48 protein-coding genes and 2 pseudogenes (1 of these 50 running past the window's edge) are annotated in these 57671 nt (G+C 72.4%); 27 read left to right on the top strand and 23 right to left on the bottom strand.

Annotated elements, in window-relative coordinates; genetic code table 11:
* On the top strand, positions 1-460 hold a 460-nt coding region (locus tag ACWCQ1_RS19375; RefSeq protein WP_358607801.1), incomplete at its 5' end, for a cbb3-type cytochrome c oxidase subunit I.
* The gene (locus tag ACWCQ1_RS19380; RefSeq protein ID WP_358607804.1) at positions 457-792 is read left to right on the top strand and encodes a hypothetical protein; all 336 of its coding nucleotides are present in this window, start codon (positions 457-459) and stop codon (positions 790-792) included. The genes ACWCQ1_RS19375 and ACWCQ1_RS19380, both read left to right, overlap by 4 nt.
* A 7-nt stretch (positions 793-799) precedes the next feature.
* Here the strand turns inward: ACWCQ1_RS19380 and ACWCQ1_RS19385 are convergent, their stop codons facing one another.
* The gene (locus tag ACWCQ1_RS19385; protein WP_451026979.1) at positions 800-2767 is read right to left on the bottom strand and encodes an RICIN domain-containing protein; all 1968 of its coding nucleotides are present in this window, start codon (positions 2765-2767) and stop codon (positions 800-802) included.
* Between the two features lie 218 nt (positions 2768-2985).
* Between ACWCQ1_RS19385 and ACWCQ1_RS19390 the strand changes: the two genes are divergently transcribed.
* The 8 genes from ACWCQ1_RS19390 to hypE all read left to right on the top strand — a co-directional run bounded on the left by ACWCQ1_RS19390 (position 2986) and on the right by hypE (position 12274).
* Positions 2986-4221, top strand: a complete 1236-nt coding sequence (locus ACWCQ1_RS19390; RefSeq protein ID WP_358607894.1) for a glycosyltransferase — start codon at positions 2986-2988, stop codon at positions 4219-4221.
* 126 nt (positions 4222-4347) lie between these two features.
* Complete coding sequence (locus ACWCQ1_RS19395) at positions 4348-6066, top strand: enoyl-CoA hydratase-related protein (RefSeq protein WP_451026980.1); 1719 nt, start codon at positions 4348-4350, stop codon at positions 6064-6066.
* Entirely contained in the window at positions 6063-6659 is a 597-nt protein-coding gene (locus ACWCQ1_RS19400) for a hydrogenase maturation protease (RefSeq protein WP_358607812.1), read from the top strand. Before ACWCQ1_RS19395 ends, ACWCQ1_RS19400 begins: the two co-directional genes overlap by 4 nt.
* A 51-nt stretch (positions 6660-6710) precedes the next feature.
* Positions 6711-7454, top strand: coding sequence for a hydrogenase nickel incorporation protein HypB (hypB, locus tag ACWCQ1_RS19405; protein ID WP_358607814.1), 744 nt, complete (start codon positions 6711-6713; stop codon positions 7452-7454).
* Positions 7451-9790 carry a carbamoyltransferase HypF gene (gene hypF, locus ACWCQ1_RS19410; RefSeq protein WP_451026981.1) on the top strand — a complete coding sequence of 780 codons (2340 nt, stop codon included), beginning with the start codon at positions 7451-7453 and terminating at the stop codon, positions 9788-9790. The genes hypB and hypF overlap by 4 nt, the downstream gene beginning before the upstream one ends.
* A gap of 3 nt (positions 9791-9793) precedes the next feature.
* A complete protein-coding gene (locus ACWCQ1_RS19415; RefSeq protein WP_133043694.1) occupies positions 9794-10075 on the top strand; it encodes a HypC/HybG/HupF family hydrogenase formation chaperone in 282 nt (93 codons plus the stop codon).
* The gene (gene hypD, locus ACWCQ1_RS19420; protein ID WP_358607819.1) at positions 10072-11214 is read left to right on the top strand and encodes a hydrogenase formation protein HypD; all 1143 of its coding nucleotides are present in this window, start codon (positions 10072-10074) and stop codon (positions 11212-11214) included. The genes ACWCQ1_RS19415 and hypD overlap by 4 nt, the downstream gene beginning before the upstream one ends.
* Positions 11207-12274, top strand: coding sequence for a hydrogenase expression/formation protein HypE (gene hypE, locus ACWCQ1_RS19425; RefSeq protein WP_451026982.1), 1068 nt, complete (start codon positions 11207-11209; stop codon positions 12272-12274). The genes hypD and hypE overlap by 8 nt, the downstream gene beginning before the upstream one ends.
* A gap of 58 nt (positions 12275-12332) precedes the next feature.
* Here the strand turns inward: hypE and hypA are convergent, their stop codons facing one another.
* The 9 genes from hypA to ACWCQ1_RS19470 form a co-directional block, all read right to left on the bottom strand.
* Positions 12333-12680 (bottom strand): hydrogenase maturation nickel metallochaperone HypA, encoded by a 348-nt coding sequence (gene hypA / locus ACWCQ1_RS19430; RefSeq protein WP_133043691.1) that lies wholly within the window; start codon positions 12678-12680, stop codon positions 12333-12335.
* 7 nt (positions 12681-12687) lie between these two features.
* Positions 12688-12873, bottom strand: a complete 186-nt coding sequence (locus tag ACWCQ1_RS19435) for a hypothetical protein (protein ID WP_133043690.1) — start codon at positions 12871-12873, stop codon at positions 12688-12690.
* A 19-nt stretch (positions 12874-12892) separates the two neighbouring features.
* A complete protein-coding gene (locus tag ACWCQ1_RS19440) occupies positions 12893-13099 on the bottom strand; it encodes a hypothetical protein (RefSeq protein ID WP_133043689.1) in 207 nt (68 codons plus the stop codon).
* A 41-nt stretch (positions 13100-13140) separates the two neighbouring features.
* On the bottom strand, positions 13141-13737 hold the full coding sequence (locus ACWCQ1_RS19445; protein ID WP_358607827.1) for a DUF5947 family protein: 597 nt from the start codon (positions 13735-13737) through the stop codon (positions 13141-13143).
* Positions 13734-14285, bottom strand: coding sequence for a NifU family protein (locus ACWCQ1_RS19450; RefSeq protein WP_358607830.1), 552 nt, complete (start codon positions 14283-14285; stop codon positions 13734-13736). Before ACWCQ1_RS19450 ends, ACWCQ1_RS19445 begins: the two co-directional genes overlap by 4 nt.
* Positions 14278-16071 (bottom strand): nickel-dependent hydrogenase large subunit, encoded by a 1794-nt coding sequence (locus ACWCQ1_RS19455; protein WP_358607833.1) that lies wholly within the window; start codon positions 16069-16071, stop codon positions 14278-14280. Before ACWCQ1_RS19455 ends, ACWCQ1_RS19450 begins: the two co-directional genes overlap by 8 nt.
* A 64-nt stretch (positions 16072-16135) precedes the next feature.
* Positions 16136-17224: an NADH-quinone oxidoreductase subunit B family protein gene (locus ACWCQ1_RS19460; RefSeq protein WP_133043685.1), complete on the bottom strand. Its 1089-nt coding sequence runs from the start codon at positions 17222-17224 to the stop codon at positions 16136-16138.
* A gap of 1 nt (position 17225) precedes the next feature.
* Complete coding sequence (locus tag ACWCQ1_RS19465) at positions 17226-18767, bottom strand: hypothetical protein (RefSeq protein ID WP_451026983.1); 1542 nt, start codon at positions 18765-18767, stop codon at positions 17226-17228.
* 698 nt (positions 18768-19465) lie between these two features.
* Positions 19466-20128, bottom strand: coding sequence for a TetR/AcrR family transcriptional regulator (locus ACWCQ1_RS19470; RefSeq protein ID WP_133043683.1), 663 nt, complete (start codon positions 20126-20128; stop codon positions 19466-19468).
* 176 nt (positions 20129-20304) lie between these two features.
* Between ACWCQ1_RS19470 and ACWCQ1_RS19475 the strand changes: the two genes are divergently transcribed.
* Entirely contained in the window at positions 20305-21549 is a 1245-nt protein-coding gene (locus ACWCQ1_RS19475) for a YncE family protein (protein WP_133043682.1), read from the top strand.
* A gap of 51 nt (positions 21550-21600) precedes the next feature.
* Here ACWCQ1_RS19475 and ACWCQ1_RS19480 read toward each other — a convergent pair whose 3' ends face one another.
* Positions 21601-23460, bottom strand: a complete 1860-nt coding sequence (locus tag ACWCQ1_RS19480) for a cellulase family glycosylhydrolase (RefSeq protein ID WP_358607842.1) — start codon at positions 23458-23460, stop codon at positions 21601-21603.
* A gap of 97 nt (positions 23461-23557) precedes the next feature.
* A complete protein-coding gene (locus tag ACWCQ1_RS19485) occupies positions 23558-25591 on the bottom strand; it encodes a translation factor GTPase family protein (RefSeq protein WP_358607845.1) in 2034 nt (677 codons plus the stop codon).
* Positions 25592-25818: 227 nt separating this feature from the next.
* Between ACWCQ1_RS19485 and ACWCQ1_RS19490 the strand changes: the two genes are divergently transcribed.
* From ACWCQ1_RS19490 to ACWCQ1_RS19520, 7 genes are all read left to right on the top strand, one after another.
* Positions 25819-26289, top strand: a complete 471-nt coding sequence (locus ACWCQ1_RS19490; RefSeq protein ID WP_358607848.1) for a (2Fe-2S)-binding protein — start codon at positions 25819-25821, stop codon at positions 26287-26289.
* A complete protein-coding gene (locus ACWCQ1_RS19495; RefSeq protein ID WP_451026984.1) occupies positions 26286-28646 on the top strand; it encodes a xanthine dehydrogenase family protein molybdopterin-binding subunit in 2361 nt (786 codons plus the stop codon). The genes ACWCQ1_RS19490 and ACWCQ1_RS19495 overlap by 4 nt, the downstream gene beginning before the upstream one ends.
* A complete protein-coding gene (locus tag ACWCQ1_RS19500; RefSeq protein WP_451026985.1) occupies positions 28643-29497 on the top strand; it encodes an FAD binding domain-containing protein in 855 nt (284 codons plus the stop codon). Before ACWCQ1_RS19495 ends, ACWCQ1_RS19500 begins: the two co-directional genes overlap by 4 nt.
* Positions 29498-29530: 33 nt before the next feature.
* The gene (locus tag ACWCQ1_RS19505; RefSeq protein ID WP_451026986.1) at positions 29531-30388 is read left to right on the top strand and encodes an AAA family ATPase; all 858 of its coding nucleotides are present in this window, start codon (positions 29531-29533) and stop codon (positions 30386-30388) included.
* Positions 30389-30480: 92 nt separating this feature from the next.
* The gene (locus tag ACWCQ1_RS19510; protein WP_451027064.1) at positions 30481-31626 is read left to right on the top strand and encodes a vWA domain-containing protein; all 1146 of its coding nucleotides are present in this window, start codon (positions 30481-30483) and stop codon (positions 31624-31626) included.
* Positions 31619-32719, top strand: coding sequence for an XdhC family protein (locus ACWCQ1_RS19515; protein ID WP_451026987.1), 1101 nt, complete (start codon positions 31619-31621; stop codon positions 32717-32719). Before ACWCQ1_RS19510 ends, ACWCQ1_RS19515 begins: the two co-directional genes overlap by 8 nt.
* A gap of 18 nt (positions 32720-32737) precedes the next feature.
* Positions 32738-33361: an SRPBCC family protein gene (locus ACWCQ1_RS19520; protein WP_451026988.1), complete on the top strand. Its 624-nt coding sequence runs from the start codon at positions 32738-32740 to the stop codon at positions 33359-33361.
* On the opposite strand, the gene ACWCQ1_RS19525 is transcribed toward ACWCQ1_RS19520, so the two are convergent.
* From ACWCQ1_RS19525 to ACWCQ1_RS19535, 3 genes are all read right to left on the bottom strand, one after another.
* Positions 33347-34333 carry an aminoglycoside phosphotransferase family protein gene (locus ACWCQ1_RS19525; RefSeq protein WP_451026989.1) on the bottom strand — a complete coding sequence of 329 codons (987 nt, stop codon included), beginning with the start codon at positions 34331-34333 and terminating at the stop codon, positions 33347-33349. The genes ACWCQ1_RS19520 and ACWCQ1_RS19525 overlap by 15 nt on opposite strands.
* 169 nt (positions 34334-34502) lie before the next feature.
* Positions 34503-35930, bottom strand: coding sequence for an MFS transporter (locus tag ACWCQ1_RS19530; protein ID WP_451026990.1), 1428 nt, complete (start codon positions 35928-35930; stop codon positions 34503-34505).
* Positions 35931-36024: 94 nt separating this feature from the next.
* Positions 36025-36525 carry a metallophosphoesterase family protein gene (locus ACWCQ1_RS19535; RefSeq protein WP_451026991.1) on the bottom strand — a complete coding sequence of 167 codons (501 nt, stop codon included), beginning with the start codon at positions 36523-36525 and terminating at the stop codon, positions 36025-36027.
* A 44-nt stretch (positions 36526-36569) separates the two neighbouring features.
* Between ACWCQ1_RS19535 and ACWCQ1_RS19540 the strand changes: the two genes are divergently transcribed.
* Entirely contained in the window at positions 36570-37031 is a 462-nt protein-coding gene (locus tag ACWCQ1_RS19540) for a MarR family winged helix-turn-helix transcriptional regulator (protein WP_358607872.1), read from the top strand.
* A 192-nt stretch (positions 37032-37223) separates the two neighbouring features.
* Positions 37224-39176 carry a glycosyltransferase family 2 protein gene (locus ACWCQ1_RS19545; protein WP_451026992.1) on the top strand — a complete coding sequence of 651 codons (1953 nt, stop codon included), beginning with the start codon at positions 37224-37226 and terminating at the stop codon, positions 39174-39176.
* On the opposite strand, the gene ACWCQ1_RS19550 is transcribed toward ACWCQ1_RS19545, so the two are convergent.
* The 5 genes and pseudogenes from ACWCQ1_RS19550 to ACWCQ1_RS19570 all read right to left on the bottom strand — a co-directional run bounded on the left by ACWCQ1_RS19550 (position 39166) and on the right by ACWCQ1_RS19570 (position 43217).
* Complete coding sequence (locus ACWCQ1_RS19550) at positions 39166-39969, bottom strand: class I SAM-dependent methyltransferase (protein ID WP_133043669.1); 804 nt, start codon at positions 39967-39969, stop codon at positions 39166-39168. The genes ACWCQ1_RS19545 and ACWCQ1_RS19550 overlap by 11 nt on opposite strands.
* Before the next feature lie 230 nt (positions 39970-40199).
* Complete coding sequence (locus ACWCQ1_RS19555) at positions 40200-41267, bottom strand: glucose-1-phosphate thymidylyltransferase (RefSeq protein WP_358607878.1); 1068 nt, start codon at positions 41265-41267, stop codon at positions 40200-40202.
* Between the two features lie 97 nt (positions 41268-41364).
* Positions 41365-41544, bottom strand: a complete 180-nt coding sequence (locus tag ACWCQ1_RS19560; RefSeq protein WP_358607881.1) for a hypothetical protein — start codon at positions 41542-41544, stop codon at positions 41365-41367.
* A gap of 390 nt (positions 41545-41934) precedes the next feature.
* Positions 41935-42159: pseudogene (locus ACWCQ1_RS19565) on the bottom strand (CBS domain-containing protein); the annotation flags it as partial.
* An 89-nt stretch (positions 42160-42248) separates the two neighbouring features.
* Positions 42249-43217, bottom strand: a complete 969-nt coding sequence (locus tag ACWCQ1_RS19570) for an alpha/beta hydrolase (RefSeq protein WP_451026993.1) — start codon at positions 43215-43217, stop codon at positions 42249-42251.
* A gap of 215 nt (positions 43218-43432) precedes the next feature.
* Here ACWCQ1_RS19570 and ACWCQ1_RS19575 point away from each other — a divergent pair, with 215 nt between their 5' ends.
* Positions 43433-43888 carry a MarR family winged helix-turn-helix transcriptional regulator gene (locus tag ACWCQ1_RS19575; RefSeq protein WP_358599308.1) on the top strand — a complete coding sequence of 152 codons (456 nt, stop codon included), beginning with the start codon at positions 43433-43435 and terminating at the stop codon, positions 43886-43888.
* Here the strand turns inward: ACWCQ1_RS19575 and ACWCQ1_RS19580 are convergent.
* Entirely contained in the window at positions 43875-46325 is a 2451-nt protein-coding gene (locus tag ACWCQ1_RS19580) for a SpoIIE family protein phosphatase (protein ID WP_165954829.1), read from the bottom strand. The genes ACWCQ1_RS19575 and ACWCQ1_RS19580 overlap by 14 nt on opposite strands.
* A 196-nt stretch (positions 46326-46521) precedes the next feature.
* Between ACWCQ1_RS19580 and lanKC the strand changes: the two genes are divergently transcribed.
* The 4 genes from lanKC (at position 46522) to ACWCQ1_RS19600 (ending at position 52936) form a co-directional block, all read left to right on the top strand.
* Entirely contained in the window at positions 46522-49089 is a 2568-nt protein-coding gene (gene lanKC / locus ACWCQ1_RS19585; protein WP_451026994.1) for a class III lanthionine synthetase LanKC, read from the top strand.
* 74 nt (positions 49090-49163) lie between these two features.
* On the top strand, positions 49164-49280 hold the full coding sequence (locus ACWCQ1_RS19590; RefSeq protein ID WP_030937754.1) for a SapB/AmfS family lanthipeptide: 117 nt from the start codon (positions 49164-49166) through the stop codon (positions 49278-49280).
* Between the two features lie 91 nt (positions 49281-49371).
* The gene (locus tag ACWCQ1_RS19595; protein WP_451026995.1) at positions 49372-51078 is read left to right on the top strand and encodes an ABC transporter transmembrane domain-containing protein; all 1707 of its coding nucleotides are present in this window, start codon (positions 49372-49374) and stop codon (positions 51076-51078) included.
* A complete protein-coding gene (locus tag ACWCQ1_RS19600) occupies positions 51071-52936 on the top strand; it encodes an ATP-binding cassette domain-containing protein (protein ID WP_451026996.1) in 1866 nt (621 codons plus the stop codon). The genes ACWCQ1_RS19595 and ACWCQ1_RS19600 overlap by 8 nt, the downstream gene beginning before the upstream one ends.
* Here the strand turns inward: ACWCQ1_RS19600 and ACWCQ1_RS19605 are convergent.
* Positions 52859-53479 (bottom strand): annotated as a pseudogene (locus ACWCQ1_RS19605) (LuxR C-terminal-related transcriptional regulator); the annotation flags it as partial. The gene ACWCQ1_RS19600 and the pseudogene ACWCQ1_RS19605 overlap by 78 nt on opposite strands.
* 226 nt (positions 53480-53705) lie before the next feature.
* Between ACWCQ1_RS19605 and ACWCQ1_RS19610 the strand changes: the two are divergent.
* Complete coding sequence (locus ACWCQ1_RS19610) at positions 53706-55850, top strand: PP2C family protein-serine/threonine phosphatase (protein WP_358599297.1); 2145 nt, start codon at positions 53706-53708, stop codon at positions 55848-55850.
* Between the two features lie 218 nt (positions 55851-56068).
* On the opposite strand, the gene ACWCQ1_RS19615 is transcribed toward ACWCQ1_RS19610, so the two are convergent.
* Complete coding sequence (locus tag ACWCQ1_RS19615; protein ID WP_451026997.1) at positions 56069-57469, bottom strand: S1 family peptidase; 1401 nt, start codon at positions 57467-57469, stop codon at positions 56069-56071.
* A gap of 190 nt (positions 57470-57659) precedes the next feature.
* Between ACWCQ1_RS19615 and ACWCQ1_RS19620 the strand changes: the two genes are divergently transcribed.
* Positions 57660-57671: the beginning of a PaaI family thioesterase gene (locus ACWCQ1_RS19620; protein ID WP_358599291.1), read on the top strand. It continues 402 nt past the right edge of the window; the window shows 12 of its 414 coding nt (coding positions 1-12); it begins with the start codon at positions 57660-57662; its stop codon lies off the right edge, out of view.

The raw sequence follows: 57671 nt of genomic DNA on the forward strand, positions 1-57671 counted from the left end.
CGCGATGTTCTCCGGCTTCCACTTCTGGTGGCCGAAGATGACCGGCAAGATGCTCGACGAGCGGCTCGGCAAGATCACCTTCTGGACGCTGTTCACCGGCTTCCACGGCACCTTCCTGGTCCAGCACTGGCTGGGTGCCGAGGGCATGCAGCGCCGTATCCCCGACTACCTGGCGGCCGAGGGGTTCGCCACGCTCAACACGGTCTCGACCATCTTCTCGTTCCTGCTGGGCTCCTCGATGCTCCCGTTCTTCTACAACGTGTGGAAGACGGCCAAGTACGGCAAGAGGGTCGAGGTCGACGACCCGTGGGGCTACGGCCGCTCGCTCGAGTGGGCGACCTCCTGCCCGCCGCCGCGGCACAACTTCGTCCAACTCCCCCGCATCCGCAGCGAGTCCCCGGCGTTCGACCTCCACCACGGCCGGCCGCCGGTTGCGGAGAGGGAGTTGACCGCTCCATGAGCAGCGAGGACACCCGGACGCTCCTCAACGAGATCGAGGGGCACCTCCTGGTCGCCGCCGCCCGGGAGGAGGGCCGAAGCGCCGCCGCCCGCTTCAGCGCTTCCCTCGACTGGCTGACCCGGGCCCAACGGGAAGAGGTGGAGGGGCGGTTCGAGGCGGAGTACCTCGCACTCGCCCGCGCCTCCTGGCAGCACACGGCGGAGCGTGCCCGTCAGATGCGGGGCGAGTACGAGGCGGCCTACCGCGGTCTGCGCAACCGACTGCTGGCCGGCTGGCTGCTGGCCTGCGCCGGAGTCGTGGCCGCGGGTCTGGTGGTACTGGCGTGCACCTAGGCCGACGCTAGTTCAGCGTCCACTTCTGGTTGTCGCCGCCGTTGCAGCTCCACAGGTCCAGCAATGTCCCGTTGGCCGTGCCGTTGTTGTACGCGTCCAGGCACAGCCCGGCGTTGACGTTGGTTATCGTGCCGTCGCTGTTCACGTTCCACTTCTGGTTGTTCTGGCCGTTGCAGTCCCAGATGACGACCTTGGTGCCGTTGGTGGTGCCGAGGTTGTAGGCGTCGAGGCACTTGTCGCCGTACACGACGAGTTCCTTGCGGGAGGTGTACGTCCAGGCCTGGTTCTGGCCGCCGTTGCAGTCCCAGAGCTCGGCCTGGGTGCCGTTGGTGATCGTGTTGTTGTAGACGTCGAGGCAGCGGCCTGACTGCTTGCCGACGGCCTGGGTGCCGTTGGCCCCCGGTAGAGGGCGGACCGTGATGTCCGACAGGGTCGGCGCGCCGGTGAAGGCCAGGGTGTTGGAGGAGCCCTTGGACAGGCCGACCATCAGCGAGACGGTGCCCTGCGAGCTGCCGGTGGGCGGGAAGGAGACGGTCGTCGAGCCCTGGCCGTTGACCCGGAGGGTCGCGGTGCGGGCCGTGGAGGTGTCGTTGGTGTAGGCGACGTCCACGACCTTGACCCCGGAGTTGCCGGCGACCACGCCCGAGAAGCTCGCGGTCCCTGTGTAGGTGCTGCTCGCCGCTTCCGTACCGCCGGTGACGGTGAGCATCACCGAGCCGCCCGCCGGGACGCTGGTGGTGTAACTCGTGCCGTACGAGCCCAGGTTGGTGCGGGCCCACAGGTCACGGACGGTCGCGGAGGCGTTGGTCAGCCCCAGGTCCGACCAGCGGACGGTGATGTTCTGGGCGGAGGAGGTGCGGTTGAGCAGGACGACGGCGCGGTTGCCGGTGCCGGACAGGACCTTGCCGTAGACCTGCAGTCCGCTGGTGTCCTCGGCGACCTTGACGCCCTGGAGGCCGCGCGGGTCCTGGTCGACGGCGATGACCTCGGGGTTCTTGAGGATGCCGGCGGTCTGCGAGGTCATGGTGGCGAGGTTGTTGCCGGCCAGGAGCGGGGCGCCGGAGATGGCCCAGAGGTTCATGTGGGTGCGGTTCTGGGCGGCGCTGAAGCCGTCCATGCCGACCATCAGCATGTCGGGGTCGTTGTGGTAGCCGGTGTGCTGGGCGAGGGGGTGCAGGGTCTGGTCGAAGTTGGACAGCAGGTTCGACATCGAGGGCGAGTCGCCGTAGTAGATGATGTCGGTGCTGGTCCGCCACATGGGGGCCTGGCCGGCCGCCCAGTTCCAGGGGTTCTGCTTGCCCCAGTTGCAGATCGAGAGGGTGAGCGGACGGCCGGTGGTGGCCGTCGCCCTGGTGACCGCGTCACTGATCGACTGGTACGTCGACGCTGCGTCGAGTCCTTCCGCGTCACCGCCGCACCAGTCGACCTTGACGAAGTCGAAGCCCCACTGGGAGAACTGCAGCATGTCCTGGTCGTAGTGGCCCTCGCTGCCCGTGTCGGGCGCGGCGGGGCGGCCGGTCGGGTAGTAGTAGCCGCAGCCGTTCTTGCCGGCGTCGGTGTAGATGCCCGCCTTGAGGCCCTTGCTGTGGATGTAGTCCGCGATGGCGCTCATGCCGCCGGGCCACTCGGACTCGTCGACGGTGATGTTGCCCGCGCTGTCGCGGGTGCCCTGCCACCAGCCCTCGTCGATGTTGATGTACTGGTATCCGGCCGCCGGCAGGCCGGCCGCCACGAACGCGTCGACCTGCTGCTTGATGACGCTGTAGTCGATCTTCGCGGCGAAGCTGTTCCAGGAGGCCCAGCCCATCGGGGCGGTGGGCACGGCCATCTGACGGCTCGTCGCCGCCTGAGCGGGGCCGGGACCGGCGAACAGGAGGGCCGCGGTCGCGGTGAGGACCAGGGCGAGGAGCCGTAGGGCGGCGGATCCGAGGCGCGGGTGGGCATGTCTGCGGAGTGGGTGCGGCGGGGGGAACATGCGGCTCCTACGGTGTGAGGGGATCTCAGGCAGACCACAAGGCTTATTCGAGATACCGAACGAGGATCGGTTAACCGAACGTTTCGCGCGCCGAAAGTAGAGCCACCGGAAGAGGGAAGTCAACGGATGTGACAGGGGTGAAGTGGCCGTTCCGCACGGGTCGTTGTCGCGGTGAGACCTGACACGGCGTCATACTGTCCGTCGTGCGCGTAGCGATCATGACGGCGGGATCCCGGGGCGATGTGGCCCCGTACACCGGCCTCGGGCACGGCCTCGTCCGTGCCGGGCACGAGGTCACCCTGGTCACCCACGCCCGGTTCGAGCCGCTGGTGGCCGGTTCGGGCGTCCGCTTCCATCCCCTGCCCGTCGACCCGCGGGCCGAGCTGGAGTCCGCACGGGGACGCGGACTGCACCGCAGCGCGACCGGGGTGGGCAAGCTGGTACGCGTGGTCGCGATGGCGCGGGCGCTGGTCGGGCGCATGGCGGAAGACCTGGTGGCGGCCGCCCGGTCGAGCGAGCTGCTGCTCCTGTCCGGTTCCGTGGGCCCGCTCGGCCGCACCGTCGCCGAGGGCCTGTCCCTGCCGTATCTGGACGTTCCCCTGCAACCGCTCGCCCCGACAAGGGAGTTCGGGCCGCCCATGCTCGGAGTCCGCTCGCTCGGAGCGGTGGGCAACCGGATCGCCGGGCATGGGGTGACCCTGGCCGTTGAGCAGGTCTTCGCCGGGGCGCTGCCGGCCGTACGGCAGCGGCTGGGACTGCCCCCTACGAACGCCACAGCGGCTTGGCGGGCCCGGGAGCGGCAGACGCGGCCGGTGCTGCACGGCTTCAGCGAGCTGGTGGTGCCGCGGCCGGGCGACTGGCGTGCGGGCCTCACCGTGGCCGGCTACTGGTGGCCGTACGAAGGCGACAGCGAACTCCCCTGCGCGCTACGGGACTTCCTCGAAGCGGGACCACCGCCGGTGTACGTCGGCCTGGGCAGCGCGACCGTGCCCGACCCCGAGCGGCTGAGCGGGGCCGTGGTGCGCGCCCTGCGCCGGGCCGGGCTGCGGGGCGTGATCCAGCGGGGTTGGGCCGGTCTCGAAGCCTCCGACTCGGACATGCTGACGATCGATGAGGTCCCCCATTCGGTGCTCTTCCCGCGCATGGCCGCCGTGGTCCACCACGCGGGCGCCGGTACGACAGCGGCCGCCCTGCGCGCCGGCGTGCCGACGGTGCCGGTACCGATCCAGTTCGACGAGGGCTTCTGGGCCGCGCGCCTGGTCGCCCTGGGCGTCGCCCCCCGCGCCCTGCCGCTGCGCCGCCTGACGGCCGACACCCTGGCCACCGCCCTGATGCGGGCCACCCGCGATCCGGCGTTCGCACGGCGCGCGGCCGACCTGGGCGCGCGCATCCGCGAGGAGGACGGCGTGGCTCCGGTGCTGGCCGCTGTCCATCGGTGCGGCACGGCGGGCTGACCGAGGTCAGCGAGACGTCCGAGAACCCCGGATGCGCTCCGGATGGTGGAAGCAAGCCCGCGGAGGACGGCGAAACGCCGCCCGGGTCCTTCTCGCCCCCGGGCACACCGACAATCATGCCGCGTCATGGACATCTTGCTCGTCTCCAGCGCGTTCAACAGCCTGTCCCAGCGCGTGTACGCGGAACTGTCGGACGAAGGGCACCGGGTCGACGTCGTTCTCGCCTCGCACGGCACCGAGGCGATCAGGACCGCCGTACAGGAGGTGCGTCCGGAACTGATCATCGCCCCGATGCTGAGGACGGCGCTGCCGGAGGACGTCTGGCGGGCGCACACCTGCCTCGTCGTGCATCCGGGGCCGCCCGGTGACCGCGGCCCGTCCTCCCTGGACTGGGCCGTCGCCGAGGAGGCGCCCGAATGGGGGGTCACGGTGCTCCAGGCGGAGGCGGGCATGGACGCGGGCGACGTGTGGGCGTCCGAGTCCTTCCCTACGGCGCCGGTCGGCAAGAGCGACCTGTACCGCAACGAGGTCTCGGACGCCGCCGCGGCCGCCGTCCGCCTGGCCGTGCGGCGCTACGCCGAGGGGGCGTTCAAGCCGCAGCCGCAGAGCGATCCCTCGGTCCGCGTGTTGTCGCGCGACTTCTTCCGCCAGGAGCGGCGCCGGATCGACTGGGAGAACGACGGCACCGGGACGGTGCTGCGCAAGCTCCGTGGGGCCGACTCGCAGCCGGGCGTCCTGGACGAACTCCTCGGCCACGAGGTGTTCCTGCACGGCGGCCAACCCGAGGACGAACTGCGCGGAGCCCCCGGCGAGCTGCTCGCCACGCGCGCCGGGGCGGTCTGCCGGGCCACCCGGGACGGCGCGGTGTGGATTCCGGAGCTGCGGCCCCGTAAGAGCTCCGGCGACCCAGCGCCGTTCCGCCGTCCCGCGGCCTCCGTGCTCACCGCCTTCTCCGCTCCGTCGCTGCCGGAGGTCTCGGCCCCGCTGGAGCTGCCCGCCGGCCGCAGGACCTGGACCGACATCAGGTACCGGCAGCACGGCGACATCGGCTACCTGACCTTCTCCTTCCCCGGCGGGGCGATGAGCACCGACCACTGCCGCAGGCTGCTCACCGCCTACCGGCACGCGCTCACCCGGCCCAGCCGGGTGCTGGTGCTGGGCGGATCCCGCGACTTCTTCTCCAACGGCATCCACCTGAACGTCATCGAGGCCGCCGCCGACCCCGCCGGTGAGTCCTGGTCCAACCTCAACGCCATGGACGACCTGGTCGAGGCGGTCCTGCGCACCACCGACCGGCTGGTGGTGGCGGCGCTCGGCGGCAACGCGGCGGCCGGCGGCGTCATGCTCGCCCTGGCCGCGGACCAGGTGTGGTGCCGCACGGGCACCGTCCTCAACCCGCACTACCGGCGGATGGGCCTGTACGGCTCGGAGTTCTGGACGTACACGCTGCCGCGCCGCGTCGGAGGCGAGACCGCGCGGCGGCTGACCAGCGAGGCGCTGCCGGTGAGCGCGGCCACCGCCGCACGGCTCGGGATGGTGGACCGTCTGCTGCCGGTACCGGCCCAGGCGTTCGCCGCCGAGGTCGAGAAGCTGGCCACCGCGCTCGCCGGTGCCCCGGACCTCGCCCGGCAGATCGCCGCGAAGGCCGCGACACGCCGGGCGGACGAGGAACGACGACCGCTCTCCGACCACCGGCGGGCCGAACTCGCCCGGATGCGCGCCATCTTCTTCGATGCGCGGGCCCCGTACCACGCCCTGCGCTCGGCCTTCGTCCGCAAGCTGCCGGGCGGCTCGGCCCGGCCCCTCCCGCCGGTCGGCGAGCCGGTCGCCGGGGGTGACCGGTGACCGGGTCCGGCACCCGCCTGCTGGTGGCCGGCGTCGGCAACATCTTCCTCGCCGACGACGCCTTCGGCCCCGAGGTGATCCGCGCCCTGGACCGGCGGCCGCTCCCCGCCGAGGTGCGGGTGCGGGACTTCGGCATCCGCGGCCTGGATCTCGCGTACGAACTGCTCGACGGCTACGACATCGCCGTCCTCGTCGACGCGGCCGTGCGGGGCCACCGGCCGGGCACCCTGTCGCTGATCGAACCGGACCTCCCGGACGGCGGCGAGGGCGCCGCCCCGCCCGAGGCGCACGGCATGGATCCGGCCAAGGTGCTGGCCCTGGCCGCCCACCTCGGCGACGAGCCGCTGCCGCGCGTCCTCGTCCTGGCCTGCGAGCCCGAGCTGCGGCCGATCGGCGACGAGGACATCGCCCCGGGCGTCAGCGCGACGGTCCGTGAGGCGGTCGAGCGAGCCGTCGAGGCCCTGCACACCCTGGTCCCTGCGCTGCTCGCCGACCCCCTGGCCACACCTCCGTTGAGCCGCCCGGACGAATCCACGGGCCCGTCCGCGGCCGGGCTGCCGCTGCCGGTGGCCGGCGGCGTCGAGGATCGGTGACGCACCGACATCCCGGTCCCTCCCCCACACCGACCGCGAGGAGCACCGCCCATGTGCGAGTCCATGGAGGACGTCACCCAGGCCGTCCTGGCGAAGAACGACGGCCTTGCCGCGAGCCTGCGCGAGGAACTGGCCCGGCGCGGGGTGGGCGTGGTCAACCTCCTGTCCAGCCCGGGCAGCGGAAAGACGGAGCTGCTGGGACGGGTGCTGGCCCTCGCGGTGGAGCGGCGCGTCCCGGTGGCCGCGCTCACCGCCGACCTGGCGACCGAGAACGACGCCCAGCGGCTGGCCCGCTCGGGGGCGCCCGTGAAACAGCTGCTGACCGACGGGCTGTGCCATCTGGAGGCCCGGCAGCTGAGTGCCCATGTGCGTGACTGGCTGCCCGAGGACACCGCGGTGCTGTTCGTGGAGAACGTCGGCAATCTCGTCTGCCCGGCCTCCTACGACCTCGGCGAGAGTCTGCGCATCGTGCTCATGGCGGTGACGGAGGGCGAGGACAAGCCGCTGAAGTACCCCACCGCCTTCGGCTCCGCCCATCTCGTCGTGCTGACCAAGACCGACCTGGCCGAGGCCGCCGGTTTCGACGAGGCCGCCTTCCTCGCCCATGTGCAGCGGGTCAACCCCGGGGTGGAGGTCGTCCGGTCCTGCGCCCGGGACGGCGACGGCGTCGGCACCGTACTGGACCGGGTGCTCGCCGCGCGGGACGGGGCTCCCGCGCACCGTCCGCCCCTCGCCCCGCACCCCCACCGGCATGTGCGGAAGGACCCCGGCCTCACGGCCGGCCGCGTCTCGTGACCGCGCCCGCCGCACAGGCGGTGCGCCGTCGCGTCACCGTGCGGGGCACCGTGCAGGGCGTGGGCTTCCGCCCGTTCGTGCACCGTCTGGCGACCGGTCTCGCGCTCTCCGGCTTCGTGAGCAACACGGCGAGCGGCGTCCTCATCGAGGTGGAGGGCCCGCCGGAAGAGGTCGCCCGGTTCTGCGACCGGCTGGCCGCCGAGCCCCCGCCGCTGGCCACCGTCACCGCCGTAGGAGTCGAGGAGCTGCCCGTCACCGGCGTCGACGACCCCTTCACCATCCGTGCCACCGAACACTCCTCCGGCCGCACCCAGCTCCCGCCCGACACCGCGACCTGCGCCGACTGTCTGCGGGAACTGGCCGATCCGGCCGACCGCCGCCACCGCCACCCGTTCGTCACCTGCACCCACTGCGGCCCCCGCTTCACCATCGCCACGGGGATGCCCTACGACAGGGCCCTCACCACGATGACCGGCTTCCCGATGTGCCCCGCCTGCGCACGGGAGTACGGCGACCCCGCCGACCGCCGCTTCCACGCCCAGCCCGTCGCCTGTCCGGACTGCGGCCCCCGGCTGCGCCTGGTGCCGGCCCCCGGCAACGGACTGCGCCCCGCACGGGACGGCGAGGCCCTGGCGGCGGCGCGGGCTGTGCTGACGGCCGGACGGATCCTCGCCGTCAAGGGCCTCGGCGGCTACCACCTGGCCTGCGACGCCGCCGACGCACGGGCCGTCGACACACTGCGCGCCCGCAAGGAGCGCGGCGGCAAGCCGTTCGCGGTCATGTGCGCGGACCTCGACACCGTGGAGCGGATCGCCGAGGTCTCCGCGGCCGAGCGGACGGCCCTCACCGGCCCCCGCCGCCCCATCGTCCTGCTGCGCCGGCGGACGGGGGCCGCGGACCTCCCCCTCGCGCCCGGTGTCTGCCCGGGCAGCCCGCACCTCGGTGTGATGCTGCCCTACACGCCCGTCCACACGCTGCTGCTGGGCCTGCCCGGTGATCCTCCGGGCCCTCGGGTGCTGGTCATGACGAGCGGCAACCGCTCCGGCGAACCCATCGTCACGGACGACGAGGAGGCGCTGACCCGCCTCGCCGGGCTGGCCGACGCCTGGCTCGCCCACGACCGGGTCATCGCCTCCCCGTGCGACGACTCCCTGCTGCGGGTGCGCGCCGACGGCACGGAGCAGGTGCTGCGGCGCTCCCGCGGGTATGTGCCCCACCCGTTGCGCCTGCCGGTCGCCGTGCGGCCCGCGCTCGCGGTGGGCGGCGACCTCAAGAACGCGCTCTGCGTCGGCGAGGGCGACCAGGCCTGGCTGGGCCCGCACATCGGCGACATGGGTGACCTGACCACGCTGGAGGCCGCCCAGCGGGCCGAGGGACACATGCGGCGGCTCAGTGGTGTCACCCCCGAGCTCGTCGCGGCCGACCGGCACCCCGGTTACCACTCCTCCCGCTGGGCCCGTCGCCGCGCCGCCCGACTGCCCCTCTCGGCACCGGTGTTCGTGCAGCACCACCACGCGCACATCGCCTCGGCGATGGCCGAGCACGGTCTCGACGGCTCCGAACCCGTGATCGGCGTGGCCTTCGACGGCACGGGCTACGGCGACGACGGCACCGTCTGGGGCGGCGAGTTCCTGCTCGCCGACTACAGGGGCCACCGCCGCTTCGCCCACCTCGCCCCGGCCCCGCTGCCCGGCGGTGACGCGGGGGTGGCCAACCCCTGCCGGCTGGCCCTGGCCCGGCTGTGGGCCGCGGGGCTGGCGTGGGAGCCGGACCTGCCCTGCGTCGCCGCCTGCGCACCCGCCGAACTGAGTGTATTGGAGCGCCAGTTGGCGCGCGGAGTGGCCTGCGTGGCGACCTCCAGCATGGGCCGGCTCTTCGACGCGGTGTCGTCCCTGGTGGGTGTGTGTCACCGCGCGGGATACGAGGCCCAGGCCGCCCTGGAGCTGGAGGCCGCGGCCGCCGCGGCCCGGGACGCCGACGACACGGCGTACGCCTTCGGTCTGGCCTCCGGCCTGTGCGACCCGGCGCCCGTGCTCGGCGCACTCGTCGCCGACCTGCGTCGCGGCACACCGGTCCCGGTGCTCGCCGCGCGTTTCCACCGCGGCGTCGCGCGGGCCGTGGCGGAGATCTGCCGGCGATCTCGCCGGGAGACCGGAGTGGCGACCGTCGCGCTGAGCGGCGGGGTGTTCGCCAACGCACTGCTGGAGGAGGAGTGCGCGCGGCTTCTCGCCCAGGACGGCTTCGCGGTGCTGCGGCACGGCGAAGTCCCCCCGAACGACGGCGGTTTGGCCCTTGGACAACTCGTGGTCGCGGCGCACGAACGACAGGAGGAGTGACCCATGTGTTTGGCAGTGCCCGGCAAGGTCGTCTCGATCGACGACAGTGCCGACCCGCTCACCGGGCTGATCGACTTCGGCGGTGTGCAGAAGCAGGCATGTCTGGAATACGTGTCGGACGTGCGCGTGGGTGAGTACGTCATCGTCCACGTCGGGTTCGCGCTCCAGCGACTGGACGAGGAATCGGCCCTGGCCTCCCTGCAGCTCTTCGAGGAACTGGGGCTGCTGGAGGAGGAGTTCGGTGACGCCTGGGAGCAGGCGGCGAAGGAGGCGGGAACCGCGTGAAGTACATCGACGAGTTCAACGACCCGGACCTCGCCCGGCGACTGCTGGACGAGATCCGCTCCACCGTCACCCGGCCCTGGGCCCTGATGGAGGTGTGCGGCGGCCAGACCCACTCGATCATCCGGCACGGCATCGACCAACTCCTGCCCGAAGAGGTTGAGTTGATCCACGGCCCCGGCTGTCCGGTGTGCGTCACCCCGCTGGACGTCATCGACAAGGCACTGGAGATCGCCTCGCGTCCGGAGGTGATCTTCTGCTCCTTCGGCGACATGCTCCGGGTGCCGGGCACCGGCCGGGACCTGTTCCGCGTCAAGGGCGAGGGCGGCGACGTAAGGGTGGTCTACTCACCGCTCGACGCCCTCGAGCTCGCCCGCCGCAACCCGGATCGGCAAGTGGTGTTCTTCGCCATCGGCTTCGAGACCACGGCCCCCGCCAACGCCATGGCCGTGCACCAGGCGCGCCGCCTCGGCCTGACCAACTTCAGCCTCCTGGTGTCGCACGTCCGCGTGCCCCCGGCCGTCGAGGCCATCATGACGTCGCCGTCCTGCCGGGTTCAGGGTTTCCTGGCCGCCGGGCACGTGTGCAGCGTGATGGGCACGGCCGAGTACCCGCGGCTGGCCGAGCGGTTCCGCGTACCGCTCGTGGTGACCGGCTTCGAGCCACTGGACATCCTCGAGGGCATCCGCCGCGCGGTGCGCCAGCTGGAGCGCGGGGAGCACCGGGTGGAGAACGCCTACCCGCGTGCCGTGCGCGAGGACGGCAACCCGGCCGCCGTACGCATGATCGAGGAGGTGTTCGAGGTCACCGACCGGAACTGGCGCGGCATCGGGCCCATTCCGGACAGCGGCTGGCGGCTGACCGAGGCGTTTCGCGCGTACGACGCCGAGCACCGCTTCCAGGTCACCGACATCCGCACCGAGGAGCCCGCCGAGTGCCGTGCCGGCGAGGTGCTCCAGGGGCTGATCAAGCCCACCGAGTGCGCGGCCTTCGGCACCACCTGCACCCCGCGCACCCCACTCGGCGCCACCATGGTCTCCAGCGAGGGCGCCTGCGCCGCGTACTACCTGTACCGGCGGATGAACGCCGCGACGCCGCAGGCGGCCGGGGCGGCGGGCAAGGAGATGAACCCCGTTGGCTGATCTCGTCGAAACCGTCGACCCCGCGAACTGGAGCTGCCCGGCCCCCCTGCGCGACCAGCCCGTCGTGGTCATGGGGCACGGCGGCGGCGGAGCGCTGTCGGCGGAGCTGATGGAGCAGGTCTTCGTCCCCGCGTACGGCAACGCCACCCTGGCCGGCCTCGCCGACTCCGCCGTCCTCGAACTGGGCGGCGCCAGACTGGCGTTCTCCACCGACTCCTATGTCGTCAGGCCGCTGTTCTTCCCCGGCGGCAGTCTCGGTGACCTGGCGGTCAACGGCACCGTCAACGACCTGGCGATGAGCGGGGCCAGGCCCGCCTACCTGTCGGCCGCCTTCGTCCTGGAGGAGGGCGTGGAGCTGACCGTCGTCGAACGGATCGCGCGCGCCATGGGTGCCGCGGCCGAGACCGCCGGGGTCACCATCGCCACGGGCGACACCAAGGTGGTGGAGTCCGGGCACGGCGACGGCGTGTACGTCACCACCGCCGGGGTCGGGCTCGTCCCGGACGGGGTGGACATCCGGCCCCAGCGGGCGCGGCCCGGTGACGCCGTCATCGTCAGCGGGCCGATCGGCCTGCACGGGGTGGCGATCATGAGTGTCCGGGACGGGCTGGAGTTCGGGGTCGAGCTGGCCAGCGACACCGCGCCGCTGGCGGACCTGGTCGCGTCCATGCTGGCGGTCACCCCGGACATCCACGTCCTGCGCGACCCCACCCGCGGAGGTCTGGCCGCGTCCCTCAACGAGATCGCCCGCGCCTCCGGAACCGGTGTCCGACTCACGGAGCGGGCCATTCCGGTGCCGGATGCGGTCGCGAACGCCTGCGGTTTCCTGGGGCTCGATCCGCTCTACGTCGCCAACGAGGGCCGGCTGGTCGCCTTCGTGCCGCCGACGGAGGCGGAGGCCGTCCTCGCGGCGATGCGCGCCCACCCGCAGGGCGCCGGCGCCACGCTGATCGGTGAGTGCGTCGCCGACCACCCCGGCATGGTCGTGGTCGCGACGGGACTCGGCGGCACCCGGGTGGTGGACCTGCCGCTCGGTGAGCAGTTGCCGCGCATCTGCTGACCTCGGACGCGAGCGGGGCCCCACCGACCTCATGGGTGTCGGCGGGGCCCCGCTCCTGTCAGCTCCGGGCCTCGATCCCGGTGATCTCCAGTTCCCGGCCGCTGCGCAGCTCGGTGGAGGGGCGGTCGCAGCGCGGGCACCAGAAGAACGGGGGCATGCCCACCGGGAACTCCTCGGCGCACGGGCCGCAGTAGGCCTGCGCGGGGACCTGCTCGACCACGAGCCGGGCAGCGGCGAGGGAAGTGCCGTCGCGGGCCACCTCGAAGGCGAAGTCGAGCGCGTCGGGGACGACTCCCGACAGCTCGCCGACTCGCACGGTCACCGCCGCGACGGCGTCCGTCCCGTCCGCACGGGCCAGTTCGTCGGCCCGCTCGATGATCGCGGTCGCGATCGACAGTTCGTGCACGGCCGGCTCACGGATACCGGTGGCCCGCGCGCAGGCCGCCGGCCATCCGGTAGATCCGCATCTCGCGCCGCAGGCTCGGGAACTCCCGGACGAACACCGCCAGGGCCACCGCGCCGGCCAGGACGGCCTCGGCCATCAGCAGCCGCCGTCCCGACGTCCCGTCCTGTGCGCTCCCACTTCGTTGCACCTTCATTCCGGCTCCCTGCTGTTCCTCATCCCGGCGGGATGTTCGGCATGACGTCCAGCAGGGCGTCGTGCCGTTTCCAATGGATCCCGGTGGAGCGGCGCGCGTCGGCGGTGCCGTCCTCGTGATGCCCGGTCTGGTCGTCGTACGGCCCGATGTTGCCCTGGTGCATGCCGGGCACGTGTCCGGTCGAGTCGGGCTTGGCCTGGGCTCGGCCGACTCTGATGCTGCCCATGGGTGCTCTCCTTCCTCGCCTCCGCGCAGCGGAGTGCGGGCTCATGGCCGCTCGGTGAGGTCCTCGAAGAACCGGTCGACGGCGGGCCAGATCCGGCCGCCGCCGGACAGGCCCCGCCATTCGCGGCGTACGACGGCGACCATCCGGTAGCAGTCGTCGACGGGGACGATCCAGTGGTGGTCGTTGCCGTGGACGGTGTTCACGAGCAGTGCCTCCACGTCCGGTTCCATGGACGCGAGCCGCGGACACTCCACGGCCAGCCGCTGCCAGGCCTCGGCGTCGACCTCCCACCGCATGGCTCCGGCCGGGCTCGGGCCCTCGGCGGTGACCGTGCCGTCGGACCGGGGCACGAAGAAGACCAGGCCGACCGGCACGCCCAGGACATCAGTGTCCACCCGGGGCAGGCGGATCCGCCTGCGGGGGACGAGCCGGTAGCGTCCGTCCCCGCCGCCACCGTCGGCGAACAGCACCGAGCAGGGGCCGCAGGCGCAGCACACCTGGTCGTCCGCGGTGTCGTACAGGTGCGGGTGCTCGTCGGCGAGCGGCGCGGCGCACAGGTCGCACCGCTCCGCCTCGGGCTGCGCCGTGCGGTCGGCGGAGGAGCGGATGAGGCGGGCCAGGGCGCCGTCCGTGGTCATGGTGCGCCCCGGTGGGTGAGCGTGGTCAGCGGTACGAAGGCGGCGGGCGCCGTGGCCGGCACCGGTTCCACCGCCGTCAGCTCCGGAGCCACGGCGAGCACCGCCTCCTGGACCGCGGCGGTCACGTCGCTCGTGCCGCCGCCGCACCCGGAACCGCAGCCGCCGGTCGTCAGCCGCACGCGGCCCACCTCCCCGTCCACGCCGGCCCACTCCACGTCGCCGCCGCGTTCCTGGACGGCGGGCCGCAGCCGCTCGACCGCGCGGGCCGCCCGGCGCTCGACGGGCTCCGGGTGGATCCCGTGCAGCACCAGGAGGTGGCCCAGCAACTCGTCGTCGGCCAGGCGTTCGGACAGCTGCGCGTCCGCGTGGTCCATGACCCGGGCCAGCGCCTCGCCGTAGACCTCGGTGAGCAGCCGCACCGCCTCGATCGCGGAGCGGGTGCCCGGGCCGGGGGCGGACTCGAGCCCTTCCAGCAGCTGGTCGAGGCGGGCGAGCCGCGACTCCACCGCCGGGTCGGCGAGCCGTTCCACGGCCCCGGCCTCAGCCATGGTTCGCGCCGTAGGTCGGCGAGTGCAGGGTGGTCAGCGTCTTGCCCTTGCCGACGTACATGTGCACCCCGCACGGCAGACAGGGGTCGAAGCTGCGCACGGTGCGCATGATGTCGACGCCCTTGAAGTCGTCGGGCCCGTTCTCCTCGAAGATGGGCTGGCCCTGGACGGCGTCCTCGTACGGGCCGGGGGTACCGAACTTGTCGCGGGGACTGGCGTTCCACGGGGTGGGCGGGTACGGGTGGTAGTTGGCGATCTTCTTGTCCTTGATCACCAGGTGGTGGGAGAGGACACCGCGCACCGCCTCGTGGAAGCCGCAGCCGATGGCCTCGTCGGGCACCTCGAAGTTCTCGAACACCTTGGTGTCGCCCGCGCGCACCAGGCCCATGGCCTCCTCCAGGAACTGCAGGGCCATGGCGGCCGCGTAGGCGACGAAGTACGGCCGGGCGCGGTCCCGTTCGATGGTGTTGCTCCACTTCGGGATGCGCCACTCCAGGGTCGTCTCCGGCAGCGACTCGCCCTTGGGCAGCGAGATGCGCACGCTGTTGCCGGTGGCCTTGACGTACGGGGTGTCGACGAGGCCGCTCAGCGCGGTCGACCAGAGCCGGGCGAGCGGGCCGCCGCCGGTGTCGAGGGCGAGGTGGTCGCCGGTGCGGCGGTCGTACCAGCGCGGGCTCATCACCCAGCTGTACTTGTCGGCGAAGTCGCGCTTCTGCGGCACCGGCACGGTGGTCTGGTTCCAGGGGTGGCGCATGTCGACCGGGTTGCCGAGCGGGTCGTGGGTCACGAAGGGCTTCTCGTTCACCCAGTCCTCGTAGTAGGAGCTGCCCAGCATGATGCGCAGTCCGAGGTTGATGTCGACGAGGTTGTTGGTGACCAGCTTCCCGTCGACGACGATGCCGGGGGTCACGTACATCGCCTTGCCCCAGGCGTTCATGTTCTCGTAGCGGTAGTCGACGACGTCGGGGTCCTGGAAGGCTCCCCAACAGCCCAGCAGGATACGGCGGTTGCCGACCTGCTCGTAGCCGGGCAGCGCCTCGTAGAAGAAGTCGAAGACGTCGTCGTTCATGGCGACGGCCTTCTTGACGAAGTCGATGACCCGCATGAGCCGGCTGAGGTAGTCGGTGAAGACGGTCGGCTGCGGCAGGGTGCCCACGCCACCGGGGTACAGCGTGGACGGGTGGACGTGCCGACCCTCCATCAGGCAGAACATCTCGCGGGTGACCCGGCTGACCTTCAAGGCCTCCTTGTAGACCTCGCCCTCGAAGGGGTTGAAGGCCTTCATGATGTCGGCGATGGTCCGGTACCCGTGGATGTCGCCGCGGGGCGCGTCCGTGCGCTCGGCGCGGGCCAGCACTCCGGGGTTGGTGGCCTTGACCATGGCCTCGCAGAAGTCCACGAAGACCAGGTTGTCCTGGAAGATCGTGTGGTCGAACATGTACTCGGCCGCCTCGCCGAGGTTGACGATGTGCTCGGCGAGCCTCGGCGGCTTGACCCCGTAGGCCATCTGCTGCGCGTAGTCGGAGCAGGTGGTGTGGTTGTCGCCGCAGATACCGCAGATGCGGGAGGTGATGAAGCCCGCGTCGCGCGGGTCCTTGCCCTTCATGAACACCGAGTAGCCGCGGAACAGAGACGAGGTGCTGTGGCACTCCACGACTTCCCGGTTGGCGAAGTCGATCTTCGTGTAGATGCCCAGGTTGCCGATGATGCGGGTGATCGGGTCCCAGGACATGTCCACGAGCTGCGCCGGCTTGCGTCCCGTGGGCCGGGACTCGGTTGTGGTCATCGCTGTTACTGCCCCTTGCTGTCGGTGTTCCTTCGGTCCTTGATGGGATGGGTCTCGCGCGGTGTCAGGGCCGCCAGTAGGGGTCGTAACCGCTGGTCAGCTTCCGCTTGTTGTGGCGCCATCTGGGTTCGTGGTTCACCAGCTCGTTGGTGAAGCCGCGCAGCCGGCGGATGACGGCGCCGTACGGCTTGACGATCATGGAGGACAGGGTTCCGCCGGGCGGCTCGTCCATGAACGGCATGAACGCGTCGGGGAAGCCGGGCATCGTGCAGCCGATGCAGATGCCGCCGACGTTCGGACAGCCGCCGATGCCGGCCATCCAGCCGCGCTTGGGGACGTTGCAGTTGACCACCGGCCCCCAACAGCCGGTCTTCACCAGGCACTTGGGTGAGTTGTAGTCCTTGGCGAAGGTGCCCTGCTCGTAGTACGAGCCGCGGTCACAGCCCTCGTGGACCGTCTTCCCGAACAGCCACTGCGGACGCAGCATGTGGTCCAGCGGGGGCGGTGGGGCGGATCCGGCGGCGTGGTAGAGGACCCAGATCAGGGTCTCCATGAAGTTCTCGGGCTGGATCGGGCAGCCGGGCACGTTCACCACGGGCAGGCCGCCCTGGGACCTGAAGTCCCAGCCCAGGTAGTCCGCGAGGCCCATGCTGCCGGTCGGGTTGCCGGCCATCGCGTGGATGCCGCCGAAGGTGGCACAGGTGCCGGCGGCCACCACCGCCCAGGCCTTCGGGGCGAGTTGGTCGATCCACCGGTTCAGGGTCTGCGGCTGGCCGGTCTCGGGGTCGTTGCCGAAGGACGTCCAGTAGCCGTCGCCCTTGATGATGTTCTGGTTGGGGATCGAACCCTCGATGACGAGGATGAACGGGGCCAGTTCGCCGCGTGCGGCCGCCCGGTAGGGGGCGAGGAAGTCCTCGCCGCCCAGGCTCGGTGAGAGCACCTTGTTGACCAGGTTCACCTTCGGCAGGCCCGGGATCAGGCCGAGCACGAGGTCCTCGATGGAGGGCTGGTCGGCGGCCGTCAGGGAGACGGTGTCGCCGTCGCAGCTCATGCCCTCGGAGATCCAGAGGATGTGGATCTCGTCGAAGCCCTGCCGGTCCTCGGCGCGGTCGGGTTCGCCGCTGACCTCGGTGGTGCTGCTGTGGGTTGTCATGTCAACGGCCTCCGCTGCGGGGGGTGTCGGACTCGGTCGGACTCAAGTGGCTCGATGGTTCGAGCGGTTCGAGCGGTTCGAGTTCGTCGGGACGGAAGTAGTGGAAGCGGCCGTACCAGCTGTGCAGTTCGGCCGCGGGATCGTCGTCGAGGGTGACGGCGAGGTGGACGCTGCCGTCCACGTCGTGGAAGACGGCGGCCACCTCGGCACTCCGCCCGTCCAGGAACATGTCCTGCGCGTCGGCGCCCCGGCGTCGCGGGCGAAGCCGGACGCGGCTGCCGCCGCCCAGGGGTACGCCGTCGACGAGCACCGTGTCGGTGGACGGGGAGAGCCCGTCGTCGGCGCCCTCCTGCCACCAGGCGGCACGTCCGGAGGGCGGAGTGGACGGGGTCGGCGGGGTGACCGGGGACAGGGAGCGGATGGCACCGTGCAGCCGTTCGAAGACCTCGCGGGGCATGGTGTCGACCCGGTCGAGGATCGCGGCGGCCCGCGGATCGGTGGCGCGTGCCTCGCGCTTCTCCTCGTCGGTCAGCAACATCGTGCGCAGGGTGAGGATCTCGTCGATCTCACCCGCGTCGTGCAGGTCGCCGGGGCTCTCCGGGGCCACCTGGGGGTGGTCGGGAAGGATGATCGGCGAGGCCAGCAGGACGTGCCCGACGGCGCCGGCGCCGGCCGGGGTCTCGCCTGCCGGATCGCCGCCGAGGACGGGGAAGGCGAACTCGTTGCGGCACTCGTCCGCGTGATGGCGCAGGTCCTCGGGCGGATCGATCAGTGAGGCGAACTCGACGCCGTCACCGCCGATCAGGGTGTGGGCGGCGATGAGCGCGCGGCGCAGTGCCTCGTCACGTGACGCCCGCGGATCCGGCGCGGGGCCGGAGTTGACGGTGCGGACGCGGAGGCGGCAGAGGTTCTGCCCCAGCCGCTCGGCACTGACGGTGGTGCTCGCCCGCAGCTCCTCACGACGGCGGACCACCCGCCCGGCGTCCTGCGGCAGGGCCTCGATGTCGAGGCCTTCCGCGGCTCCCGTCGCAACGGTGTGTTCGGCGGCGAGGAGGTCGTCCACCGGAATGACGATGTCCGCCTCGCACGGCACCGCCTCGTCGAAGGTCAGGTGCACCGTGCCGTCATCGGCGGGCAGCGACTCGACGGCGCGGTGCCCACCATCGGCGTCGGCCGCCTCCACCTGCTTGCGCTGCATCTGCAGGTACCGAAGGCGCACCCTCAGCAGCGCGTCGGGCCGGCGGATCCTCAGCAGGCACTCGGTCTGCTGGTACCAGGAGTCGGCGGAGCCGGACACGCCGGGGACGACGGGGCCGTCCCGCTCCACCCATTCCTTGGGGAACAGCACCCCGAACTGCCAGCGGACGCGGTTCTTGGCCGACGACCGCCTGTACGGATACAGCAGGTAGCCCTCGTAGAGAACGGCGTCGGCCACGGCGCCCAGTTGCTCGAAGGTGTCCAGGGACCGATCAGGAGAGGGATCCGTGGGGCCCGTCGGGACAGCGGACGCCGCCATGCCGCCCACGACCGATCCGTCCGCCATCGCGCCTCCTCGACTCCGTGTGCAGTCCCCTGCCTCCCACCAAGGTCACACCGCTCACCCCCGTCCGCCTCCCGCGGCACGGCGTTGTTGAGCCGTTGGAGGGATCACACGGCGTGACCGGGCTGTCAAGGCGGCCAGGCGGCTGACGTCCGAGAAGGGAAACGGCCGCGCATTCGGCCGAGTGCGGCGGGACCGGGAGCAGCCCTGAGGTCGGCCGGCCTGGAGCGACGGCGGGCTGGTGGGGCCGGGGGTGGCAAGCCCGGGAGACGACGGGTGGCGGAGAGCGTGGAGGTCGCGGATCTGGGGACGACAGCCGGAACGGCAGGCGTGGGGGCTGCGACGGGGGCGGAGAGCCTGGCCGGACAGCGCGCGACGGGCCAAGGTACGACCACGACTTAGGCGGAGTCCCTCACAGCGGCGGGGGCGACGAAGGCCTGGACGGAGAACGGCACAGCTTCGCGGCACCGCACCCGGGTTTACGGCCTAACGGGCACTCATCCCGCAACGAGCCGGCATCACCGCCGCGCAAGCGCCCCTGCCTCACACAGCCGGTATCACCGCCTCACAGGCACCCATCCCGCACACAGCCCGCATTACCGCCTCACAGGCACCGCACCCCGCAACCAGCCGACGTCACCGCCTCGCAGGCACGCACTCCTCACGCAGTCAGCGTCACCGCCTTGCCGGCGCCACATCCCTCAAGCCTCCGGTGGTGTCCAGCCCTGGGGCTGGAGTATCCCCAACAGCTGGCGGACCAGTTCGTCGACGACCTCGTCCAGCGTCGCCTTCACCCAGCCCGCGCTCCAGTCGTGGAGCAGGCCGTTGACGCTGCCGATGAAGGCGGTCGCGGCGATGCGGTAGTCGCGTCGGGCCGCCTCCCCGCGCGCGGCCGCCGCCTCCGCCTCGGCGCAGATGAGGTCGACCCAGCGGGAACGGCGGGCCAGGCGCTGCTCCTCCAGCCGCGCACTGACGCCGATGATCTCGACGAACGTGATGCGGATCCGGCGCGGATCGCTGGTGACGTTCGCCGCGTAGGCCCGGAAGATCGCGGTGGCCCGCTCGGCGATCGGCCGGCCATCCGCCTCGGCGAACGCGGCCAGCACCGCCTCCTCCGCCCAGTCGTTGACCTGCAGGTGCAGCGCCGCGAGCACATCCTCGAGGGTGCGGAACTCCTCGTAGAACTGACGGGTCGACAGCCCCGCGGCCTCGCTGAGCGCCGCGACGGTGGTGGCCCGGTATCCGGGGTCGGCACCGAAGAGTTCGAGCGCGGCGTCCAGGAATCTCCTGTGCCGCTCGGCCTGCCGCTGCTCGGCCGTCTTGCCGCCGTATCGCCCGGTCGGCGCCTTGAGCCTGCCCGCCACTGAGCCTCCCTCGTTACGTGATCCCTCGATTTTGTCGTGTACGCAGTCTTGTGGAGAAGGGTGCTCGCTCCTTACTTTCCAGTAAGTAAGAGTCTGAACGCGTTCCTTTTCAGATTCGACCGTCGATTCCATTGGCATGCCCGCATCAGGCCCCGTCCACAGAGGAGAGAGCACTCATGCCTGCCTTCAGATCCAGGCACCTTTGCTCCGTAGCCGCCGCCCTCGTCCTGACCGTCGCCGCCCCCGCGACCGCCGCCACCGCGGATTCCGCCGCCGCGCTGCGCGAGGTGCTGTTCGTGGGGAACAACTGGGACGGCACCGCGACCGTCCTCAAGTCCTCCGGCGACTTCGCCAAGGTCGGGGAGATCAACGTCGTTCCCGACAAGGCACAGCGCATCGCCGAGATCAACGCCGACCCCATCAAGTGGATCTACTACACGGCCATCCGCAACGAGGTCGGGCAGGGCCACGACCAGTACGTCGACGACATGTACTCCACGCCGGACGGCAAGTCCGTGGTCGTCTCCCGGCCCAGCTTCGCCGACGTCGTCTCCATCGACCTCGCCACCGACAAGATCAACTGGCGTTTCCCGGTGGCCGGTTACCGCGCCGACCACATGGCCGTCTCCCCCGACGGCACCCGGGTGGCGGTGTCCGCCTCCACCGCCAACAAGGTGCAGGTGCTGGACATCAACACCGGCAAGGAACTCGGCGAGTTCGCCACCGGTGACAAGCCGCACGAGAACGTCTTCACCAACGGCGGCAAGTACATCTGGAACATGGCGATCGGCGAGGTCACCACCTCCCTCGACGACCCGGCCTGGGACTGGACGAAGGGCGACCGGCACATCACCGTCGTCGACGCCACGACCTACAAGACGGTCAAGACGATCGACATGCGTGACCGCCTCGACGCGATCGGGCTGAAGGACTTCTCCGACGCGGTGCGACCGGCCGCCTTCACGCCGGACTGGTCGAAGATGTACTTCCAGGTGTCGTTCTTCAACGGCTTCCTGGAGTACGACATCGCCACCGACAAGATCACCCGGGTGAAGACGCTGCCGGCGAACCCGGCGACCAGCACCGACCGCACCACGTGGCTGCTGGACTCGCGTCACCACGGCATCTCGATGAGCCCCGACGGCACCAAGCTGTGCGTCGCCGGGACGATGGACAACTACGCCACCGTCGTCGACCGGGCCACGCTCCAGGAAGGCCCGCTCGTCACGGCGTCGACCCCGTACTGGGCGACCGTGAGCGGTGACGGCAAGGACTGCATCATCTCCGAGAGCGGCGCCGACCAGGTCACCGCGATCGACTTCGCCACGGGCCAGAAGGTGCTGTCCGTGCCGGTCGGCGACCACCCGCAGCGGGTGCGGCTCGGCCATGTCCTGGCCGACTGGACCGGCCCGACGAGCTGACCTCGGGGTGACGGCGCCGGACCGACGAGGTCCGGCGCCGTTCTGTTGTCATCAGAAGTGGGACGTCGCCCAGGACGCCAGTTCGGACTTCGCCGCGGCGAGGAGGCTCGCCGACGGGGAGGTCGCGCCGTTGGTCACCAGGGCGTAGTGCAGGACGCCCGAGTCGGAGTCGGTGAGCAGCAGCCGGCGGCTGCCCGTGCCGCCCGGTTCGGGGGCCGCGGCGACCGGTGTCGACGTCGTGTAGGCCGGGGGGCCGTACACCGTGCCGAGGTCGGAGACCACGGTGGTCGTGGCGGTCGGGAAGGAGACGGGGAGGTGCAGTTCGGTGGGCGCGGTTCCGGAGCCCGAACGCCATACGAGCAGCCCGTACTGGCCGGAGCCGACCAGTTGGGACACGTTCGGCAGTGAGCTCGGAACCGGGTTCCAGGTGAGGGTCGTCGAGCCGTCGCGTGAGCGGTCCTCGTAGGTGAACGCGAGGGTGGTGCCCGCGGTGGCGCTCGGGTAGACGCGGTCGAGGAGCCGGGCGTCCTGACGGAGCGTCACAGTGCCCGAGTCGGCGAGCTTGACCACCGAGAGGTCCTCGTCGTTCCAGGCGTCGCCGGAGGTCTGCACCTTGTCCGGGTTGTCGTTCATCAGCTCGTGGTGGCGTCCGTTGTAGATGTCCCACTGCCACTGGTTGCCGGAGAGCACCGACCCGGAAGCTGCTGGGTTGCTCCACCAACTCGAGCCCGGCAGACGGGAGTCGAGGGCCTGATACATCGCCTTGTCGACGGTCGGGGCCTTGCCGGAGACCGAGCCGGACAGCGGATGCCCGAACTCGCTGACCACGGCGGCCGTTCCGGCGGCCGAGGCCCTGTCACGGACGGTGGCGAAGTCCGTCGCGTACTGGCCGTCGGACGCGTTGCCCCACATCAGGATCCCGGAGATGGCCTTCTGGTCGTAGAAGTGGGTGTTGAAGACGTACCGCGCGCCCAGCGTGCCCGCGTCGAGAAGTCCGCCCTCCTGCTTCTGGGAGCTGATGTTGGAGTTCCAGAAGAGGTTCGGCTCGACCAAGGCGGGCTTGTCCTGCCAGCCGGCCGCGTCCATCCGGGCCCGGAACTTCTGGTAGAAGGGCCACAGCAGGTTCTGCTCCCAGGTGCGGCTGGTCTGGCCCGAGTCGTAGCTGCCCGCGTACGGCTCGTTGTACGGGTCGAAGCCGAGGATTCCCGCGAACTCCACGTCGTTCAGGTGCTGTTGGACGTACGCCATGGTCTTCTGCGCGGTGTCGAGGAAGGAGCTCTGCAGACCGTAGGTGTTGTGCCAGAAGTCGTACTGGGCCTTGGTCACGGCCTGGTTCTGGGTGATGTTCTGGCCCCAGAACAGGCAGATCCCGCAGGACTCCTGGGGGTAACCGCCCAGGGCCACGGCCCACTTGGGGGCGCCGTCGCCGGTGTACCAGCTGCCGGAGTTGAACAGGTAGCGGGAGTAGAGGTCCTGGTGGAAGTCCGGGTAGACACGGATGCCCGCGTCCAGGAAGGCCCGCATCTGGTCGGTGACGGCGGCCAGGTAGGTGGAGTCGACCGTGCCCCGGGTGGGCTCCGCGTGGGCCCAGGACAGCAGGAAGCGGACCGAGTTGCCGCCGCCCAGCGCCCGCAGCGCCGTGGCCGACTTCTTCGCGTCGGCGACCGAGGCGAAGGGCAGACCGCTGTTCTCCTCCAGCTTGGTCTCGCCGGAGACGTTGTAGCCGCGCAGGACGACCTCGCGGCCGTTGCCGTCGACGAATCTGCCGTTCTGCACGGTCAGGGTCGATCCGTCGAACCAGAGGGAGTCGGGGACGGTGGTGGCGGCGGAGGCGGACGGCACGCCCGCCATCGTCAGGGATCCGAAGAGGACAACCAGCACAACGAGCAGACGTGTCCGGATATTCGGCATGTCCACTACAGTCCGGGGATTTCCGGACACCGTCAATACTTCTGACTCTTGAGTAAGTTTCAGGATTTTCGGGTAGGTGTTCCCTCCCCCTGCAGCCTCAACTCCGCACTCGGCGCGTCACGTTCAACAGGTACTCCTTGCGGTCGAGGGGGTTGTGGTCGGTGCGCGGGCGTTCGGGAACGCTTCCCTGGGTGATCGGTGCGTAGTGGTCGAACGCGGTCTCCAACTCGCCCTCGCCACGGGTGAGTCCCGGCAGCCGGCGCTCCAGCTCGTGCACGCGGCCGGCCGGGACCGCACCCTCCAGGACGCAGCCGACGCCCCGCGTCGCCGTCGTGCGCGGCACGGCCCGCAGCGCGGCCAGCACCGGCAGCAGCGCGCCCAGCGTGTCGGCCGGGGCCTCGATCCGGAAGCGGTGCAGGGGCTCGTACACCCGCGTCCCCGCCCGGCGCAGCGCCTCGATCAGCACGAGCGGGGTGACCCCGCGGAAGTCGGCGCCGGTGCTCGACATGCTCTTGTCGAAGCCCTGGTGGGCGTGGCTCTGCCGGGGCGAGTAACCCGAGTGGGTCATGGTCACGGTGCAGTCGGTGACCTGCCAGCCGTGCAGGCCCTGACCGAGGGTCTCGCGCACGGTGTCCTCGACCGCCTTGAAGAAGGCGTACGGCATGGAGCCGAGCTCCACCTCCAGGCGGAAGTCGACACCCGCTCCCGTGGGCGCGGGATCGACGCGCAGGCCGACGGTGGCCAGGAACGGGTTCGGGTCCCTCTTGTTGAACTCCACCGCCGCGCCCGAGCCGACCGGCCGCTCGACGCAGATGGTGGTGGTCTCCCGGAAGTCGACGTCGAGTCCGTACTCGTCGGCGAGGGTCGACTGGATGACCTCCTTCTGCACCTCGCCATACAGGGACACGGAGATCTCCTGCCGCACCTCGTCGTGGCGCAGGTCGATCAGCGGGTCCTGCTCGGCGAGCTGCGTGAGCGCGAGGTGCAGTGCGCGCCGGTCGGTGTCCGGGCCCGGGACGACCACCGTCTCCAGGGTCGGCGGCGCGAAGAAGTGCTCGTAGGCCTTTCGGGGTTCGCCGATCGCGTCGCCGATCCGGATGTCCGCGAGACCCCACAGCCGGGCGATGCGTCCGGCGGGGACGGCGTCCGCGCGGGCGTCGGTGCCGTGGTCGAAGACGCTGATCGCGGTGATCCTGCCCTCATGGCGGGCCTCGCCGAACGGGACGCGGTCACGGGTGCGCAGGGTGCCCGAGAAGAGGCGGGCGTAGGCCACCTTCTCCCCCGCCGGGCCCCGCTCGACCTTGAACACGGTGGCGGAGAGCGGGCCTTCGGGGTCGCCGTCGGACGGGGGGAGGAACGCCTTGATGCCGTTGACGAGGGCGTCGATGCCGGCGCCGGTGATGGCGGAGCCGAAGTGGACGGGGTGGACGAGGGATTGGCGGGTCTGGGCGGTGAGGGCGGCGCGGAGGGCGGTATGTGACACAGCACTGACCTTCTCAGTGGCATGTGACATAGCACTGGAACTTTCAGCGGTATGTGACATACCACTGCCCTCCACATACGCCGCCAGCAGCTCCTCATCATGCTCCGCCAGCACTTCGAGCGCCCCCGCCCCCATCCCCGCCACGACCCGCGCCCCGGCCGCCCCGAGCCCCTCAACCGTCCCCATCGGCACGATCGCCGGCGTCAGCCGCTCCGCGATCGCGCGCAGCACACCGTCGTAGCGCGCCCCGCGGCGGTCGATCTTGTTGACGAACAGCAGGGTCGGGATGCGCAGCCGTCGCAGGGTCCGCATCAGGACCCGCGTCTGGGCCTGGACGCCCTCCACCGCGGAGACGACGAGGACGGCGCCGTCGAGCACGCCGAGGACGCGTTCCACCTCGGCGATGAAGTCCGGGTGACCCGGTGTGTCGATGAGGTTGACCGTGACGTCGTCGATCGGGAACGAGACGACGGCGGACTTGATGGTGATACCGCGCTGCCGTTCGAGCGCGAGGGTGTCGGTCCGGGTGCTGCCGGCGTCGACGCTGCCGATCTCGTCGATCACTCCGGCCGAGTGCAGCAGCCGCTCGGTCAGGCTGGTCTTACCGGCGTCGACATGGGCGAGGATTCCGAGGTTGAGCAGGTGCACGAAGCTTCATGTCCTTCGACGAGGGGGGCGTTCCTTCCTGGGCGGACATGAGCGGTGCGCGCATTGCTGCTCCTGGGACGTGCGGTGACAGATACCCGTGAAGTGCAGCAGACGGCCGCCGCCGACAGCAATGGATTAACGCTCAACGAACCCGGGCGCAGCACTCGCCCCCTCCCCCCGACGGTCCTAGAGTGACCTACATCACGCCCCGTCTCCTGGGAGGGCAGATGACCCGTATCTCGGTGAAAGTGGACGGCACGACATACCAGGACGAGGTGGAACCCCGTCTCCTGCTGATCCACTACCTGCGTGACCGCCTGGGCCTGACCGGCACCCCGATCGGCTGCGACACCTCCAACTGCGGGGCCTGCACGGTGGACCTGGACGGCGTGAGCGTGAAGAGCTGCTCGGTCCTCGCGGTGCAGGCGGACGGCGGCGAGGTCACCACCGTCCAGGGGCTGGCCCGCGACGGCGAGTGGACCGCGTTGCAGAAGGCGTTCCACGAGAAGCACGGTCTGCAGTGCGGCTACTGCACTCCGGGCATGCTGATGGCGGCCCGCGACCTGCTGCGGGAGAACCCCCACCCCTCGTCGGACGAGGTGCGGCACGCGCTTGAGGGCAATCTGTGCCGCTGCACGGGCTACCAGAACATCGTGCGGGCCGTGATGGCCGCCTCCGGCCAGGAGGTGACGGCATGACCGATCAGGCCGTCGAATCCGAGGTCGGCCGCGCCCGGCCCCGCAAGGAGGACGCCCGGCTGATCACCGGCCAGACCAACTGGACCGACAACATCAGCGTCAACGGACTGCTCCATCTGGCGATCCTGCGCAGCCCCATGGCCCACGCCCGCATCGAGCGGGTCGACGTCTCCCCCGCCCTCGAACGCCCGGGCGTGGTCGCCGCGTTCAGCGGACGCGACCTGGACGGACTCGGTTCCCTCCCCTGCGCCTGGCCCGTCACCGAGGACATCGTGCTGCCCGACCACCCACCGATCGCAGTCGACGAGGTGCGCTACGCGGGCGACCCGGTGGCGGTCGTGGTCGCCCGTGACCGGTACGCGGCCGCCGACGCCCTGGAGGCGATCGAGGTCGACTACGAGCCGCTGCCCCCGGTGCTCGACCTGGAGGCCGCGCTCGCCGAGGGCTCCCCGCTGGTCCACTCCGACAAGGGCACCAACCGCTCCTACGTCTGGCCGCTGAAGACCGGCGAGGACTTCGATTCCGTACGGCAGCGCGCGGAGGTGACCGTCAAGCGCCGCTACGTCCACCAGCGGCTGATCCCCAACGCGATGGAGCCGCGCGCGGTCGTCGTCACCCCGCTCGCCGCGTCCGGCGAGTACACGCTGTACTCGTCCACCCAGATCCCGCACATCCTGCGGATCATGCTGGCGGTCGTCACCGGGATCCCCGAGCACAAGCTGCGGGTGATCGCCCCCGACGTGGGCGGCGGCTTCGGCTCCAAACTGCAGGTGTACGGCGAGGAGGCCATCGCGCTCGCCGTGGCGCGGCGCATCGGCCGCCCGGTGAAGTGGACGGAGTCCCGCTCCGAGGGCTACCTCGCCACCCACCACGGCCGCGGCATGATCCAGGACGTCGAGATCGCCGCGATGCGCGACGGCAGGCTCCTCGGCCTCAAGGTCGACCTGCTGACCGACATGGGCGCGTACCTGATGCTCGTCACCCCGGGCATCCCGATCCTGGGCGCGTTCATGTACCCGGCGATCTACAAGATGGACTCCTACGACTTCACCTGCACCGGCGTCTTCACCACCCGCACGCCCACCGACGCCTACCGCGGCGCCGGACGCCCCGAGGCGACGTACGCCATCGAGCGGATCATGGACGAGCTGGCGGCCGAAGTCGGCCTGGATCCGGTGGAGTTGCGGCGGCGGAACTGGATCGGGCACGAGGAGTTCCCGTACACCACGATCGCCGGTCTGACCTACGACAGCGGCAATTACGAGGCGGCCACCGGCAAGGCGCTCGCCCTGTTCGAGTACGACAAACTGCGCGCCGAGCAGGCCGACCGCACCGCGCGCGGGGACACGGTCCGGCTCGGGATCGGTGTCTCGACGTACACCGAGATGTGCGGGCTCGCTCCCAGCCGGGTGCTGCGCGATCTGCGGTACGCGGCCGGCGGCTGGGAGGCGGCGACCATCCGGATGCTGCCCACCGGCAAGGTCGAGGTGGTGACCGGCACCAGTCCGCACGGGCAGGGCCATGCCACCTCCTGGAGCCAGATCGCCGCGGACGTGCTCGGGGTGCCCTTCGAGGACGTCGAGGTCGTGCACGGCGACACCAAGGCAGCGCCGCAGGGCATGGACACCTACGGCTCGCGGTCCCTGGTCGTGGGCGGGGCGGCCGTGCACCACGCGGCGCAGAAGGTGGTGGCGAAGGCCCGGAAGATCGCCGCGCACCTCCTGGAGGCGAGCGAGCAGGACCTGGACTTCGCGGACGGCGTCTTCTCCGTGAAGGGCTCCCCGGAGGCCCGCAAGACGATCCAGGAGGTCGCGTTCGAGACGTTCACCTCGCACGACCTGCCGGACGGCATGGAGCCCACCATCAACGCCGAACACCTGGTCGACCCGGACAACTTCTCCTACCCGCACGGCACCCACCTGTGCGCGGTCGAGGTCGACACGGAGACCGGGCGGACGAAGATCAGGTCGTACGTCTGCGTGGACGACGTCGGCCGGGTGGTCAACCCGATGATCGTCGAGGGCCAGGTGCACGGCGGGCTCGCGCAGGGCATCGCGCAGGCGCTGTTCGAGGAGGCCGTCTACGACGACGAGGGCAACCTGGTCACCGGCACGATGGCCGACTACCTGGTGCCCTCGGCGGCGGACCTGCCCGAGTTCGTGACCGAACGGACGGAGACGCCGGCGACCTCGAATCCCCTGGGCGTCAAGGGAGTCGGCGAGGCGGGGACCATCGCGTCCACGCCGGCGGTCGTCAACGCGATCGTGGACGCCCTGCGGCCGCTGGGCGTGCACGACGTGCGGATGCCCTGTACGCCCGAGCGGGTCTGGCGAGCGGTGAGGGAGGCCCGGTCATGATTCCTCCGGCGTTCGAGTACGCGCGTCCGGCCTCCGTCGACGAGGCGGTGCGCACCCTCGCCGAGGCCGGCGAGGAGGCCAAGGTACTGGCCGGCGGACAGAGCCTGCTGCCGCTGCTGAGGCTGCGGCTGGCCTTCCCCGAGCTGGTCGTGGACGTGGGCCGCGTCCCGGAGCTGCGCGGGGTGCGCGAGGACGGCGACACGCTGGTCATCGGCGCGATGACCACGCACCACGACGTGGTCACCGACCCGCTGGTCCGCCGCCACGCGGGCCTGCTGGCGGCCGCCACGGCGACGGTCGCGGACCCGGCCGTACGGCACCGGGGCACCCTGGGCGGTTCGCTGGCGCACGCCGACCCGGCCGGGGACCTGCCCGCGGTGATCCTGGCGCTGGGCGGCGAACTGGTGGCCCAGGGCCCGCGCGGGCGACGCACCATCGCGGCCGGCGACTTCTTCGTCGACTATCTGCAGTCCGCCCTCGAACCCGACGAGCTCCTGGTGGAGGTGCGGCTGCCGAAGACGGACGGCTGGGGCTTCCACTACGAGAAGTTCCACCCGGTGGCGCAGTCCTGGGCGACCGTCGGCGTGGCCGCGCTGGTGCGGCGCGACGACGGGCACATCGCCGAGGCCCGCATCGGCCTGACCAACATGGGCGCGACCCCGCTGCGCGCCACGGCGGCCGAGGCGGCCCTGACCGGCGCCGGGGACACCGGGTCGGTGGCACGGGCCGTGCAGTCGGCGGCGGAGGGCACTCGTCCGGCGCAGGACACCGCGGCCTCGCCCGAGTACCGGGAGCATCTGGCCCGGGTGCTCACCCGGCGCGCGGTGCTGGCCGCCGCCGGAATGGGGTGAACGGCGATCGGTGAGATCAGTGGCCCGGACCAGGTGCGGGCCCGTCTGGAGGCGACGGGGTACCTCGTCGACGACGGACTGGCCCTCGCCTGTTTCCTGGCGCTGCGGCTGCACCGGCCGATCTTCTGCGAGGGCGACGCGGGCGTCGGCAAGACCGCGCTCGCCTCCGCCCTCGCCGAGGCGCTGGACGCCCCGCTGATCCGGTTGCAGTGCCACGAGGGCATCGACGCCTCGCAGGCCCTGTACGACTGGGACTTTCCGCGTCAGCTGCTGCATCTGCGGGCCGCCGAGGCGGCGGGGGTACGGGACGCGGACCGGCTGGAGGGCGAGCTGTACGACCGGCGCTTCCTGGTCGCCCGGCCGCTGCTCAAGGCGCTGGAGACGAATCCGTCGGTGCTGCTGGTGGACGAGATCGACCGGGCGGACGACGAGTTCGAGGCGTTCCTGCTCGAGCTGCTGTCGGAGTTCTCGGTGACCATCCCGGAGCTGGGGACGCTGCGCGCCGAGGTCCCTCCGGTGGTCGTCCTGACCTCCAACCGCACCCGCGAGGTGCACGACGCGCTCAAGCGGCGCTGTCTGTACCACTGGTTCGACCACCCCGGCTTCGCCCGCGAACTCGCCATCGTGCGGCGGCGGTTGCCCGGGGTCTCAGCCCGGCTGGCGGAACAGGTGACCGCCCTGGTGCAGGCGCTGCGCTCACAGGACCTGCTCAAGCCCCCGGGCGTCGCCGAGACCATCGACTGGGCGCAGGCCCTGGACGCCCTGGGCGCGACGGAGGTGGACGCGGAGCTGGCGGTGGCGACGCTGGGTTCGGTGCTGAAGTACCGGGAGGACGCGGAGCGGGCGCGGGGCCTGGACCTGGCGGCGGTGCTCGCGGCCCCGGGGGCGTGAGGGTCGTGGACGGCTCGGGCCCGGGGGGCGCGGGGCGGGTGACGGGCGGCGGCGGGCACGGTGGGCCGGCCCGCGCCCCGCAGCCGCGGGACGTGCCCGCGCGTCCGGGGGCCGACGCCGCTCTGCTCGGCTTCGCCCGTGCCCTGCGCGCCGCCGGTGTCGACGCGAGCGCCGAGCGCGTGCATACGTTCCTGCGCGCGGTGGACGAGCTGCGGCCGGGGATGCGGGCGGACGTGTACTGGGCGGGACGGCTGACGCTGTGCGGCGGCCACGACGACCTGGAGCGTTACGAGCGGGTGTTCGCCGCCTACTTCGGTGAGGCTCCGCGCGCCCGGCGCACGCCGACCGCCACTCCCCCGCCCCGGCTGCGGCTCGTCGTACGGGAGGGTCCCGCGCCCGGCACCGCCGCGCGGGACCAGCACCACGACGCCCCGCCCGCCACGGCCCTCGCCAGCTCCACCGAGGTCCTGCGGCACCGCGACGTCGCCGGGCTGGGCTCCGCCGAGCGTGAGCAACTGCGCCGGCTGCTCGCCGCGTTCACCCTGCCCGGCGAGACCCGGCGCAGCGCGCGGCGACGGCCCGCCCGGCGCGGTGAGGTCGATCCCCACCGGACGGTGCGGGAGCTGCTGCGGCGCGGCGGCGAGCCGGCCCGGCTGCGGCGGCACAGCCGGGCCGAGCGGCCCCGGCGGGTGGTGCTGCTCGTGGACGTCAGCGGTTCGATGGCGCCGTACGCGGACGCCCTGCTGCGCTTCGCGCACGCGGCCGCCCGAGGCAGCCGGACGGAGGTCTTCACCATCGGCACACGGCTGACCCGGGTGACGCGTGAGCTCTCCCACCGTGACCCCGAGCCGGCGATGACCGCGCTCGCCGAGGCGGTGCCCGACTGGCGCGGGGGTACCCGGCTCGGGGAGCTGCTGCGGGAGTTCCTCGACCGCTGGGGGCAGCGGGGCATGGCGCGCGGCGCGATCGTGGTATTGCTGTCGGACGGGTGGGAGCGGGGCGACCCGGAGCTGCTGGGCGCCCAGATGCGCCGGCTGCACCGGCTGGCGCACCGGGTGGTCTGGGCCAACCCCCGCAAGGCGCGCCCCGGTTACGCGCCGCTCGCGGCGGGGATGGCGGCGGCGCTGCCGAGCGTGGACGCGTTCGTCGAGGGGCACAGCCTGGCGGCCCTGGAGCGACTCGCGGCGGTGGTACGAGGGGCCGAGCGTGCCCCGAGGGAAGGAGCGGACCGTGCGTGACATCCTGCCGGCACTCAGCGAGTGGTACGCGGCGCGGGTCCCCTTCGGGCTCGCCACGGTCGTCGGCGTCAGCCGCAGCGCGCCCCGCGATCCCGGTGCCGCCATGGCGGTCGGGCCGGGTGACGAGGTCGTGGGCAGTGTGTCCGGGGGCTGTGTCGAGGGCGCGGTGTTCGAGCTGGCCAAGGAGGTCGTGGAGAGCGGCGAGGCGCGCCTCGAGACGTTCGGCTACAGCGACGAGGACGCCTTCGCCGTCGGGCTGACCTGCGGCGGCGAGATCACCCTGCTGGTCCGGCCGGTGACGCGGGAGACCGACCCGGCCTTCGCGGCAGTCGCCGAGTCCGTCGAGGCGGGCCGTCCGGTGACGCTGGCGACGGTGACGGACGGGCCCGCCGCCGTCGGCGCGACGCTCGCCGTCTGGCCGGACAAGGTCTCCGGCACGCTGGGCCCGACCGGTCTCGACGTGGCCGTCACCGCCGACGCGCGCGGCGAACTCGCCCTCGGCGCCACGGGGTTGCGACACTACGGCCCGCACGGCGAGCGCCGCGAGGACACCGTCACCGTGTTCCTGCACTCCTTCGCGCCGCCCCCGCGCATGCTGGTCTTCGGCGCGATCGACTACGCGGCCGCGGTCGCCCGCATCGGCAGCTTCCTCGGTTACCGGGTCACCGTCTGCGACGCCCGTCCGGTGTTCGCCACCCCCAAGCGCTTCCCGGACGCCGTGGAGGTCGTCGTCGACTGGCCGCACCGCTATCTGCGCGGCACCGACACCGACGAGCGCACGGTGATCTGCGTCCTCACCCACGACCCCAAGTTCGACGTGCCGCTGCTGGAGGAGGCGCTGCGCCGCCCGGCCGCCTACATCGGGGCGATGGGCAGCCGCCGTACCCACGACGACCGCATGAAACGCCTGGTCGACGCCGGACTCACCGAGGCCGACCTGGCCCGGCTGCGCTCACCGGTCGGCCTCGACCTCGGGGCCCGGACGCCCGAGGAGGTCGCCGTGTCCGTCGCCGCGGAGATCGTCGCCCTGCGCTGGGGCGGCACCGGGGCTCCGCTGGCGGCCACCGGAGGGGCCATCCATCCGTCGACGTAACGCCCGTTGGAGGAAGTCATGGAACTGCACCACGAGTTCAGCGTGCCGGTCCCGGTCGACGACGCCTGGCGGACGCTCCTCGACATCGAGCGGGTCGCGCCCTGTATGCCGGGGGCGACCGTCGAGGAGTACGACGGCAAGACCGTCACCGGGGCGGTGAAGGTGAAGGTCGGTCCGATCACGGTGACCTACAAGGGCACCGCCGTCTTCGAGGAGCAGGACGAGGCGGCGCATCGCATGGTGCTGATCGCCAGCGGCCGGGAGACCCGCGGTCAGGGCACCGCCCGCGCGACCGTGACCGGCACGCTGAGCGAGCGGGACGGCGGCACGGCCGTGTCGGTGCGCACCGACCTGACGGTAACCGGGCGGCCGGCGCAGTTCGGGCGTGGGGTGCTGGCGGAGGTGGGTGACCGGCTCGTCGGCCAGTTCGCCCAGTGCCTGGCGGAGAAGATCACCGGGCCCGCCGCCCCGGCGGCGGTCGAGGAGCCGGGGGGAGCGGAGGCGGGGCCGGCGGAGACGGAACCCCTCGACCTGCTCCGCACGGCCGGGGTGCCGGTGGCCAAGCGGGCGGCGGCCGGGGCGGTGGCGCTCGGGCTGGCCGTCCTGGCGTTCCTGGGGCTGCGGCGGCTACGGCGCCACTGACGCCCGGCGTCGGCCGGTGTCGCGCCGGTGGTCGGCGATGATCTGCTCCACATGATGGACGGCCGCCGTGATGCGGGCCGGGTGGTCCCGGAAGTAGGGGTCGTCGGGGACCGGGAGGGATCCCGCGAGGGCCCAGCCGCGGCCGCGTGCCCAGGTCGCGTCGTCGGCGCCGACGGCCTCGCGGAAGACGTCCCGGGCCCGGGCGGGCAGGAACTTCCACGCGGGCACCAGGTCGACCGCGGGGTCGGCCACCGCCAGCGTGCCGAAGTCGATGACGGCGCTGAGCCTGCCGTCGTTCATCAGCATGTTCCCGGCGTCGAGGTCGCCGTGGATCCACACCGGCGGCTTGTGCCAGGCGGGTGCGGCGAGGGCCGCCTCCCACACCTCGGTGACCGCGTCGGCGTCGACGAGGCCCGTGTTCCGCAGCGCCTCGATCCTGGGGCGGACGCGGGCTTCCGCCGCGATGGAGTCGCGCCGGTCGCCCAGGGGCACTCCGCGGAAGGCGTTGCTCTGCTCGGGGCCGGGTCCGCCGGTGGCGTCGGCGGCCTGGAGCGCGATGAGGAATCCGGCGAGGTCGTGGGCGGCGCCGATCGGGTCGACGACGGCTTCGGGCGTCGCGGTCGTGCCGTCCAGCCAGCGGTAGACCGACCAGGGATACGGATAGCCCTCGCCCGGTGCGCCCTTGGCGAGGGGCTCGGAGACGGGCAGCGGCAGCTGCGGTGCCAGGCGCGGCAGCCAGCGGTGCTCGCGGTCGACCTGTCCGGCCCAGTGGGCGTAGCGGGGCAGTCGTACCGAGAGGTCGTCGCCGAGCCGGAAGGTCGCGTTGTCCAGGCCGGACTGCGGCACCGGTGCGACAGGGAGGTGGGCCCATTGCGGGAACTGGGCGGTGAGCAGACGGCGTATGAGTGTCTCGTCGATCAGCACGCGGACCAGTTCACCGGCGCGACGGACGGGATTCCACCGAATTTCCATGTGTGAGCCGCGCCTGGATGGGTAGACGCCGCGCAACGGAGGCTTTGTCGCCTCCCATGGCACAGCACCTCTGCGGGAAGGAGGTCCGTGACAGCGCACACTCGCAGCGCCCGGGCCGCTTCCCAACGCCTGAAGCGGCCCGGACCTATGTCGGGACACGCCTCGCGGATCACCGTTCCCGGCCCGGGACCAGCGCCCCGGGAAGCATGAGCAGCGTCACCAGCGCGGCGGCCGCGTACAGACCGGCGGCTCCCAGGGCGACGATGTGGAATCCCCGTACGAACCGCTCCCCGTCGCCGGGCTGCCCGGCGACCGCGCCCGCCACCGCGATGCCGATCGCGCCGCCGGTCTGACGTGCGGTGTTGTTCATCGCGGAGGCCAGCCCGGCGCGTTCACCGGGCACGGCGGCGATGGCCGCGGCCACGACCGCCGGGGTCAGCAGGCCCATGCCGACGCCCCACAGCAGGAACGCCGGCAGCAGGACCGGGTAGCCCGAGTACGCCCCGGCGCGGGCGAGCAGCGCCAGGCCCGCGGTCGCCACGAGCAGGCCCGCCGTGGCCGGCAGGCGGGCGCCGATCCGGCTGGTGACGCGGCCCCCGAAGGGCGCGATGACCGCGAGCGGGGCGAACAGCGGGATCACCGCCAGACCGGCGAGCAGCGCCGAGCGGTGCTGGACCGACTGCAGGAACAGCATCAGCACGAACAGGGTGCCGAGAGTGCCCAGGTTCATGATCGCGGCGGCGACGTTCGCGGCGTCCAAGGCGGGCCTGCGCAGCAGCGGGACGGGCAGCATCGCGTCGTCCCCGCGGCGCAGTTCCGCCACGGCCAGAGCGGGCACGGTGAGGACGGCCACGCCCGCGGCCGCGAGGACCTGCGGAGCGCCGGCGCCCACGCGGCCGCCTTCGATGAAGGCGTACGTCGTGGCCAGCAGCAGGACACTGGCCAGCAGCACGCCGGGCAGATCGAGGCGGCGGGCCAGCTCCCCGCGGCTCTCCCGCACGATCGCCGCCGCCCACACCAGGGCCACCAGCACGATCGGCACGTTCAGCAGGAAGATCGCCCGCCAGCCGAAGGCGTCGGTGAGCGCGCCGCCGAGCAGCGGGCCGGCCGGGAGGGCCAGGCTGCCGATGCCCGCCCAGACGCCGATCGCCCGCGCGCGGGCCGCGTCGTCGGGGAAGGCGCGGCTGATGATGGCCAGCGTGCCCGGCAGCAGAAGGGCCGCGCCGACGCCCTGCACCACCCGGGCCGCGACCAGCACCGGCACTCCGGGGGCGAGTCCGCAGGCGAGCGAGCCGCCGCCGAAGACGACCAGGCCGCCCAGCACCACCCGCCGGTGCCCGTAGAGGTCTCCGGCCGTCCCGCTGGTGAGCATGAGGGAGGCGAGGGCCAGGGCGTAGCCGTCGACCACCCATTGCAGGCCGCCGACGTCGGTGCCCAGGGCCGAGCCGACAGCGGGCAGGGCGACGTTGACGATGGTGACGTCGAGCAGCACCAGGAAGTAGCCGGCGCACATCACGACGAGGACGGTGCGCGGCGACCCGGCGTGCCGGGCCGTCCCGACCGCGCGCCGCAGGAGCGTTACCGGTGTATCAGCCATGCTTCTGTCGTAACAGGGGGGTCTGACAGTGGCCCGTACGCCGTTGCCGGTCAGGGGTGGCGGGTGCCCCTCGCCCTCGCGGAGAAACCGTCCGTCACCGCGGTGGCAGCCGGTGCAGTTCCACCTCCGTGAGCCCGCCGTCGGCCGCCTCCGCCGTCAGGTACGTGCAGTGGGGCTGGCGCCGGCGGTCGGTCGGGGAGCCCGGGTTGAGCAGGCGCAGGCCGCCGGGGGCGGTGGTGTCCCACGGGATGTGGCTGTGCCCGAAGACCAGCACGTCCAGGTCCGGGAAGCGGGCGGCGCAGCGCGTCTCGCGGCCCTGGGCGGCTCCCGTCTCGTGCACGACGCCGAAACGCAGGCCGCCGATCTCGGCGTACGCCACCTCGGGCAGCCGGGCGCGCAGTCCGGGCCCGTCGTTGTTGCCGTACACGGCCACGAGACGTCGGCTGCGGCTCTCCAGCAGGTCGAGGGTGGCGGTGTCGACCCAGTCCCCGGCGTGGATGACGACGTCCGCGTGCGGGAGTTCCGCGAGGAGCGGGGCGGGGAGCTCCTTGGCGCGCTTCGGGAGGTGGGTGTCGGACATCAGCAGAAGACGCACGCGACCAGCGTAGACGGCCGCCGACCGGGTTCTATCGTGAGGGCATGGATGCACAGCCCACCCGCGCTCCGGAGGGCATCTCCGAGTCCGCCGCGCGTGCCGCGCGGGATCTGCGGGTCGTCTTCAGCCGCCTGCGGCGGCGGCTGAGGGAGATCGCGGAGGACGACCAGCTCACTCCCCCGCAGGTCTCCGCGCTCACCCTGGTCGCCAAGCACGGTGCTGCCACGGCCGGCGCGCTCGCCAAAGCCGAGGGGGTGCGGCCGCAGTCGATGGCGACCACGCTCGCCGCGCTGGACGGGCAGGACCTGATCCGGCGCAGTCCCGACCCGGACGACGGCCGCCGCCGGCTCGTCACCCTGACCGAGGCCGGGCGCCTGCGGGTGGAGGGCGACCGCCAGGCGCGCGAGGAGTGGCTGGCCCGTGCTCTGCAGGACCGGTACACCGAGGACGAACGGCGCACGGTCCTCGAAGGGCTGGCCCTGCTGGAGCGGCTCACCAAACCGTAGACGCCCTCGTCATGATCGACCTCCAGGCCGGTGCCATTGGGGCGCTCCCCGAACCCTTGCCACGACCCACAGTTGAGCCGATCCGGCGAAACGATCAGCGGGCGGGGCGCTGTGGGACGGGGCCCTCGATCGGGTTAGCATCTGGCCACCGCACCACACACGGCGAACGACCCGAGGGGGCTCGGAAGCCCGATGCAGGTCAAGGTCAGTGTCATCGTCCCGGTCCACGATCCCGGGCCCCGCTTCGAGAACTGCGTCGCCTCGCTGCTCGGCCAGTCCCTCCCCCCGGACGAGTACGAAGTGGTCCTCGTCGACGACGGTTGCGCCGACCCCACCCCGGCCCGGCTCGACGCCCTCGCCGCCGCGGAGCCCCGGGTCCGGGTCCTCCATCAGGAGAACTCCGGCTGGTCGGGCAAGCCGCGCAACGTCGGCATCGCGGCCGCCCGGGGCGAGTACCTGATGTTCGTCGACACCCACGACTCCCTCGGCGCCGAGGCCCTGGAGCGGATGTACGACTACGGGGTGGCCAACGGCGCCGACGTGGTCGTCGGCAAGATGGCGGGACGGGGCCGCTCGGTGCCGGTGGAGCTGTTCCGCCGCGACCGGCCGCGCGCCTCGGTCGCCGACGCCCCGCTCATCGACAGCCTCAGCGCGCACAAGATGTTCCGGAGGGCGTTCGTCGACGAGGCCGGTCTGCGCTTCCCCGAGGGCCGAAGGCGCCTGGAGGACCACGTCTTCGTGGTGGAGGCGTATCTGCGGGCCGCCAACGTCTCGGTGCTCGGCGACTACGTCTGCTACTACGTCCACCGCGATCCGGCGGCGGACGACAGCGCCCGGCGGATCGACCCCGCCGGCTACTTCAAGGACCTGCGGGACGCCCTGGACGTCGTGGAGCGGTACACCGGACCGGGCCGGGTCCGGGACTCGCTGCACCGGCGGTGGCTGCGGGTGGAGATGGTGGAGCGGCTGCGCGGCCGTCGCTTCCTCGCCCTGCCGGAGGACCACCGGCGCAGGCTGTTCGAGGAGATCCACCACATCACCACCGAGCGCTTCGGCCCGGGGGTCGCCGCGGGCCTGCCGCCGACCCAGCAGGTGGTCGCCGCGCTGATCGCCGCCGACCGGTACGAGGACGTCGTGGCCTTCGCCGAGTGGGAGGCGCGTCTGGCCCTGACGGCCGCTCCCGCCGGTCTCGACTGGCACGAGGGTGTGCTGCGCGTCGAGGTCGCCGCCGAGCTCACCGCGGACGGTGCGCCGCTGGTGTTTCCCGGTGCCGGAATCGGCGCCTCCCTGGAGGGACCCCCTCCGGACGTGCCCTCGGCGGTGGGCTGGGTGGGTGCCGCCGCCGTCGGACGGTTCGGCAGGGCCTCCTTCGACCTGCTGGTGCGGGAGCGCTCCAGCGGTGCCCAGTACTTCCAGCCGGTCGAGGTCACCCGGGAGATCGTGCCGGTCGAGGACAGCCGGAACGTCCGGCTGGTGCTGCGGGCCACGGCCGCCGTCGACCCGACGCGCGCGGTGTCCGGCCGGCCGCTGCACGCCGGGCTGTGGGACACCTACGCCCGGGTCAGGCTGGGCGGCTGGACCATGGAGGCCCGGATCGGCCCGGGTCCGCGCAGGGCCCGTGCCGCCACGTCGGCTGCGGTGACCGGCGGGCACGTGGTGCTGCCGTACTGGACGGACCAGCACGGCAACCTGTCGCTGGACGTCGACCGCGCGAGCAGGCGGCTCGGCCTGGACCGGCTCGCCCCCGAGACCGTCACCGTCTCCGGGGGCCGGCTGCGCGCCCCGCTGCCGCTGCACGTCCCCGGGGACACCGGGGCGGTGCTGCGGCTCACCTCGGCGCACCGGTCGCTGGACACACCGGCCCTGCTCTCCCCGGCCACGGACGGGGCCCTGCTGGAGGCCGACCTGCCGGCCGACGAGCTGAGCGGCGCGCTCTGGCGTACCGCCCTGTGCGCGACCCCCGGGACCGCCGACCCGCGCTTCCTGCCGCTGCCGCTCGCGCTGCACGCGGACGCGCACACGGTCAGGGCGGTCCGCACCCCACGCGCCTCGCCCCTGCGTCGGCTGGTCCGCAGGGCGAAGCGCGCACTCGCCGCGATCCTGGGGCGCGGCGCGGCGCGGACACCCGACCGGGTCAGCGGCTGACGGCGAACGGCTCGAGGGCCTTGCGCAGCGCCTCGAGGCCGCGCTTGCGGCTCAGGCCCAGGTTGCGGGCCCGCACCAGCGGGGCCCAGAAGTCCGCCTCCAGCAGCGTCTCCGGCTTGACCGCCTTCACCCGCTCCAGGATCGCCTCGGGCACCTTCTGCGGGTCCGGGACGTTGAACTCGGCCATGATCTCGTCGTACTTGTCCTTGAGCACCGTGTTCTCGTGGTCGGCACCGAAGACGACCAGCTGACCGGTGGGCTGGGTGTCGACGAGGACCATCGTGAGGTCGGGGCGGTAGCGGCCCAGGATCTCGATGACCTTGTAGACGTCGCCGGTCCAGTACTGGGTGTGCCGGTCGCGGGCCGCCTCGTCGACGCTGCGCGGCAGCATGTCGTCGAAGGCGATCACACTGGCCCAGTCGGAGTGCTTCTCGACGTTCATGAAGTCGCGCAGCGCGTACTCGAACAGGTGCATGCCGTCGATGAACGACAGGTCGAGGGTGGTGCGCCGCCAGTAGCCGAGCGGGCTGCGGCCACGGCGGAGGTTGCGCACGGGGTGGCGGCCGCTGCGGAGGTGGGCGAGCGGGTTCTCACGGGCGAAGAAGTCGTCGCTGGTCGCCCGCACCAGGTGGACGTCGACCTTGAGCTCGGTGACCACCTTGAAGGCGGGGTCGATCGCGATGCTGGGGACGCGCGACAGCTTCAGGCTGCGGCCGTCGTTGACTCCGATCTCCAGGTAGTTGCGGTTGGCTGTGGCCTTGTGCAGCTCCCGCAGGAACTCATGGCGATTCACGAAGGGACTCCTTGCGGATCCGGGAAAGTGCTTGGTGCAACAGGGGCACCGGCGCCGCTCCAGGCCGGCGGCCCGCGCAGGTCGTCGACGACACCCCGGGGCTCGCGGCGGGGCTCCAGGGCGATCATCGTGCCGACGAACCTACCTCTGTACGCGCTGTGAGCCAAGCTGTTCCGCCCAATCATGCCTTCTTCATGAAACTCGTCGGCCACCTCGTGTCGAGCCGCCCTTCACCGACGGATCTGCACCTTGCTGTGGTCGCCGAGCACGAGCCGGTGGGCGCTGGGCACGCTCGGCGCCGGTGTCACCTCGACGTGCCGGCCGATGAGGGAACTCTCGATCCGCCCCACTCCGACGATCGACGAATCCCGCAGGACGATGGAGAACTCCAGCTCACTGTGGGTGATCCGGCAGTTCTCCGCGACCGAGGTGAAGGGGCCGACGTAGGAGTCCTCGACGACGCTGCCCGCGCCGATCACCGCGGGCCCGACGATCCGTGAGCGCACGACCCGCGCGCCCTCCTCCACCACGACCCGGCCGATCGTCTCGGACTCGACGTCCACCTCGCCGTCGATCCTGGGCTCGATGCCCTCCAGGACGGTCCGGTTGACCTCGAGCATGTCGACGACGTTGCCGGTGTCCTTCCAGTAGCCCTCGATGACCGTGCAGCGCACGTCGGCACGGGTGTCGATGAGGTGCTGGATGGCGTGGGTGATCTCCAGTTCGCCGCGCCAGGAGGGCCGGACGGCGCGTACCGCCTCGTGGATGAGCGGGGTGAACAGGTACACGCCGACGAGGGCGAGGTCGCTCCTGGGGTGCTCCGGCTTCTCCTCCAGACCGACGACCTGGCCGGCCGCGTCGAGTTCGGCGACGCCGAAGGAGCGGGGATCGGCCACCCGGGTGAGCAGGATCCGGGCGTCGGGCCGGCTGTCGCGGAACTCCTCGACGAGAGCGGTGATGCCGCCGACGACGAAGTTGTCGCCCAGGTACATCACGAAGTCGTCGTCCCCGAGCCAGTCGCGGGCGATGAGCACCGCGTGGGCCAGCCCGAGGGGCCGTTCCTGGGGGATGTAGGTGATCTCCAGGCCGAACTTGGAGCCGTCGCCGACCGCTTCCTCGATCTCCGCGGCGGTGTCGCCCACGACGACACCGACCTCGGTGATCCCGGCGGCGGCGATGGATTCCAGGCCGTAGAAGAGCACGGGCTTGTTGGCCACGGGGACCAGCTGTTTGGCCGAGGTGTGGGTGATCGGCCTGAGGCGGGTACCGGCACCGCCGGACAGCACGAGAGCCTTCATCTGTCCGAGCCTAGTGTCGGCCGCTGTACGGCGACCGTCGGCCAGGTGGCCGGTTGTCCACGTCGTGACGCTCGTCGGCGCTGGTCCGACGGGCCGCTCAGTCCTCGCCCCGCACGATGTTCCCCTCAGGCCCGCACTGGTCCGTTCGGGTGGTCCCGGCGTCGAGGACGGCCGGGACGCAGGTGCGCAGGGCGTCCTTCCCGCGCAGTCGCCGGGCCTTCGACCAGCCGGTCTCGGGGCGGGGGAGTACGGCCTTCTCACTCGTCTGCGTCGTCACGACGGTTCATCTTCCTTCTTGCCTCGTTTCCTCCCGGAGCGGGTCCCCGGCGGCACGGGCCCCAAACGCCACGCTGACGGCCCACAGCAAGGCGTGGCGCGAAGGTGCCGCAGCGCCACGGCGGTAGCGTCGCCGCGGCCGCCGGAGGAGGACGATGACGCACCTGTCGGAACATTCCGAACATTCCGCCCGGGAGGCCGGTACCTCCGCCCACGGGCTCGGCGCCTCGCTGCTGCGCTGGACCTCGACGACCGATCACAAGGTGATCGGACGCCTGTACATGGTCACGGGCTTCTGCTTCTTCCTCTTCGCCGGACTGCTGGCGCTCGCCATGCGGGCCGAACTGGCCCGCCCGGGGATGCAGTTCATGAACGAACAGACCTACAACCAGCTGCAGGCGCCGGCCACGGTGGTCTGCTCGGGGTCGCCGCCCTCGGCGAGCGCGCGCACGACGAGGTCGCGGTCGGTGACCAGGCCGCGCAGCCGGTCGCCGTCGGTGACCAGGACGGCGCCGAGGTCCTGGTCGCGCATGAGGCGGGCCACCGCGGTCACGGAGGTCTGCGGCTCCACCGTGACCGGGTCGGCGGTCATGATGTCGCTGACGTGCTGGGGCATGGGGTACCTCTCCTTCGCCTGGGGATCGTTGTCCGGACGGCGACGCGGTCGTCGCCGTCCGGGCCCCGGGTACCCCGGTGCGGCGGTGGTCAGGCGGTGCCGAGCGCGGTGCGCAGGGTGGCGACGGCCTGGTTGATGGCGGCCTCGGCGGCATGGGTCTCGCGCAGGGCGTTGAGCATCACGAAGTCGTGGATGACGCCCTGGTAGCGCACGGCGGTGACCGCGACCCCGGCCTCGCGCAGCTTGTTGGCGTAGGCCTCGCCCTCGTCCCGCAGGACGTCGGCCTCACCGGTGATGACCAGGGCCGGGGGCAGCCCGGCCAGCTGCTCGGTGGACGCCCGCAGCGGGGACGCGGTGATCTGCGCCCGCTCGGCCTCGTCGGTCGTGTACTGGTCCCAGAACCACCGCATGGCGTCCCGGCGCAGGAAGTAGCCCTCGGCGAACTGGTCGTAGGAGGGGGTGTCGAAGCTCGCGTCGGTCACCGGGTAGAACAGCACCTGCTGGACGAGGGGGACGTCACCGCGCTGCTTGGCCATGAGGGTCAGCGCCGCCGTCATGTTGCCGCCCACCGAGTCGCCGGCCACGGCGATGCGGGAGGCGTCCAGTCCCTTGGTCGAGCCCTGTTCGACGACCCAGCGGGCGACGGTGTAGTTCTGCTCGATGGCGACCGGGTAGCGGGCCTCGGGCGAGAGGTCGTACTCGGGGAAGACCACGGCCGCACCCGCGCCGACGGCGAGTTCGCGCACCAGCCGGTCATGGGTGTGGGCGTTGCCGAAGACCCAGCCCGCGCCGTGAATGTAAATGATCACCGGCAGGGTGCCGGTGGCCCCGGTGGGCCTCACTATGCGCGTGCGGACCTGGCCCGTGGGGCCGCCGGAGACGGTGATCCACTCCTCGTCGACCGCGGGCTTGGCGATCTCGCCGGACTGAACCTCATCGACGGTCTTGCGGCCGTCGACCGGGCCGAGGTCGAAGAGGTACGGCGGGTTGGCGGTGGCCTCGGCGAAGGCCTGGGCGGCGGGTTCGAGGACGGGACGGGGTGCAGTGGTGCCGGTCATGGCGGCCTCCTCGGTCGGGTACCGCGGGCAGGCTCCGGCAGGGTCACCGGGCCGGATGTGCGGCACAGCAGGAGAGTAGAGCTCGATTAAGTCGTGCGCAACTAATTCGCGCTCGCTTTGCATGTGCACGACTAATTTGAGGGCGATACAATCGGACGAACCCGAACGTTAGAGTGGTGATCGTCATCACCAGCACCGCACCCGGGAGGCGTGCCGTGAGCCGAACCGCAGCGGAGCCGAGCGAGGGATCGCTGCTCCTGGACGATCAGCTCTGCTTCGCGCTGTACGCCGCCTCCCGCGCCGTCACCGCGCGCTACCGCCCGCTGCTGGACGAACTCGGCCTGACCTACCCGCAGTACCTGGTCATGCTCGTGCTGTGGGAGCAGGACTCGATCTCCGTGCGCGAGCTGGGCGCCTCGCTGCAGCTGGAGTCCAGCACCCTGTCACCGCTGCTGAAGCGGCTGGAGGCGAACGGTCTGCTGCGCCGGGAGCGGCGCGCCGAGGACGAGCGGTCCGTCGCCATCCGGCTCACCCGCGAGGGCGCGGACCTGCGGGAGCGGGCGCGCTCGGTTCCCGTGGCCATCGGTGACGCCATGGGACTGACACCCGAGCAGGACGCCCTGGCCAAGCAGCTGCTCCGGCTGATCACGGCCAACGTCACGGACGGCTGACCGACAGCTCGGCCCAGACCTGCTTGCCGCCGCTGACCGGCACCGCCCCCCAAGTCTCCGACATCGCCTCGACCAGCAGGATGCCCCGGCCGCCGGTGGCCTCCCAGCCGATGCTGGTCGCCTTGACCGGCGTACGGGGCGAGGTGTCCGCGACCGACACACGCAGCCGGTTGTCGAGGAGGGTGAGATCCAGGCGGACCTGGCCGTCGGTGTGCACGAGGGCGTTGGTGACGAGTTCGGACACGATGAGCAGGATGGTGTCGATGTCGTCCCGGGGCACGCCCCAGGTACGCATGGTGCGGCGGGTGAAGCGGCGGGCGTGTCCGACGGCCTCGGGGACGCGCCAGATCGTCCAGCTCTCGCGCAGCGGGCGCAGCGTCATGCCGTCGTAGCGCAGCAGGAGCAGGGCGATGTCGTCGTTGCGCTGGGCGTTGTCGAGCAGGGCGTCGGCGACCAGACCGAGGTGGGCGGGGTCGGACACGGACAGTTCGTGGGCCAGCCGGCCGATGCCGATGTCGATGTCGGCGTCGGCGGACTCGACGAGGCCGTCCGTGGTCAGGGCGATCACCGTGCCGGGCCGCAGGCGCAGCACGCTGAGCGGGAAGTCGGCCTGGCTGACGACGCCGAGCGGTGGGCCGACGTCCGTGTCGGGCACGTCGGTGGTGCCGTCGGGATGGCGCACCACGGGCGGCAGATGGCCTGCGCGGACGTACCAGGCGGAGCCCTCCTCCATGTCGACGTCGACATAGCAGCAGGTCGCGAAGAGGTCGGTCTCCATGTCGGTGAGCAGTCGGTTGGCGTGGGAGACGACGACGTCCGGCGGGTGTCCCTCGACGGCGTAGGCGCGCAGGGCGGTGCGCATCTGGCCCATGAGGGTCGCGGCGGCGGTGCTGTGGCCCTGTACGTCGCCGATGATCAGGGCGACGTGGTTGTCCGGCAGCGGGATCACGTCGTACCAGTCGCCGCCGACCTCCAGGCCGGCCGTGGCGGGCAGATAGCGGGCGACGGCGACCGCGCCGGGCAGCGTGGGCAGGCGGCGCGGGAGCAGCTGGCGCTGGAGCATGCCGACCAGTTCGTGCTCGGCGTCGAAGGCGTGGGCGCGCATCAGGGCCTGTCCGGCAAGGCCGGCGGAGGCGGTGAGCAGGGCGCGTTCGTCGGGGCCGAAGTCGTGCGGGGCGTCCCAGCCGATCAAGCAGGCGCCGGCCATGCGGTTGCCGGCCGGCAGCGGGAGCACGGCCAGGCCGCCCGGGCCGACCTCGGCGAGCGCGGGCTCCAGGGCCGTGCCCACGGGCCAGATCTGGGCGCGGCCCTCGCGCAGGGCGGAGGCGAGGGTGGGCATGGCCCGCACCGGCGCGTCGGGCCACTCGCTGCGCCACTCCAGGCGCCACAGCTCGGGCCAGGACTCCGGCTCGGGCGGGTCCAGGACGGTCACGATGAGCCGCTCGCCCTCCAGTTCGGCCAGCGCGATCCGGTCTGCCCGCAGCGGCTTGCGCAGCGCGGAGACCACGGCCTGGCTGACGTCCCGGACCGTGCCGGCGGTGGCCAGGGCGGCGGCCAGCCGCTGGACGCGGGCCACGTCGGTGACGTCGGAGCGCAGCTTGGAGGCGTCGGCGACGGTGCCGACGAGCCGGGCGGCCCGGCCCTCGCCGCCGGGCAGCAGCCGCCCGCGCAGCCGCAGCCACTTCGGCGGCCCCGAGGGCTGCAGCACCCGGAACTCCAGCTCCCGCTCGCCGATGGACATGTGGTCGGCCTCCACCACCGACATCAGCGAGGGCAGATCCTCGGGCACCGTCAGGCCCAGCAGGGTCTCGACCTTGCCGTCGAACTCGGCGCGGGTGAGGGCGAACAGCTCCAGGATGTCGTCGCCGACCTCGACCCGGCCGGAGTCCATGGCGAGGCTGAAGGAGCCCGTGGGCAGCTCGCCGCTCTCGGCGGCGCGGGCCGGGGCGGGCGGTGCGACGGCGTCGGCGATCAGCTCCAGACACTTGCGGTCCTCGGTGTCGAACCCGTCGGGCCGCTCGCTCACGGCCAGCAGACAGCCGCCGCCGTCGCACCCGCGCGCGGGCAGCACCGCGAGGAAGAAGTCGCCGGCCGGTGTCCGCCGCGCCTGGGCGCCCTCGGCGAGTTCCTCGGGCCCCAGCCACACCGCACCGCCCGAGCGATGGGTGTCCGCGACCGGGGAGTGCCCGGCACGGGGATAGCTGTCGCGCAGCCCGAACAGTGTCCTGGGTACGCCCGCCGACTCCAGCAGGCACAGGGCGTCGCCGTCCTCGGCGGGCGTGTACAGCGCGGCGAAGGCCGCACCCGCGAAGACGAGCGCCTGTTCCAGGATCCGGTGCACCCGCTCCTGCGGGCCCGGATCGGAGGCGAGCGCTTTCAGGGCACCTTCGGCACGCAGCGTCCTCGTTCTGCGTCCGTCGCCGCCCTCAGTGACCACGTCCGCAATTACAGCGCGTATGAGAGTGGCGCGCAGCCCCTGTGAGCGTTCCGTGGAGGTCACAAGGCGTGTCGAGTCGAAAGGGGCCGAACATGTCTTGACGCATGCGTACCGCACGGTGACCTCGTGACACGGGTGACTGTCCACGGCCGTGCCCCGGCTGGAAGTCTCGATGCCGGGCCACGGAAGGGGATCCATGGACAAGCGGTACGAGGTGTACGCCCTCGCGGACAGACACTTCTACGACACGCCGGACCGGCTCGCCACTGCCGGTGAGCAGGGCACCGCCCTGTTCGCGACGGCCCGCCGCGAGGTTCCCGAGGGCTGGGACGCGGCGCGGATCGGGGACTGGCTGACGCTGACGCCGCTTCGGGCGGACGGCAGTCCGGTGGCCGGCCCGGCGCAGGGCTGGAAGATCCACGCCTCGGCCACCCGGGAGAACGCCGAGCACATCGCCGCGACCGTGTGGGACTACTGCGTACCGCGCCGTATCCCCTTCAAGTTCGTCCCCGGACCGCATCTGCTGCACCTGCGCAACACCAAGTACGCGGGCCGCGACAACAGCGGCAAGTTCGTGACCGTCTACCCGGCCGACGAGGAGCAGCTGCACCTGGTGCTGCGCGAGCTCGGCGCCCTGCTCAAAGGCTGCGAGGGGCCGTACATCCTCACCGATCTGCGTTGGGACGACGGCCCGCTCTACGTCCGCTACGGCGCCTTCGCGCGCGCCTTCACCGTCGACGAGCGGGGCTCGCTCGTACCGGCCGTGCGGGACGGCGAGGGCCGGCTGGTGCCGGACCGGCGGGCGCCCTCCTTCCAGGTGCCGGAGTGGGTGACACTGCCGGACTTCCTCGCACCGCATCTGGCGGCGCGCAACACCACGACGGTGGGCGATCTGCCGTACCGCATCGAGAAGGCGCTGCACTTCTCCAACGGCGGCGGGGTCTACGCGGGCACCGACACCCGGGACGGGCGCAGGGTCGTCCTGAAGGAGGGACGGCCGCACGCGGGGCTCGCCTCCGACGGGGCGGACGCCATCGCCCGCCTGGAGCGGGAGAAGGCGGCGCTGGAGCAGGTCGCGGGGACCGGTGTGGTGCCCGAGGTGCGGGACTGGTTCACCCTGGGCGACCACCGGTTCCTGGTCATGGACTTCGTCGAGGGGCGCCCGCTCAACTCCTTCTTCGCCGAACGTCATCCGCTGCTCACCGCGGATCCCGACCCGCAGGCCGTCGCCCGGTACACCGAGTGGGCGGTGCGCGTCCACGGGGCGGTGGAGCGGGCGGTGGAGGCCGTGCACGCGCGCGGGATCGTCTTCAACGACCTGCACGTCTTCAACATCATGGTCGCGCCGGACGAGGAGTCGGTCTTCCTCATCGACTTCGAGGCGGCGGCCCCGGCGTCGGAGAACGGCCGCCAGGTCGTCGCCCACCCGGGCTTCTTCGCCCCGCCGGACCGCACGGGGGCCGACGTCGACCGGTATGCGCTGGCGTGCTTACGCCTCGCGCTGTTCCTGCCGGTGACCACCCTGTTCGTGGTCGACCGGGGCAAGGCCGCCCATCTCGCCGAGGTCGTCGCGGAGCAGTTCCCGGACCTGCCGCGGGAGTTCCTCGACGAGGCGGTCGCGGAGATCACGCGCGGCGCGGGCAGCGCGGCACCGGCCTTCGTACGGCCCGGGGACTGGCCGCACAGCCGGGACTCGATGATCAAGGCGATCCTCGCCTCCGCCACCCCGGAGCGCGACGACCGGCTCTTCCCCGGCGACATCGCCCAGTTCTCCGACGGCGGCGGACTCGGGCTCGCCCACGGCGCGGCCGGGGTGCTGTACACGCTGGCCGAGACCGGCGCCGAGCGCTACGAGGAGGGCGAGCGCTGGCTGCTCGCGCACTGCGACCCGCCACCGGCCGGCACCCCGCTCGGTCTCTACGACGGTCTCGCGGGCGTCGCCCATGTCCTGGACCGGCTCGGTCACCGGCAGCGGGCGCTGGACCTGGTCGAGGGCATCCTCGCGGAGAAGTGGCAGAACCTCGCCTCCGACCTGCAGGGCGGACTGGCCGGTCTCGGCCTGGTCCTCGGCGAACTGGCCGACCGCACGGGCGAGTCGGTGCTGGGCGAGCGGGCCGCCGAGGCCGCGGACATCCTCCTGCGGCGGCTCGCCGAACCGCTGCCGGAGCAGCGCCGGCGCCGGGCCGGGCTGCTGCGGGGCGCGACCGGACCCGCGCTGTTCCTGCTGCGGCAGTACGAACGCACCGGTGACGAGCGGCTGTTGGAGGCCGCCGGCGTAGCACTGCGCCGGGACCTGGACTGCTGTGTGGTGCAGAAGAGCGGCGGCGGACTGGAGGTCGACGAGGGCTGGCGGACCCTGCCCTACCTCGGCGACGGCAGCGCCGGGCTCGGCATGGTCCTCGACGACCATCTCGCGCACGCCTTCGACGCCGGGTTCGACAAGGCCCGCGCCGGCATCCTGACCGCCGCCACCTCACGCTTCTACGCGCAGCCCGGCCTCTTCCAGGGCCGCGCCGGAATGATCCTGCACCTCGGCCGCACCACGGCACCGGGCGCGAACGAGCGACGGCTCGCCGAGCAGATCGCCGGCCTGGGCTGGTACGCGATGGCGTACGAGGGCCAACTGGCCTTTCCCGGGCACCAGATGATGCGGCTGTCCATGGACCTCGCCACCGGAACGGCGGGCTGTCTCCTCGCGCTCGACGCCGCGAGCGGGGGCCATGCCCACCTGCCGTTCCTGCCGCCTCCGAGGCGGCCCACATGACGCGGCTCCGCAACCTGACGGAGTCGTGACCCAACCCCCGTCCCCACGGGTGGACACCGAAGGAAGGACACGAAATGGCACTGCTCGACCTGCAGACGATGGAGTCCGACGAGCACACCGGCGGCGGTGGCGCCAGCACGGCCAGCCTCCTCTCCTGCATCAGCGCCGCGAGCGTTCTGCTCTGTCTCTGACACACCTCGTGTGTTCACGGCTCCGGGCGGTCACTCCCTCCGAGGGAGGGGCCGCCCGGGGTCCTGAGCACCCCTACGACCCTGGGGCGGTATGACGACGACGTCGACATGTGCGGACGCCGGCCGGCCCATGCCCCTGACCGGCCTCGCGACCCGGCACGGCGCGGCCCGCTGCGTGGCCCTGTGCCTGGTCGGCGTGGCCTCGACCGGCGCCGGTCTGCTGCTGCCGGCCGTGCTCGGCCGCACCCTGGACCTGCTGCTGGCCCACGCCCCCGCGACCCGCTGGGTGCTCACCTGTGCCGGGCTCGTCCTGGCGGCGGCCCTCCTCGACGCCGCCGAGACCGTGCTCAGCGGCACCCTCGACGCCCGTACCACCGCATGGCTGCGGCGCCGCCTGACCGGACACGTCCTGGCCCTCGGTCCGCGGGCCACCGCCCGCTTCGGCCCCGGTGACCTCGTCGCCCGGCTGGTGGGCAACGCGGCGCAGGCCGGGACGGCGCCCGCCGCCCGCGCGGCACTGCTCGCCGCGTTCGCCGGGCCCGCCGGCGGCATGGTGGCCCTCGGCCTGATCGACCCCTGGCTGGTGGCGGTGTTCCTCGTCGGGGCGCCGGTGCTGACCCTGCTGCTGCGCGCGCTCGCCCGGGACACCACCCGCTGTGTGGCGGAGTACCAGCGGGTGCAGGGACGGATCGCGACCGCGCTCGCGGAGGCGGTGGAGGGGCATCGCACGGTCAGGGCGGCCGGTACGGCGGACAGGGAGGCGGCGCGGATCCTGCGCCCGCTGCCCGAGCTGTCCCGCGCGGGCCGGCTGATGTGGCGGGTCCAGGGGCGGGCCGCCGGTCGGGCGAGCGCCGTGGCACCGCTGCTGCAACTCGGCGTCGTCGCGGTCGCCGGAGTCCTGCTGGTCCGGCACCGGCTGACCGTCGGCGAGGTGCTCGCGGCCTCCCGGTACGCGGTCCTCGCGGCCGGCGTCGGCGTCCTCGTCGGACAGTTCGCGAGCCTGGCCCGCGCGCGGGGCGCCGCCGAACGCGTCGACGAGGTCATGGCGCAGCCCGCGCCCGTCCACGGCGAGCGCCGGCTGCCGCCGGGGCCCGGCCGGCTGGAGCTGCGAGGCGTCACGGCCCGGCGCGGCGGACGGACCGTGCTCGACGCAGTCGACCTCGTCGTCCCCGGCGGCAGCACGCTGGCCGTGGTCGGCCGCTCCGGCACCGGCAAGTCCCTGCTCGCCGCGCTCGCCGGACGCCTGGCCGACCCCGACGCCGGGGAGATCCTGCTGGACGGCGTCCCGCTGCGCGAGCTGTCCCACGACGCGCTGCGCCGAGCCGTCGGCTACGCCTTCGAACGTCCCGCCCTGCTCGGAGCAACCATCGAGGACGCGATCGCCCTCGGTCTGCCCTCCCCCTCGCCCGCCCGCGTGCGGGAGGCGGCCCGGACGGCCCACGCGGACGACTTCGTGCGCCGGCTGCCGCACGGCTACGCCACCCTCTGCGCGGACGCCCCCCGCTCCGGGGGCGAGTCCCAACGCCTCGGCCTGGCACGGGCGTTCGCCCACGACGGGCGACTGCTCGTCCTCGACGACGCCCTCTCCAGCCTCGACACGGTGACCGAGTCCCGTATCACCGAGGCCCTCGTCTCGCCCGGCTCGGGCGGCACCCGGCTCCTCGTCGCCCACCGCGCGGCGACCGCGGCACGTGCCGACGCGGTCGCCTGGCTGGAGGGGGGCCGGGTGCGCGCGGTGGGACCGCACGCGCAGCTGTGGCGCGATCCGGAGTACCGGGCGGTGTTCGGGGATGGCTGACGGCGTCGTGCGGAGCGGGCTGCGCTTCCTCCGGGTCCGGTGGCGGGTCGTCGTGGGGCTCGCGGCCTGGTCGGTGCTGGAGACGGGGCAGACGTTCCTGACCGGGTACGCGCCCGCGCGGGCGCTGGACGAGGGGTTCCTGGCCGGGCGGACGGACGTGGGGCTGGTCTGGCTGGCGCTCGCCGGGCTGGGCGTGGTCGTGGGCGCCTACGGGACGGCGCGCGTCTACGGGGCCGTCGCCGCGCTGGTCGAGCCGCTGCGGGACCGGCTGGTGGAGCGGGTGGTCGGGCGCGGGGTGCGGGAGGCCGACGGCGGGGCGCTGTCACGGCTCACCCAGCAGGTGGAGATCGCCCGGGACACCTTCGCCGGGCTGGTCATGGTGTCGCGGTCGTTCGTGTTCACCGCGGTGGGCGCGCTGGCCGGGCTGTTCTCCCTCGACCCGCTCCTCCTGCTGGTCGTCGGGCCGCCGCTGCTGGCCGGTGTGGCCCTGTTCGCGGCGACGCTACGGCCGCTGGCGCGCCGGCAGGAGGCGTTCCTGACCGCCGACGAGGAGCTGGCGGACCGTCTGGGCGCCGTGTGCCCGGGGCTGCGGGACGTCACGGCGACCGGCGCCGAGCAGACGATCGCCGCCGACACCGCGGAACGCGTCGACGCCGAGTTCCGCGCCGCCCGTTCGCTCGCCCGCTGGGGCGTCCTGCGGGTCGCCGCGCTCGCGCTCGGCGGCCAGCTTCCCGTCGTCCTGCTCCTGGCGTCCGCCCCCTGGCTCCTGGCTCACGGCGTCAGCACCGGAGCCCTGGTCGGCGCTCTCGCCTACACCACCCAGTCGCTCCTGCCGGCCCTCCACAGCCTCGTGCACGGCCTCGGCACGAGCGGCTCCCGCCTGACGGTGGTGCTGCGCCGGCTGACGTCGGCCGGGGAGGGCGAGGTGCCCGACACACGCCCCCGTACTCCCGCCGGCGAGGACACGTCCCCCGCCCACGAGTCCCCCGCGCTGTCCCTCGCCTCCGTCACCTTCGCCTACGGTCCCACCGCCGCCCCCGTCATCCAGGACCTCGACCTCACCCTGCCGCCCGGCGCCCACCTGGCCGTGGTGGGGCCGAGCGGGATCGGGAAGTCGACGCTCACCGCGCTGGTCGCCGGGCTGCTGGAGCCGAGGTCCGGTTCCGTCCGGGTCTTCGGGGAGCCGGTGCCCTCGGCCGGGGCCGCCGCGCGCCGGGTGCTCATCCCGCAGGAGGCGTACGTGTTCACCGGGACCCTCGCCGAGAACCTCGGATACCTGCGGCCCGAGCCCGTGCCCGAGGCGGAGCTGCTCGCCGCCGCCGAGGCGGTGGGGCTCGCCCCGCTGCTCGACCGGCTCGGCGGGCCCGGCGCCCAGGTCGATCCGGCCGCGCTGTCCGCGGGGGAACGGCAGCTGATCGCGCTGACCCGGGCCTATCTGTCGCACGCCCCGCTCGCCCTGCTCGACGAGGCCACCTGTCATCTGGACCCGCAGGCGGAGGAGCGCGCGGAGCGGGCCTTCGCGCAGCGGCCCGGCGGCACGCTGGTCGTCGTCGCCCATCGCATCAGCTCGGCCCGGCGCGCGCGGCGGGTCCTGGTGCTGGACGGACGGGGCACCGCCTGCGGATCCCACGACGAACTGGTGCGGTCCTCGCCCCTGTACCGGAACCTGGTCGGCAGCTGGGCGCCCGTGCCGGCGTCAGAGCCAGCCCTCACCCTGCGAGATGCGGATCGCGTCGATGCGGTTGCGGGCGCCGGTCTTGCGGGTGATGGCCGCCATGTAGTTGCGCACCGTCCCGTTGGACAGGTGCAGGCTCCCGGCGATCTCCGCGACGGAGGCGCCCTCGGCGGCCAGGGATAACACACTCAGCTCACGCCGGGTCAGCGGCATCTCCGCCGCCTTGAGGAAGCCGAACCCCAGCGAGTCGTCGACGAAACGTTCCCCCTCGGCGACCCGGCGGATCGCGCGCACCAGGCGGTCCGGCGAGCCCTCCTTGTCGACATAGCCGAGCGCCCCCGCCTCCGCCGCCCGTTTCAGCAGCCCCGGCCTGCTCGCGCTGGCCAGGACCAGGAGTCTCGGCGGGATCCCGTCCCGGTCCCGGCGACTCAGTTCACCGAGGAACGGGACACCGCATCCCTCCGTACTCTCCAGGTCCACCGCGCAGATGTCGGGCCGCAGGGCGCGCAGCCTGGCGGGCGCCCCCCGCCATGTCGTGTCCTCCACCCCCAGATCCGGTTCCCGGCGCAGCCACTCCGCCAGGACCGAACGCATCAGACACTCGTCGTGCACCAGAAGTACGCGGATCACTGCCCGTCCCTCAGATTCGTCCGACTCGTCCATGGTGTTGAGCGCGTGCCCATTGTTGGCGGCCCGCATCATCCGTGGGCGCGAAGAACCGGCCATCAGGGTGCGCGGGGGCGCGCACGGGGCGCCCGCACGCCGCCGCGCGCAACGACTGGGGTGGCATGGTCCGGGCCCCAGGGGGTACGCGGACGTTCTTCACCGAGTCGCGGTTCCGCCTGCCCGTCTTCGGGCCGCGCGGACGCGACGGCCCCTCGCTCGCCGTGCGCGTCCGGTCCGCAAGGGGCAGATTTGATCCCTGGGACCCGCCGCCGAGCCGTGCGAGGAGGTGGTCGGCGTGTCCGACGGGCAGGGGGCCGCCCAGACGCCGGCGACCGTGCGGACGCGGGTGGGGCGACCGCTGCTGTCGCTGGCGCTCGCCTCGATGATGGACGAGGTGCACGCGCACGCCGGCGCGGTGTATCTGCTGGCGGCCGGTGAACCGGTGCTGGAGATGGCCGTGATGGCGGGATTGCCGCGCGCGTTCGCGGCGCCGTGGGAACGGGTGGGGCTGAGCGCGCCGATCCCGGTCGCCGACGCGCTGCGCGAGCGGCGTCTGGTGTGGGTGGGCGGCGAGGAGGACATGGCGGCCCGCTACCCCCGGATCGCCGTGGTGCTGCCGTACCCCTTCGCGCTGGCCGCCGTACCTGTGGCGACCGAGTCGACGGCCTACGGCGCCGTCTTCGTGACCTGGCCCGGCTCCCACCCGCCGGAGCTGTCGGACCGGGAGCGCGAACATCTCACGGCGGCCTGCGACCGGCTGGCGCTGCGGCTGGAGCGCGCCCTCCAGGAGAGCCGTCCGCCACTGCCGGAGCCCGATCTGCTCGCCACGCCGGTGGTGGCCGGGGCGGCCGGCACGCTCGGCACCGTGGAGGCGGCGCGGATGGTGGCCAGGCTGCCGTACGGGCTGTGCTCCCTGGACCTGAACGGCCGGGTGGGCTTCGCCAACGCGGCCGCGGCCGAGCTGATCGGCGTCCCGGTCAGCAGACTGCTGGGCAACCAGCTCTGGGCCGCGGTGCCCTGGCTCAACGACCCGGTCTACGAGGACCGTTACCGCGCGGCGCTGCTCAGCCAGCACACGACGTCGTTCGTGGCGCTGCGGCCGCCCGGGGACTGGCTGTCGTTCCGGATGTATCCGAGTACGACCGGGCTGAGCGTGCGGGTGACCCGGGCGCGGGCGGTCACGGAGATGAACCGGGCAGGTCCGCAGCCCGGCGACGCCTCGTCCCGGCTGGTCACCATCTCGCAGATGCTGACGCTGGCGGGGGCGCTCACCGAGGCGGTGGGGGTGCAGGACGTGGTGCAGCTGGTCGCGGACGAGATCGCGCCGGCCGTCGGCAGTCAGGCGCTGGTCGTCCTCGGTTCCGAGGCGGGGCGGCTGCACGTGCTGGGGCATCGCGGGTATCCGGACGAGCGGATCGTGGAGCGGTTCGACGGGATGCCGCTGGCCCGGCCGACACCGGGCACGCACGCGCTGGCCACCGGGGTGCCGGCGTTCTTCGCCTCCCGCGAGGAACTGGAGCGGCTGTACCCGGACGTACAGGCACCTCCGGGCGGCTTCGAGGCCTGGGCCTACCTTCCGCTGATCGCGTCCGGCAGGCCGGTGGGCACCTGTCTGCTGGCCTATGCCGAGCCGCACCCGTTCCCCGCGGACGAGCGGGCGGTGCTCATCAGCTTGGGTGGTCTGATCGCGCAGGCCCTGGAGCGGGCCCTGCTGTACGACGCCAAGCACCGGCTGGCGCACGGCCTGCAGCAGGCGCTGCTGCCGCACTCGCTGCCCTCGCTGCCCGGCGTCGAGGCGGCCTCGCGCTATCTGCCCGCCACCCAGGGCATGGAGATCGGCGGCGACTTCTACGACCTGGTGCCCACGCAGGGCGTGGCGGCCGCGGTGATCGGGGACGTGCAGGGGCACAACGTGACCGCGGCCGGGCTGATGGGCCAGATCCGCACCGCCGTGCGGGCGTACACGACCGTGGGGCAGGCTCCGGAGGAGGTCATGCGCAGCACCAACCGGCTGCTGATCGATCTGGGCGCCGACCTGTTCGCCAGCTGTCTGTATCTGCGGCTGGATCCGGGGCGCGGGCGGGCCGTGATGGCCCGGGCCGGTCATCCGCCGCCGCTGCTGCGCCGTCCGGACGGGCGGGTACGGGTGCTCGATCTGGCCGGCGGTCCGCTGCTCGGCATCGACGGCGCCGCCGCCTACCCGACGACGGAGGTGGGCCTGGCACCCGGCTCGGTGCTCGTGCTGTACACCGACGGGCTGATCGAGTCGCCGGGCGTCGACATCGAGGACGCGCTGGCGCACCTCGGGGAGCGGCTCGGCGAGGCCGGGGAGCTGCCGCTCGAGGAGCTGGCCGACCATCTGGTGCGGCACGACGACGGCACCCGCGAACGGCTGGACGACGTCGCGCTGTTGCTGCTGAGGGCGCGCTGAGCCCGCGGACGCGGTGCGGGACGACGTCCCGTCGCGTCGTGCGGTGCGGTCGGTCAAGCGGACCCGATTCCCCGGTCGCGGCCCCAACGACCCTCGCCGGAGGCCCTGTTGAGGCTTGTCGGGCCGGGACCGGCGGTGGTCGCACAAGCGGTGCGGCCCGGCCCTCCCGCCGGAGGGCCGGGCCGTCCACTGTCGACCGGAACCGCGGGTTGGGCCGATCAGCGGGTCTGGGTGAGCGACGAGCCGTCGTTCGCGCCGGTCCCCTGGTCGCCGGTGCCGGACTGGTCACCGATACCCGACTGGTCGCCGACCCCGGACTGGTCGCCGGTGCCGTCGGTGGCCGTCGCGGACGGGTCGGCCGTACCGCCCACCGCGTCGCCGCCGCCCGCCTGGTCGCCGGCGCCGGTGCCGTCGGTCGCGGAGGCGGAGGGGTCGGCCGCGCCACCCTGGTCGCCGGCGCCCGCGCCGCCGTTGCCCAGCGTGGCGCCCGTGGCCTGCAGGGCCGTGGTCACCGGCTGGAAGAAGGTCTCGCCGCCGGCGGTGCAGTCACCGCTGCCGCCGGAGGTCATGCCGACCGCGCTGCCGTCCTGGGTGAACAGCGAGCCGCCGCTGTCGCCGGCCTCGGCGCAGACGTTGGTCTGGATGAGTCCGGTGACCGTGTCCACGCCGCCCGGGTTGGTCTCGCTCTGGAAGTTGACCGTGGCGTCGAGGCCGGTGACCTGGCCGTCGTGCAGGCCCGTGGTGCTGCCCATGCGGAAGACCTGCTCGCCGACGGTGGCGTCCGCGGCCTGCGTGATCTGGACGGTCTGGCCGTTGCCGACGTTGACCTCGCTGGCGGCCTGGGTGTTGGGGTCGTCGTACTTGACCAGGGAGAAGTCACCGTCGCCGGGGAAGGTGGCCTGGTCCACGGTGGCGATGGGCTGGCCCGTCTCGGAGTCGGACCACTGCTTGGCGGCCACTCCGCAGTGACCGGCGGTCAGGAAGGCCGGACTGCCGTCGCTCGCAGTGACGTTGAAGCCGAGGGAGCAGCGGACCGTGCCGCCCTCCGCCTGGGCGAAGATGGCGTCGCCGCCCGACACCAGGGTCTTGAAGGTGCCGGAGGTCTTCTTCACCGACGCCATGTCGGCGCCGAGGCTCTTGACCGTCGACGTCAGTCGGTCCCACTTGGCGCCGGTGACCGTGCTGTCGGCCGTGACGGCGAGCTTGTTGGTCTTCGGGTCGATCGCCCACGCCGTGCCCGGGATGGTCGCCTTGGCCTTGAGGGTCTGCGCCCCGGCCTTCAGCGCGGCGAGGCTGTTCTTGACCTCACGAACCTTCGCGCCGGCCTTCTCCGCCTGCACCACCACGTTGCTGTCGCCGGATATGACGTTGACGACGAGCTGCTGGCTGCCCGAGTCGTAGTACGAACCGGCGAAGGCCTGACCGAGCAGCTGCTGGAGCTGCGCGGCGAGACCCGAAGCGTCCGTCGCCTTCAGGGTCTTGGGTGCGACGGCGGCGCCGTTCGACGATCCGTCCTGTGAGGCCATGGCGTTGGGCAGGAGGATTGCGGCCGCGCCGAGCGCCACGACGCTGCCCGCCGCGATCGCGGCCTTACGCTTCGGAATTCGCTTGTGACTCAAACTTCTCGACCTCCTGGGGGGACCGGAGTCTTTGCCGCCGTTCGGCAGCTGTTCTGTTCTGGCGCCTGGATGGCTGTTGGTACGCAGGGGCCGCGTGGTGCGTTCAATTCCGTTTGCCAACTCTCTTTGCCGGAAGCCGAATCGGCCATGACCCGCGTCTGACGCAGCGGCACGGGGAACAATCGCCCATATGACGATGACG

Source organism: Streptomyces sp. NPDC002144, from assembly GCF_053593695.1.

Coding starts and splice junctions, on each gene's coding strand:
- ACWCQ1_RS19380 (WP_358607804.1), top strand. CDS start 457: ATGAGCAGCGAGGACACCCGGACGCTCCTCAACGAGATCGAGGGGCAC.
- ACWCQ1_RS19385 (WP_451026979.1), bottom strand. CDS start 2,767: ATGTTCCCCCCGCCGCACCCACTCCGCAGACATGCCCACCCGCGCCTC.
- ACWCQ1_RS19390 (WP_358607894.1), top strand. CDS start 2,986: ATGACGGCGGGATCCCGGGGCGATGTGGCCCCGTACACCGGCCTCGGG.
- ACWCQ1_RS19395 (WP_451026980.1), top strand. CDS start 4,348: ATGGACATCTTGCTCGTCTCCAGCGCGTTCAACAGCCTGTCCCAGCGC.
- hypB (WP_358607814.1), top strand. CDS start 6,711: ATGTGCGAGTCCATGGAGGACGTCACCCAGGCCGTCCTGGCGAAGAAC.
- ACWCQ1_RS19415 (WP_133043694.1), top strand. CDS start 9,794: ATGTGTTTGGCAGTGCCCGGCAAGGTCGTCTCGATCGACGACAGTGCC.
- ACWCQ1_RS19435 (WP_133043690.1), bottom strand. CDS start 12,873: ATGAAGGTGCAACGAAGTGGGAGCGCACAGGACGGGACGTCGGGACGG.
- ACWCQ1_RS19440 (WP_133043689.1), bottom strand. CDS start 13,099: ATGGGCAGCATCAGAGTCGGCCGAGCCCAGGCCAAGCCCGACTCGACC.
- ACWCQ1_RS19445 (WP_358607827.1), bottom strand. CDS start 13,737: ATGACCACGGACGGCGCCCTGGCCCGCCTCATCCGCTCCTCCGCCGAC.
- ACWCQ1_RS19450 (WP_358607830.1), bottom strand. CDS start 14,285: ATGGCTGAGGCCGGGGCCGTGGAACGGCTCGCCGACCCGGCGGTGGAG.
- ACWCQ1_RS19455 (WP_358607833.1), bottom strand. CDS start 16,071: ATGACCACAACCGAGTCCCGGCCCACGGGACGCAAGCCGGCGCAGCTC.
- ACWCQ1_RS19460 (WP_133043685.1), bottom strand. CDS start 17,224: ATGACAACCCACAGCAGCACCACCGAGGTCAGCGGCGAACCCGACCGC.
- ACWCQ1_RS19465 (WP_451026983.1), bottom strand. CDS start 18,767: ATGGCGGACGGATCGGTCGTGGGCGGCATGGCGGCGTCCGCTGTCCCG.
- ACWCQ1_RS19475 (WP_133043682.1), top strand. CDS start 20,305: ATGCCTGCCTTCAGATCCAGGCACCTTTGCTCCGTAGCCGCCGCCCTC.
- ACWCQ1_RS19480 (WP_358607842.1), bottom strand. CDS start 23,460: ATGCCGAATATCCGGACACGTCTGCTCGTTGTGCTGGTTGTCCTCTTC.
- ACWCQ1_RS19490 (WP_358607848.1), top strand. CDS start 25,819: ATGACCCGTATCTCGGTGAAAGTGGACGGCACGACATACCAGGACGAG.
- ACWCQ1_RS19495 (WP_451026984.1), top strand. CDS start 26,286: ATGACCGATCAGGCCGTCGAATCCGAGGTCGGCCGCGCCCGGCCCCGC.
- ACWCQ1_RS19500 (WP_451026985.1), top strand. CDS start 28,643: ATGATTCCTCCGGCGTTCGAGTACGCGCGTCCGGCCTCCGTCGACGAG.
- ACWCQ1_RS19520 (WP_451026988.1), top strand. CDS start 32,738: ATGGAACTGCACCACGAGTTCAGCGTGCCGGTCCCGGTCGACGACGCC.
- ACWCQ1_RS19525 (WP_451026989.1), bottom strand. CDS start 34,333: ATGGAAATTCGGTGGAATCCCGTCCGTCGCGCCGGTGAACTGGTCCGC.
- ACWCQ1_RS19530 (WP_451026990.1), bottom strand. CDS start 35,930: ATGGCTGATACACCGGTAACGCTCCTGCGGCGCGCGGTCGGGACGGCC.
- ACWCQ1_RS19540 (WP_358607872.1), top strand. CDS start 36,570: ATGGATGCACAGCCCACCCGCGCTCCGGAGGGCATCTCCGAGTCCGCC.
- ACWCQ1_RS19545 (WP_451026992.1), top strand. CDS start 37,224: ATGCAGGTCAAGGTCAGTGTCATCGTCCCGGTCCACGATCCCGGGCCC.
- ACWCQ1_RS19555 (WP_358607878.1), bottom strand. CDS start 41,267: ATGAAGGCTCTCGTGCTGTCCGGCGGTGCCGGTACCCGCCTCAGGCCG.
- ACWCQ1_RS19570 (WP_451026993.1), bottom strand. CDS start 43,217: ATGACCGGCACCACTGCACCCCGTCCCGTCCTCGAACCCGCCGCCCAG.
- lanKC (WP_451026994.1), top strand. CDS start 46,522: ATGGACAAGCGGTACGAGGTGTACGCCCTCGCGGACAGACACTTCTAC.
- ACWCQ1_RS19590 (WP_030937754.1), top strand. CDS start 49,164: ATGGCACTGCTCGACCTGCAGACGATGGAGTCCGACGAGCACACCGGC.
- ACWCQ1_RS19595 (WP_451026995.1), top strand. CDS start 49,372: ATGACGACGACGTCGACATGTGCGGACGCCGGCCGGCCCATGCCCCTG.
- ACWCQ1_RS19600 (WP_451026996.1), top strand. CDS start 51,071: ATGGCTGACGGCGTCGTGCGGAGCGGGCTGCGCTTCCTCCGGGTCCGG.